Origin of the sequence: Tepidimonas sp., assembly GCF_046292505.1 — a bacterium.
In the GTDB taxonomy this organism is placed as follows: Bacteria; Pseudomonadota; Gammaproteobacteria; order Burkholderiales; family Burkholderiaceae_C; genus Tepidimonas.
The window spans coordinates 1-55477 of sequence record NZ_JBKBQX010000005.1; the positions used below are offsets into that span (position 1 = coordinate 1).

55 protein-coding genes (1 of these 55 cut by a window edge) are annotated in these 55477 nt (G+C 70.1%); 35 read left to right on the forward strand and 20 right to left on the reverse strand.

All coding sequences use genetic code 11. The features are described from left to right. The first annotated feature begins 3 nt into the window (after window positions 1-3). From ACK4TH_RS03800 to ACK4TH_RS03925, 26 genes are all read left to right on the forward strand, one after another. Window positions 4-696: a DUF484 family protein gene (locus ACK4TH_RS03800; protein ID WP_409623261.1), complete on the forward strand. Its 693-nt coding sequence runs from the start codon at window positions 4-6 to the stop codon at window positions 694-696. 28 nt (window positions 697-724) lie between these two features. Continuing rightward, the gene (locus ACK4TH_RS03805) at window positions 725-1756 is read left to right on the forward strand and encodes a tyrosine recombinase XerC (RefSeq protein WP_409622922.1); all 1032 of its coding nucleotides are present in this window, start codon (window positions 725-727) and stop codon (window positions 1754-1756) included. Window positions 1757-1845: 89 nt separating this feature from the next. Then, window positions 1846-2274, forward strand: a complete 429-nt coding sequence (locus tag ACK4TH_RS03810) for a DsrE family protein (protein WP_409622925.1) — start codon at window positions 1846-1848, stop codon at window positions 2272-2274. A gap of 33 nt (window positions 2275-2307) precedes the next feature. After that, complete coding sequence (locus ACK4TH_RS03815; RefSeq protein WP_409622928.1) at window positions 2308-3492, forward strand: class I SAM-dependent rRNA methyltransferase; 1185 nt, start codon at window positions 2308-2310, stop codon at window positions 3490-3492. A 38-nt stretch (window positions 3493-3530) separates the two neighbouring features. Next, a complete protein-coding gene (locus ACK4TH_RS03820; protein WP_409622931.1) occupies window positions 3531-4589 on the forward strand; it encodes a CobW family GTP-binding protein in 1059 nt (352 codons plus the stop codon). A gap of 176 nt (window positions 4590-4765) precedes the next feature. Beyond that, the gene (dksA, locus tag ACK4TH_RS03825; RefSeq protein ID WP_409622934.1) at window positions 4766-5482 is read left to right on the forward strand and encodes an RNA polymerase-binding protein DksA; all 717 of its coding nucleotides are present in this window, start codon (window positions 4766-4768) and stop codon (window positions 5480-5482) included. 47 nt (window positions 5483-5529) lie between these two features. Continuing rightward, window positions 5530-7275, forward strand: coding sequence for an STAS domain-containing protein (locus tag ACK4TH_RS03830; RefSeq protein ID WP_409622937.1), 1746 nt, complete (start codon window positions 5530-5532; stop codon window positions 7273-7275). A 2-nt stretch (window positions 7276-7277) separates the two neighbouring features. Continuing rightward, the gene (gene hslV, locus ACK4TH_RS03835; RefSeq protein WP_409622940.1) at window positions 7278-7856 is read left to right on the forward strand and encodes an ATP-dependent protease subunit HslV; all 579 of its coding nucleotides are present in this window, start codon (window positions 7278-7280) and stop codon (window positions 7854-7856) included. Next, the gene (gene hslU, locus ACK4TH_RS03840; protein ID WP_409622943.1) at window positions 7853-9172 is read left to right on the forward strand and encodes an ATP-dependent protease ATPase subunit HslU; all 1320 of its coding nucleotides are present in this window, start codon (window positions 7853-7855) and stop codon (window positions 9170-9172) included. Before hslV ends, hslU begins: the two co-directional genes overlap by 4 nt. 218 nt (window positions 9173-9390) lie before the next feature. Further along, complete coding sequence (mraZ, locus tag ACK4TH_RS03845; protein ID WP_409622946.1) at window positions 9391-9819, forward strand: division/cell wall cluster transcriptional repressor MraZ; 429 nt, start codon at window positions 9391-9393, stop codon at window positions 9817-9819. 16 nt (window positions 9820-9835) lie between these two features. After that, the gene (rsmH, locus tag ACK4TH_RS03850) at window positions 9836-10810 is read left to right on the forward strand and encodes a 16S rRNA (cytosine(1402)-N(4))-methyltransferase RsmH (RefSeq protein WP_409622949.1); all 975 of its coding nucleotides are present in this window, start codon (window positions 9836-9838) and stop codon (window positions 10808-10810) included. After that, the gene (gene ftsL, locus ACK4TH_RS03855) at window positions 10807-11100 is read left to right on the forward strand and encodes a cell division protein FtsL (RefSeq protein ID WP_409622952.1); all 294 of its coding nucleotides are present in this window, start codon (window positions 10807-10809) and stop codon (window positions 11098-11100) included. Before rsmH ends, ftsL begins: the two co-directional genes overlap by 4 nt. Then, window positions 11097-12863 carry a peptidoglycan D,D-transpeptidase FtsI family protein gene (locus tag ACK4TH_RS03860; protein ID WP_409622955.1) on the forward strand — a complete coding sequence of 589 codons (1767 nt, stop codon included), beginning with the start codon at window positions 11097-11099 and terminating at the stop codon, window positions 12861-12863. Before ftsL ends, ACK4TH_RS03860 begins: the two co-directional genes overlap by 4 nt. Next, entirely contained in the window at window positions 12863-14434 is a 1572-nt protein-coding gene (locus tag ACK4TH_RS03865) for a UDP-N-acetylmuramoyl-L-alanyl-D-glutamate--2,6-diaminopimelate ligase (protein ID WP_409622957.1), read from the forward strand. Before ACK4TH_RS03860 ends, ACK4TH_RS03865 begins: the two co-directional genes overlap by 1 nt. Next, window positions 14431-15888: a UDP-N-acetylmuramoyl-tripeptide--D-alanyl-D-alanine ligase gene (gene murF / locus ACK4TH_RS03870; RefSeq protein ID WP_409622960.1), complete on the forward strand. Its 1458-nt coding sequence runs from the start codon at window positions 14431-14433 to the stop codon at window positions 15886-15888. Before ACK4TH_RS03865 ends, murF begins: the two co-directional genes overlap by 4 nt. Further along, the gene (mraY, locus tag ACK4TH_RS03875; protein ID WP_409622963.1) at window positions 15878-17056 is read left to right on the forward strand and encodes a phospho-N-acetylmuramoyl-pentapeptide-transferase; all 1179 of its coding nucleotides are present in this window, start codon (window positions 15878-15880) and stop codon (window positions 17054-17056) included. The genes murF and mraY overlap by 11 nt, the downstream gene beginning before the upstream one ends. 5 nt (window positions 17057-17061) lie before the next feature. Then, window positions 17062-18603: a Mur ligase family protein gene (murD, locus tag ACK4TH_RS03880; protein WP_409622966.1), complete on the forward strand. Its 1542-nt coding sequence runs from the start codon at window positions 17062-17064 to the stop codon at window positions 18601-18603. Then, window positions 18600-19892 (forward strand): putative lipid II flippase FtsW, encoded by a 1293-nt coding sequence (gene ftsW, locus ACK4TH_RS03885; RefSeq protein ID WP_409622969.1) that lies wholly within the window; start codon window positions 18600-18602, stop codon window positions 19890-19892. The genes murD and ftsW overlap by 4 nt, the downstream gene beginning before the upstream one ends. Next, window positions 19889-20974 carry an undecaprenyldiphospho-muramoylpentapeptide beta-N-acetylglucosaminyltransferase gene (gene murG / locus ACK4TH_RS03890; RefSeq protein ID WP_409622972.1) on the forward strand — a complete coding sequence of 362 codons (1086 nt, stop codon included), beginning with the start codon at window positions 19889-19891 and terminating at the stop codon, window positions 20972-20974. The genes ftsW and murG overlap by 4 nt, the downstream gene beginning before the upstream one ends. Further along, entirely contained in the window at window positions 20971-22404 is a 1434-nt protein-coding gene (gene murC, locus ACK4TH_RS03895; protein ID WP_409622975.1) for a UDP-N-acetylmuramate--L-alanine ligase, read from the forward strand. The genes murG and murC overlap by 4 nt, the downstream gene beginning before the upstream one ends. Further along, window positions 22401-23405 carry a D-alanine--D-alanine ligase gene (locus ACK4TH_RS03900; protein WP_409622977.1) on the forward strand — a complete coding sequence of 335 codons (1005 nt, stop codon included), beginning with the start codon at window positions 22401-22403 and terminating at the stop codon, window positions 23403-23405. The genes murC and ACK4TH_RS03900 overlap by 4 nt, the downstream gene beginning before the upstream one ends. 1 nt (window position 23406) lies before the next feature. Further along, window positions 23407-24252, forward strand: coding sequence for a cell division protein FtsQ/DivIB (locus tag ACK4TH_RS03905; protein WP_409622981.1), 846 nt, complete (start codon window positions 23407-23409; stop codon window positions 24250-24252). 7 nt (window positions 24253-24259) lie between these two features. Continuing rightward, window positions 24260-25489, forward strand: a complete 1230-nt coding sequence (gene ftsA, locus ACK4TH_RS03910) for a cell division protein FtsA (RefSeq protein ID WP_409622984.1) — start codon at window positions 24260-24262, stop codon at window positions 25487-25489. A gap of 29 nt (window positions 25490-25518) precedes the next feature. Continuing rightward, on the forward strand, window positions 25519-26769 hold the full coding sequence (gene ftsZ, locus ACK4TH_RS03915) for a cell division protein FtsZ (protein WP_409622987.1): 1251 nt from the start codon (window positions 25519-25521) through the stop codon (window positions 26767-26769). Window positions 26770-26903: 134 nt separating this feature from the next. Beyond that, window positions 26904-27827: a UDP-3-O-acyl-N-acetylglucosamine deacetylase gene (gene lpxC / locus ACK4TH_RS03920; protein ID WP_068610939.1), complete on the forward strand. Its 924-nt coding sequence runs from the start codon at window positions 26904-26906 to the stop codon at window positions 27825-27827. 21 nt (window positions 27828-27848) lie between these two features. Beyond that, window positions 27849-28025 carry a hypothetical protein gene (locus ACK4TH_RS03925; RefSeq protein ID WP_197484492.1) on the forward strand — a complete coding sequence of 59 codons (177 nt, stop codon included), beginning with the start codon at window positions 27849-27851 and terminating at the stop codon, window positions 28023-28025. 14 nt (window positions 28026-28039) lie between these two features. On the opposite strand, the gene ruvC is transcribed toward ACK4TH_RS03925, so the two are convergent. The 11 genes from ruvC to ACK4TH_RS03980 all read right to left on the reverse strand — a co-directional run bounded on the left by ruvC (window position 28040) and on the right by ACK4TH_RS03980 (window position 38188). Then, on the reverse strand, window positions 28040-28588 hold the full coding sequence (ruvC, locus tag ACK4TH_RS03930; RefSeq protein ID WP_409622991.1) for a crossover junction endodeoxyribonuclease RuvC: 549 nt from the start codon (window positions 28586-28588) through the stop codon (window positions 28040-28042). 42 nt (window positions 28589-28630) lie between these two features. Further along, window positions 28631-29359, reverse strand: coding sequence for a monofunctional biosynthetic peptidoglycan transglycosylase (gene mtgA, locus ACK4TH_RS03935; RefSeq protein ID WP_409623264.1), 729 nt, complete (start codon window positions 29357-29359; stop codon window positions 28631-28633). A 94-nt stretch (window positions 29360-29453) separates the two neighbouring features. Next, window positions 29454-30329, reverse strand: a complete 876-nt coding sequence (locus tag ACK4TH_RS03940) for an energy transducer TonB (RefSeq protein ID WP_409622994.1) — start codon at window positions 30327-30329, stop codon at window positions 29454-29456. 23 nt (window positions 30330-30352) lie between these two features. Then, window positions 30353-32416, reverse strand: coding sequence for a ribonuclease catalytic domain-containing protein (locus ACK4TH_RS03945; RefSeq protein WP_409622997.1), 2064 nt, complete (start codon window positions 32414-32416; stop codon window positions 30353-30355). Window positions 32417-32544: 128 nt separating this feature from the next. After that, window positions 32545-33240 carry a 7-cyano-7-deazaguanine/7-aminomethyl-7-deazaguanine transporter gene (locus ACK4TH_RS03950; RefSeq protein WP_409623000.1) on the reverse strand — a complete coding sequence of 232 codons (696 nt, stop codon included), beginning with the start codon at window positions 33238-33240 and terminating at the stop codon, window positions 32545-32547. A gap of 120 nt (window positions 33241-33360) precedes the next feature. Continuing rightward, window positions 33361-34671: an FAD/NAD(P)-binding oxidoreductase gene (locus tag ACK4TH_RS03955; protein ID WP_409623003.1), complete on the reverse strand. Its 1311-nt coding sequence runs from the start codon at window positions 34669-34671 to the stop codon at window positions 33361-33363. Window positions 34672-34803: 132 nt separating this feature from the next. Continuing rightward, window positions 34804-35421, reverse strand: a complete 618-nt coding sequence (locus tag ACK4TH_RS03960) for a histidine phosphatase family protein (RefSeq protein ID WP_409623006.1) — start codon at window positions 35419-35421, stop codon at window positions 34804-34806. A gap of 82 nt (window positions 35422-35503) precedes the next feature. After that, a complete protein-coding gene (gene radA / locus ACK4TH_RS03965) occupies window positions 35504-36910 on the reverse strand; it encodes a DNA repair protein RadA (protein WP_409623009.1) in 1407 nt (468 codons plus the stop codon). Next, window positions 36911-37255: a type II toxin-antitoxin system RelE/ParE family toxin gene (locus ACK4TH_RS03970; protein ID WP_409623012.1), complete on the reverse strand. Its 345-nt coding sequence runs from the start codon at window positions 37253-37255 to the stop codon at window positions 36911-36913. Continuing rightward, the gene (locus ACK4TH_RS03975; protein WP_409623015.1) at window positions 37252-37488 is read right to left on the reverse strand and encodes a type II toxin-antitoxin system ParD family antitoxin; all 237 of its coding nucleotides are present in this window, start codon (window positions 37486-37488) and stop codon (window positions 37252-37254) included. The genes ACK4TH_RS03970 and ACK4TH_RS03975 overlap by 4 nt, the downstream gene beginning before the upstream one ends. Before the next feature lie 19 nt (window positions 37489-37507). Continuing rightward, entirely contained in the window at window positions 37508-38188 is a 681-nt protein-coding gene (locus tag ACK4TH_RS03980) for a YqiA/YcfP family alpha/beta fold hydrolase (protein WP_409623018.1), read from the reverse strand. 24 nt (window positions 38189-38212) lie between these two features. Between ACK4TH_RS03980 and rodA the strand changes: the two genes are divergently transcribed. From rodA to ACK4TH_RS04000, 4 genes are all read left to right on the forward strand, one after another. Continuing rightward, on the forward strand, window positions 38213-39370 hold the full coding sequence (gene rodA / locus ACK4TH_RS03985; protein ID WP_409623021.1) for a rod shape-determining protein RodA: 1158 nt from the start codon (window positions 38213-38215) through the stop codon (window positions 39368-39370). A 41-nt stretch (window positions 39371-39411) separates the two neighbouring features. Then, window positions 39412-40884: a metalloprotease TldD gene (tldD, locus tag ACK4TH_RS03990; protein ID WP_409623024.1), complete on the forward strand. Its 1473-nt coding sequence runs from the start codon at window positions 39412-39414 to the stop codon at window positions 40882-40884. Between the two features lie 271 nt (window positions 40885-41155). Next, window positions 41156-42292 (forward strand): 3-deoxy-7-phosphoheptulonate synthase, encoded by a 1137-nt coding sequence (locus tag ACK4TH_RS03995; RefSeq protein WP_409623027.1) that lies wholly within the window; start codon window positions 41156-41158, stop codon window positions 42290-42292. Between the two features lie 51 nt (window positions 42293-42343). Then, window positions 42344-42664, forward strand: coding sequence for a hypothetical protein (locus ACK4TH_RS04000; RefSeq protein ID WP_409623030.1), 321 nt, complete (start codon window positions 42344-42346; stop codon window positions 42662-42664). On the opposite strand, the gene mpl is transcribed toward ACK4TH_RS04000, so the two are convergent. Beyond that, window positions 42658-44073, reverse strand: coding sequence for a UDP-N-acetylmuramate:L-alanyl-gamma-D-glutamyl-meso-diaminopimelate ligase (gene mpl, locus ACK4TH_RS04005; RefSeq protein ID WP_409623033.1), 1416 nt, complete (start codon window positions 44071-44073; stop codon window positions 42658-42660). The two genes, ACK4TH_RS04000 and mpl, sit on opposite strands and share 7 nt — an antisense overlap. 57 nt (window positions 44074-44130) lie before the next feature. On the opposite strand from mpl, the gene ACK4TH_RS04010 reads away from it, so the two are divergent. Beyond that, window positions 44131-44769, forward strand: coding sequence for a hypothetical protein (locus ACK4TH_RS04010; protein ID WP_409623036.1), 639 nt, complete (start codon window positions 44131-44133; stop codon window positions 44767-44769). Beyond that, window positions 44751-45269 (forward strand): TlpA disulfide reductase family protein, encoded by a 519-nt coding sequence (locus tag ACK4TH_RS04015; RefSeq protein WP_409623039.1) that lies wholly within the window; start codon window positions 44751-44753, stop codon window positions 45267-45269. Before ACK4TH_RS04010 ends, ACK4TH_RS04015 begins: the two co-directional genes overlap by 19 nt. Here the strand turns inward: ACK4TH_RS04015 and ACK4TH_RS04020 are convergent, their stop codons facing one another. Both ACK4TH_RS04020 and ACK4TH_RS04025 read right to left on the reverse strand, forming a co-directional pair. Next, complete coding sequence (locus tag ACK4TH_RS04020) at window positions 45270-47696, reverse strand: EAL domain-containing protein (protein WP_409623042.1); 2427 nt, start codon at window positions 47694-47696, stop codon at window positions 45270-45272. Beyond that, window positions 47693-48994 (reverse strand): HD-GYP domain-containing protein, encoded by a 1302-nt coding sequence (locus ACK4TH_RS04025; protein WP_409623045.1) that lies wholly within the window; start codon window positions 48992-48994, stop codon window positions 47693-47695. The genes ACK4TH_RS04020 and ACK4TH_RS04025 overlap by 4 nt, the downstream gene beginning before the upstream one ends. A gap of 131 nt (window positions 48995-49125) precedes the next feature. On the opposite strand from ACK4TH_RS04025, the gene ACK4TH_RS04030 reads away from it, so the two are divergent. Then, window positions 49126-50334, forward strand: a complete 1209-nt coding sequence (locus ACK4TH_RS04030) for an HD-GYP domain-containing protein (RefSeq protein ID WP_409623048.1) — start codon at window positions 49126-49128, stop codon at window positions 50332-50334. A 102-nt stretch (window positions 50335-50436) separates the two neighbouring features. Here ACK4TH_RS04030 and ACK4TH_RS04035 read toward each other — a convergent pair whose 3' ends face one another. After that, window positions 50437-51795 carry a HipA domain-containing protein gene (locus ACK4TH_RS04035; RefSeq protein ID WP_409623051.1) on the reverse strand — a complete coding sequence of 453 codons (1359 nt, stop codon included), beginning with the start codon at window positions 51793-51795 and terminating at the stop codon, window positions 50437-50439. 10 nt (window positions 51796-51805) lie between these two features. Further along, a complete protein-coding gene (locus ACK4TH_RS04040; protein ID WP_409623054.1) occupies window positions 51806-52129 on the reverse strand; it encodes a helix-turn-helix domain-containing protein in 324 nt (107 codons plus the stop codon). 226 nt (window positions 52130-52355) lie between these two features. On the opposite strand from ACK4TH_RS04040, the gene ACK4TH_RS04045 reads away from it, so the two are divergent. Beyond that, entirely contained in the window at window positions 52356-52964 is a 609-nt protein-coding gene (locus ACK4TH_RS04045; protein ID WP_409623057.1) for a hypothetical protein, read from the forward strand. Between the two features lie 12 nt (window positions 52965-52976). Beyond that, the gene (locus ACK4TH_RS04050) at window positions 52977-53207 is read left to right on the forward strand and encodes an OST-HTH/LOTUS domain-containing protein (protein ID WP_409623267.1); all 231 of its coding nucleotides are present in this window, start codon (window positions 52977-52979) and stop codon (window positions 53205-53207) included. A gap of 32 nt (window positions 53208-53239) precedes the next feature. Here the strand turns inward: ACK4TH_RS04050 and ACK4TH_RS04055 are convergent, their stop codons facing one another. From ACK4TH_RS04055 to ACK4TH_RS04070, 4 genes are all read right to left on the reverse strand, one after another. After that, a complete protein-coding gene (locus ACK4TH_RS04055; protein ID WP_409623060.1) occupies window positions 53240-53584 on the reverse strand; it encodes a helix-turn-helix transcriptional regulator in 345 nt (114 codons plus the stop codon). Window positions 53585-53767: 183 nt separating this feature from the next. Further along, window positions 53768-54823, reverse strand: a complete 1056-nt coding sequence (locus ACK4TH_RS04060; protein WP_409623063.1) for an IS5 family transposase — start codon at window positions 54821-54823, stop codon at window positions 53768-53770. A gap of 207 nt (window positions 54824-55030) precedes the next feature. Next, window positions 55031-55381, reverse strand: coding sequence for a YqjK family protein (locus ACK4TH_RS04065; protein ID WP_409623066.1), 351 nt, complete (start codon window positions 55379-55381; stop codon window positions 55031-55033). Continuing rightward, window positions 55368-55477: the 3' end of a phage holin family protein gene (locus ACK4TH_RS04070; RefSeq protein ID WP_409623069.1), read on the reverse strand. It continues 292 nt past the right edge of the window; only the last 110 of its 402 coding nucleotides appear in the window; its start codon lies beyond the right edge, outside the window; it ends in the stop codon at window positions 55368-55370. Before ACK4TH_RS04070 ends, ACK4TH_RS04065 begins: the two co-directional genes overlap by 14 nt.

A 55477-nucleotide genomic window follows, 5' to 3' on the forward strand; every position in this document is an offset into this window, starting at 1 on the left:
CCCTTGAACCCCACCGCCCCGCTGCAGCCCATCACCGAGGACGACATCGCCCAGTTTCTGGTCAACACGCCAGACTTTTTCGAACGCCACGCCGAACTGCTCGCGTCGGTGCAACTGACCAGCCCGCACGTCGGCCGCGCGGTCAGCCTGATGGAGCGGCAGGTCGAGATCCTGCGCGAGCGGCTGCGCCAGCTCGAGCTGCGGGCGGCCGAGATGATTCGCCACGGCCAGGAGAACACCGGCTTGCTCGACCGCCTGCACCGCTGGACCTGCGAATTGCTGGCGGTCAACGACCCGGCCGCGCTGCCCGCCGCCGTCACGGACGGGTTGGCGGCGCGCTTCGACGTGCCGCAGGTCGCCCTGAAGCTGTGGGGGGTGGCCCCGCCGTGGGCGGATGCGCGGTTTGCGCAGGGCGTCAGCGACGATACTCGGGCCTTTGCCACCTCCTTGCGCCAGCCGTTTTGCGGTGCCAACCCCGGGGTAGAACCCGTGCAGTGGCTACCCGATCCCGACGCCGCGGCTTCGCTGGCGCTGCTGCCGCTGCGGCGCGCGCAGGACACGCCAGCCTTTGGGCTGCTCGTGTTGGCCTCGCCCGATACCCGCCGGTTCCAGGCCAGTGCGGGGACCGAGTTTCTGGCCCGTATCGGCGATCAGGCGGCTGCGGCGTTGAGCCGCCTGCTGCCGGCCGCAGACTGATCGGACCCGCGTCGCGCCGGCGCTTGCCATGGATGCGGCGACCGACGATCTGGCGCTGATCGCGGACTATCTGACCCATGTCCGGGTGGAAAAGCGGCTGGCCGCACGCACCCAGGCGCTGTACGCCGAGCATTTGCACGATCTGTACCGCCGTGCGCAGGCCGAGGGCGCCGATCTGAAGGTCGTGACCCCATCCCAGGTGCGCCGCTGGGTGGCGCAATTGCACGCGGCCGGCCGGCAGCCGCGCGGCATTGCCCTGGTGGTGTCGAGCTGGCGCGGGTTCTACGACTGGCTGGGGCGCACAGGGCGCATCGACCGCCACCCCCTACAGGGGGTGCGCCCGCCCAAAGCGGGCAAGCCCCTGCCCAAGGCGCTGGCGGTGGAGGAGGCCCTGCGACTGGTGCACGGCCCGGCGCAGGCCGCGTCCGGTGACCGGATGGCGGAGACGCTCGGTCATGCGCAACGCCGGTGTGACCGGGCCATGGTGGAGCTGCTCTACGGCAGCGGCCTGCGACTGGCGGAGCTGCTGGGGCTGGATGTGCAGCCCGGCCCCCACGCCCGGGGGTGGGTCGATGCCCAGGCGGGCGAGGCCCATGTGTGCGGCAAGGGGGGCAAATGGCGCACGGTGCCCGTCGGCGGTCCGGCCCTGGCAGCGCTGGCCGATTGGCTGTCGGTGCGTGCGCAACTGCTGCGGGTGCCGGACGAGCCGGCGCTCTTTGTCGGCGCGCGCGGCGAGCGGCTCACGCCGCAGGTGGCGCGCCGTCGTCTGGCGGCCTGGGCGGCCGAGGCCGGTGTGGCCGTGCATGTGCACCCCCACATGCTGCGACACAGCTTTGCCAGCCATGTGTTGCAGTCCAGCGGCGACCTGCGTGGTGTGCAGGAGCTGCTGGGCCACGCCAGCATCGCCAGCACCCAGATCTATACGCGGCTCGACTTTCAACACCTCAGCCGGGTGTACGAGGCCGCCCATCCGCGCGCCCGCCGCGGGCCCGGGGCCGCGGCCGGGCCGGGTGCGACAGCGGCCACACCGCCCGCCGCCGCGGATAACCCTGATGGGTAGTCGGGTATCCGCTCGCGCGACAATGGTCACTCGACCGGGAAGCGTCCCAGACCCCCCCGATCCCTGCCACATCGTTAGGAGACTGGCCCATGAAAGCCCTCTGGCGCACCCTCACGCTGTTTTTCGCCTCGCTGGCTTTTGCCGCCGTGGCCCATGCAGCTGATCCCGTCAAGGTCGTCTACCACCTGAGCGAAGGTATTCCCCAGGCATCGCGCGCGGTCCAGAACATCCGCAATCACCTGGCCGCCGATCCGTCGGCCAAGATCGTGGTGGTCACGCACGGGCTGGGCATCGACTTCCTGCTCGAAGGCGCCACCAACCAGATGGAGCAGCCGTTTGCCGGTGCGGTGGCCGATCTGGCCAACCGCGGCATCGAGTTCCGCGTCTGCAACAACACCCTGGTGGCGCGCAAGATCGATGCCGCCAAGTTGGTGCCCGAGGCGAAGATCGTGCCCTCCGGCGTGGCTGAGGTCGCGCGGTTGCAGGCGCGGGAGGGCTTCGTCTACCTGCGGCCCTGAGTCTTGCCGTCCGGGGTGGGACAATCCACCCCCATGAAGACGATCCGACTCAAGGCGGGCAAGGAACGCTCGCTGCTGCGCCATCACCCCTGGGTGTTCGATGGCGCCATCGACCGCGGCCGGGCTGATCCTGGCGAAACCGTGCGGGTGGAGAGCGCCGAGGGGCGTTTTTTGGCATGGGGGGCGTATGCGCCCAGCTCCAAGATTCGGGTGCGCGTCTGGAGCTTCGACGAAGCCGAGCGCATCGATGCCGAATTTTTCGAGCGGCGAGTGCGCGCGGCGCTGGGGTTGCGCGACCGGCTGGCCATCGACAGCGACGGCGTGCGGCTGGTGCACGGCGAGTCCGATGGCCTGCCGGGCCTGGTGGTGGACCGCTATGGAGACACCCTCGTGGCCCAGTTTGGCAGCAGCGGCGCCGAGCGGCACAAGGCCCTGATCGCCGATGCCCTGCTGCGGGTGACGGGCCTGCGGCGCCTGTACGAGCGATCGGATGCGAGCGTGCGGCAGCTCGAGGGCCTGCCGCCAGCGACCGGCTGGCTGCGCGGCGACGGGCCCACCGAATGCGTGATTCACGAAAACGGCTGGCGCCTGAGCCTGGACGTGGCCGAGGGCCACAAGACCGGCTACTACCTGGACCAGCGCGACAGCCGGCGCGCCTGCGCCGAGCTGACACGGCGCTTTGGCTGGGGCGATGTGCTCAACTGCTACAGCTATACGGGCGGCTTCACGGTGGCGGCGCTCGCCGGCGGCGCACGCCATGTGACGTCGATCGACTCCTCCGGCCCGGCGCTGGAGCGCGCGCGGCGCAACGTGGCGCTCAACGGCTTCGACGCGGCGCGTTGCACCTTTCTGGACGCGGACGTCAACGCCAGCCTGCGCGCCTTCTGGGCCGAGGGGCGGCGCTTCGACGCCATCGTGCTCGATCCGCCGAAGCTGGCGCCATCCGCGGCGCACCTGGAGCGCGCCGCGCGCGCCTACAAGGACGTCAACCGGCTGGGCTTCAAGCTGCTCCAGCCCGGCGGTGTCTTGTTCACCTACTCGTGCTCCGGCGCGGTCGGGGTGGAGCTGTTTCAGAAAATCGTCGCCAGCGCCGCGCACGAGGCGGGTGTGGAGGCGACCATCCTGGCCCGCCACGGCGGCGCACCCGATCACCCGACGGGCCTGGCCTTCCCGGAGGGCGAGTACCTCAAGGGCCTGGTGGTCTGGCGCCGGCCCTGACGGCGCCCAGGCCTTGACAGTCCCCCTACACTGATGCCATGGCACTCATTCCTGCAACCATCCTGACCGGCTTCCTCGGCTCGGGCAAAACCACGCTGCTCAAGCGCGTCCTGACCGAAGCGCACGGGCAGCGTATCGCCGTCATCGAAAACGAGTTCGGCGAGGAAAACATCGACAACGACATCCTGGTGGCCGACACCGAGGAGCAGATCATCCAGATGAGCAACGGCTGCGTCTGCTGCACCATCCGCGAGGACCTGCGCAGCACGCTGTCGCTGCTGGCGGCCAAGCGGCGCAAGGGGCTGCTGGCGTTCGACCGCGTGGTCATCGAGACCACGGGCCTGGCGGACCCGGGGCCGGTGGCGCAGACCTTCTTCATGGACGACGAGGTGGCCGAGAGCTTTTTGCTCGATTCGATCGTGACGCTGGTGGATGCCAAGCATGCCCAGCAGCAGCTCGACGACCGGCAGGAGGCGCGCCGCCAAGTCGGCTTCGCCGACCAGATCTTCATCAGCAAGGCCGATCTGGTGTCGGCCGACGAACTCGACGCGCTGATCCATCGCCTCAAGCACATGAACCCGCGCGCGCCGATCGAAACCGTGCACTTCGGCCAGGTGGCGCTGGACAAGGTGCTGGATCTGAGGGGCTTCAATCTGAACGCCAAGCTCGACATCGATCCGGACTTCCTGAAGGCGGACGTTCACGATCACCACGACCACAGCCATTGCGACCACGACCACGGGCACTGCGCGCACGACCACGATCACGGGCACGGCCATGCCCGGCACCACCACCACGACGACGATGTCCAGAGCTTCGTTTGGCGCAGCGAGCGACCGTTCGACCCGCACAAGCTGGAGGACTTCCTGGGCGCGGTGGTGCAGGTCTGGGGGCCGAAGCTGCTGCGCTACAAGGGCGTGCTGCACATGCAGGGCACCGACCGCAAGGTGATCTTTCAGGGGGTGCACCAGCTCATGGGCAGCGATCTGGGGCCGGTGTGGAAGCCCCACGAAAAGCGCGAGAGCAAGATGGTGTTCATCGGCATCGACCTGCCGCGCGACATTCTGACGCAGGGGCTGGAGCAGTCGCTGGCCTGAGCCGGGTGTGCCTCGGCCGCAACGCCCGCATCGGCCGTGCGGGGTGGCATCGACGACTGCGCCGATGACTGCGCTTACAATCGGCCCCCAATTCGGACGGGTGCGCCCCCGCGACAGGGAGGTTGCGGGCCGCCGCCGCAGCGCGGCAGCACCCGGCCAGCCAGAGGAGATGCGCCGTGAAGAACCGTCCGCCGTCGAGCGGGGCACCGTCCCCCGATGCCGGTTCCAACCTCCCGCCCGCCGCGGCCGGAGGCGACGACAAGGCGCGCGCGGCCCGCAAACCCTCCGCCGCGGCTGCCCGCCGCGCCGAGAAGGCGGCCATGCATGCGCAGACCACCGAAGCCGTCGCGCCGACCCACGATCCGCATGCGGCCAAGGCCAGTTACTCACCCGAACCCGTCATGACCACGACCGCCACGCCCACAGCTGCCGCGCTGCGCAAAGACCCCGCACGAGCCGATAACTGGAAGAAGCTGCCCCTGGAGCAGCTCACGGACGCCGACATCCTGGCCATGCCGGATGCGGAGTACATGAACGACGTCCAGTTGGCCTACTTCCGGCGCAAGCTGCAGGCGCTCAAGCAAGACATCTTGAACAACGCCGGCGAGACGACCGAGCATCTGCGCGAGGACACCGTGGTCGTGCCCGATCCGGCCGATCGCGCCACGATCGAAGAAGAGCACGCCCTGGAGCTGCGCACGCGCGACCGCGAGCGCAAGCTGCTCAAAAAGATCGAACAGTCGCTGGCGCGCATCGACAGCGGCGACTACGGCTATTGCGAAGAAACCGGCGAGCCCATCGGCGTGGGCCGCTTGCTGGCGCGGCCGACCGCCAGCCTGTCGATCGAGGCCCAGCAGCGCCGCGAGCTCAAGCAAAAGCTGTTCGGCGACTGAGCCCTTGCGCGGCCCCGCGGGGCCGGCACTCTGCCCCATCCGCCACCATGTCCGCCCCGTCAATCCCCCCGGACAGCGGTGGCTGGTGGAGCCGAGTCTGGCGGCGGCTGCGCGCCGAGGGCTCGGAGGACGGCGCCGTTCGCGGCTTGGACGAGGAACGGCGGGCCCTGAAAGCGGCGATCCTGCGCAAGCGCCGCAACGACCGGGTGCGCTACAACGAACTCAATGAGCTGCGGGAGTGGATCCGCGCCCAGCGCGCCGCCGCTGCGCCGGCCGACACCCAGCTCGCCAGCCCACCCAGCCTGCCTGGTTCCGGTGGCGCGCGCAGCGGGTGGCCCCGTCGCGGGCCGGACAAGTCGCGCACCATCGAGCAGATCGCGCGCATCGAGGCGCAGATGGCGCAGCACTGGACGCCACGCGCGGCCGAGTCCTCAGGCCTGCGCATCGGCGCACCGGCGCCCCCCTCCGCCGGCCCGATCGTCAGCCGCCACCTGCAGGCGCGCGCCGATGGCTTTGGCATGAGCATCGAGCTGGTGACGGCCGAGCCGTCCACGCAGGCGGCCGAGCCGCAGGCGCTGCTCCCCCATCCCGCGTTGACCGAGGCGGCCGTCCGTTTTGCCAATGGCCGGCTGGACGAGGCGCGGCAGGTGCTGGAGACGGTGCAGGCCCAGGAGGTGCGAACGCCGCTGGCCCGCCTGGCCGGCTTGATGTTGCTGGACATGTTGTGGGCCGCCGGCGACGTGGAGGGCTTCGAGGAATGGGCCGCCGAATGGGCCGACCGGTTTCGGCAGCCCGTCCCGCGCTGGCCGGTGGTGCGGCCGCCGCCAGCCCCCACCGAGGAGGTGCCAGGAGCCACAGTGACCGTTGCCTGGCACACCTGGGTCTGTCCACCCCTGCTGAATGCGGCGGCGGTGATGGTGTTGGCGACGCTGGCCGAGCGCGGCGATGGGGTCCCGTGGCTCGATTGGTCGGACCTGCTGTCGGCCGATGTCGAGGCTGCCGAACGTCTGGCCGCCCTGTTCGAGCGCTGGGCCGATCAGCCGCTGACGTTGCGCTGGCGGGGCGGCGCCGTGCTGCGGCGGCGTTTGAAGGCCAGCACCCCGTCCGGGCGGCGGGAGAACTCCCCCGTGTGGTGGCGCCTGCGCCTGGCGGCGCTGCGCCTGATGGGGCGGCGCGACGAGTTCGATTTGGTCGCGCTGGACTACTGCGTCACCTACGGCGAGTTGCCGCCGACATGGCACGACCCGGTGGCCCACGTCGAGCCGGCCGAGGTGTTGCCCGAGACGCCCCCGGCCGCCGCGCCCTCGGCCGCGTCCCCCACCGAGGGGCCGCCCGAGCCCGCGCCCGCCGAATCGACGCTGGCATGGCCCGAGGTCGTCAGCTCGGTGACGGCCGGCGAGTCCGAGTTCCCCGCCGTACCGACCCAAATGGCGGGCTGGTCGGTCCAGACCCAGACGGGCGAGGCGGGGCCGGCGGTCCACCTGGAGGGCGTTTTGCAGGGCGACATGGCCCAGGCGCTCCAGGCGCTCGATGCCGCCGTGGAGGATGTCGCGCCCCGGACCTCATCGCCGGGGGAGGGTGCGGTCTCGCCGCCGAGCCGCGTGCTCGTCATCGACGTACGGCGGCTGCAGCGCGTCGATTTTGCGGCTGCCGGGGCCATGCTGCAGTGGCTGCTCGCCGCGCGCGGGCGGGGCGTGCGGGTCGAGCTGGACGGCGTCAACCACCTGCTGGCCGCGTTGTTCCATGTGGTGGGCATCGACGAGGTCGCCACCGTCCGGCTGCGACAATACTGACCATGGAACGAGAATCCTCTGCCGGTGCCGTCTTTCACGGCACCACGATCGTTTGTGTCCGTCGTCCCGATCCCGTGGAGCCGGGGCGGTTTCAGGTCGCCATGGGCGGCGACGGCCAAGTGACGCTGGGCGCCATCGTCGTCAAGGCCAGCGCGCGCAAGATCCGCCGGCTGTACCGCGACCAGGTGCTGGCGGGCTTTGCCGGCGCCACGGCCGATGCCTTCACGCTGTTCGAGCGCTTCGAGGCCAAGCTGGAAAAGCACCAGGGCCACCTGGTGCGGGCGGCGGTGGAGCTGACCAAGGACTGGCGCACCGACCGCGTGCTGCGCCGGCTGGAGGCGATGCTGGCGGTGGCCGACCGCGACACGAGCCTCATCATCACCGGCAACGGTGACGTGCTGGAGCCGGAGCACGGCATCGTGGCGATCGGCTCCGGCGGCGCCTACGCCCAGGCCGCCGCGCGCGCGCTGCTGGCGCACACCGCGCTTTCGGCCGAGGCCGTGGTGCGCGAGGCGCTGCGCATCGCCGGCGATCTGTGCATCTACACCAACCAACACCACACCGTGGAGGTGCTGGCATGAGCGCCGCGATGACGCCGCAGGAGATCGTCTCCGAGCTGGATGCCCACATCATCGGCCAGCAGGCCGCCAAGCGCGCGGTGGCCATCGCGCTGCGCAACCGCTGGCGCCGCCAGCAGGTCGACGCCAAGCTGCGGCCCGAGATCACGCCGAAGAACATCTTGATGATCGGGCCGACCGGGGTCGGCAAGACCGAGATCGCGCGCCGGCTGGCCAAGCTCGCCCACGCGCCGTTCCTCAAGGTCGAGGCGACCAAGTTCACCGAGGTCGGCTACGTCGGCAAGGATGTGGACAGCATCATCCGCGATCTGGCCGACGTGGCCGTCAAGCAGACGCGCGAGGCGGCGATGGCGCGGGTGCGCACGCGCGCCGAGGACGTGGCCGAGGAGCGCATCCTGGATGCGCTGCTGCCGCCGCCGCGCGACGGCGACGTCGAGCGCGACGGCCACGCGCGCCAGGTGTTCCGCAAGAAGCTGCGCGAGGGTCAGCTCGACGACAAGGAGATCGAGATCGAGGTGGCCGCGCCGCAGCCGCAGCTGGAGGTGATGACCCCGGCCGGCATGGAGGAGATGGCCGAGCAGCTGCGCGGCCTGTTCGGCCAGCTCAACCTCGGCCGGCGCAAGACGCGCAAGCTGCGCATCGCCGAGGCGCGCCGCCTGCTCGTCGAGGAGGAAGCCGCCAAGCTCGTCAACGAGGAGGAGATCCGCGCCGAGGCGATCCAGAACCTGGAGCAAAACGGCATCGTCTTCATCGACGAGATCGACAAGGTGGCCTCGCGCAGCGACGTGGCCGGCGCCGACGTCTCGCGCCAGGGCGTGCAGCGCGACCTGCTGCCGCTGGTGGAGGGCACCACCGTCTCGACCAAGTACGGCCCGGTCAAGACCGACCACATCCTGTTCATCGCCAGCGGCGCCTTCCATCTGAGCAAGCCCAGCGACCTGATCCCGGAGCTGCAGGGACGCTTTCCGATCCGGGTGGAGCTGCAGCCGCTGTCGGTGCAGGACTTCGAGGCGATCCTGACGCAGACGCACGCCAGCCTCGTGCGCCAGTACCAGGCGCTGCTGGCCACCGAGGGGGTGACGCTCGCCTTCACCGACGACGGCATCCGCCGCATCGCCGCCATCGCCTGGGAGGTCAACGAACGCACCGAAAACATCGGTGCGCGGCGCCTGGCCACGGTGATGGAGCGGCTGCTCGACGAGGTCAGCTTCGAAGCGTCCCGCCACGCCGGACAAACCGTCACGATCGACGTGGCCTACGTGGACGAGCGGCTGGCTGCGCTGGCGCGCAACGAGGATCTGTCGCGCTTCATCCTTTGACGGGGGTCACTCCTCAGGTGCTGCTTTCAAGCTGTTTTACAAGCGCTTGATTTTGCGAGTGTTTTGAAGGCCGATTTGCACTGCAAATCGGCCTTAAGTCTTTGATTTCACACGAAAAAAGGCGATGACCGGCTTGTGATGCACCGGCGTTTGGTGCTACAGTGGGAACTAGTGCAAAAAAGTGGTGAAAAGTGGTTCCCTTTCGTCGGATCTGACCCGTGTTCCAAGGCGCCTCGTCCCTCAGTCTCGATGCCAAAGGCCGGCTCTCGGTGCCGACCCGGCATCGGGACGTCCTGAGCGCGACCGCGGCGGGCCAGCTCACCATCACCAAGCATCCGCACGGCTGTCTGATGATTTTTCCGCGCCCGGAGTGGGAGGCGTTTCGCCAACGCATCGCGCAGCTGCCGATGTCGGCCCAGTGGTGGAAGCGCATCTTCCTCGGCAATGCGCAGGACGTGGAGATGGACGCCCAGGGCCGGGTGCTGGTCGCCCCGGAGCTGCGCGCCGCCGCCGGCATCACCAAGGAGGCGATGCTGCTGGGCATGGGCAACCACTTCGAGCTGTGGGACGCCGCCACCTACGCGGCCCAGGAGGCCGAGGCGATGCGCGGCGAGATGCCCGAGGCCTTCCAGGACTTTTCTTTCTGAGGGCTGGGCGGTGCAGATGACCTACCCCCATCGCACCGTCCTGTTGAACGAAGCGGTCGAGGCCCTTCAGATCCAACCGGACGGACACTACATCGACGCCACCTTCGGCCGCGGCGGCCACAGCCGCGCGATCCTGGCGCGCCTGTCGCCGGCAGGGCGCCTGACGGTGTTCGACAAAGACCCCCAGGCGATTGCGGTGGCGCAAGCGCTGGCGGCGCAGGACGCGCGCGTGGCGGTGCGGCACGAGGGCTTTGCGGCCCTGGGCACGCTGCCGCCGGCCAGCGCGGACGGGCTGCTGATGGATCTGGGGGTCAGCTCGCCGCAACTGGACGATCCGGCGCGCGGCTTTTCCTTCCGCCACGACGGCCCGCTGGACATGCGCATGGACCCCACGCGCGGCACGAGCGCTGCCGAGTGGCTGGCCACGGCCTCGGTGGCCGAGATGACGGAGGTGATTCGTGACTACGGCGAAGAGCGGTTTGCTGCATCGATTGCAAAGGCGATTGATCGTCGCCGACAGGAACGGGGGCCTGTTCGAACCACCGCCGAGCTGGCCGAAATCGTGGCTGGCGCGGTCAAAACCCGCGAGCCGGGCAAGGACCCTGCAACGCGCACATTTCAGGCTGTTCGGATTCACGTCAACGCCGAGCTTGAAGAGCTGCAACAGGCGCTCGACGCCAGCCTGAGCGTGCTGCGCCCGGGTGGGCGGCTGGTGGTGATCAGCTTCCACTCTCTGGAGGACCGGATGGTCAAGCAGTTCATGGCCCGGCACGCCCGGCCGGCCGTGGACCGGCGCGCGCCGATGCTTGAGCCGCCGCCGCCCCTGCTCGCGCACGTTTCACGCACCATGCCCGGCGCGGCCGAGGTCGAAGCCAACCCACGCGCGCGCAGCGCGGTGATGCGCGCCGCGACCCGCACCGCCGCCCCGCTGGCCGCGCGCGCCGTGGGGCATGCTGGGGTCGCGGGGTCGGCGGGGAGGCGGCGGCTATGACGCGTCTGAACCTCGCCCTCCTGCTGGCCGTGCTGGCCAGCAGCTTTTACTTGGTGACGCTGCAATACGAATCCCGGCGCCTGTATGTGGCCAACGAGCGCGCGCGCGCGCAGGCCGGCCGGTTGGCGGCGGATCACGAGCGATTGGTGGCCCAGCAGCGCGCCCAGGCCGCCCCGTCGCGGGTGCAGCACATCGCCCAGCGCCAGTTGCAGATGCGCCCGGCCCACCCCGGCATCACCGAGTATGTGGCCCTGTCGTCGACCGAAGTCGCTCCAGGAGGCCGCCCATGAGTCGCCGGCCCGCCACGGCGCCCGTGTCCGCGCGCAGCATCCCCTACGGCAGCAGCCCGCTGCTGACCAGCGCGACGCCGGTCTGGCGCAGCCGCTTCATCGTCGGGATGCTGGCGCTGGCCTTCGTCGGGCTGGCGGCGCGCGCGGCCTATGTGCAGGTGATCGGCAACGACTTCTTCCAGCGCCAGGGCGAGGTTCGCTACGCGCGCACGCTGGAGCTGCCGGCCAGCCGCGGGCGCATTCTGGATCGCAATGGCATGATCCTGGCCACCAGCGTGGTGGCGCAGAGCGTCTGGGCCGATCCCGAGGATGTGGATCGCAATCACCCCGGGCTGCGCGACGCCGCGCGGCTGCTGGGCATGCCGCTGGCCGAGCTGCAGCGTCGGCTGGACGTGGGCGAGAAAAACTTCGTCTGGATCAAGCGCCAGGTGGACGAGCCCGTGGCGCGCCAGGTGCAGGCGCTGGGCATCAAGGGCCTGTACCTGCGCAAGGAGTACAAGCGGCAGTATCCCCAGGGCGAAGCCGTCGCGCACGTGGTCGGCTTCACCAACGTCGAGGACCGGGGGCAGGAGGGGGTGGAGCTGGCGTTCGAGCGCGAACTGCTCGGCCGACCCGGATCGCGCCGGGTCATCAAGGACCGCCTGGGCCGCATCGTCGAGGATGTGCGCGACATCGTGCCGCCGGTGGATGGCAAGGACCTGCAGCTCTCCATCGACGGCAAGATCCAGTTTTTTGCCTACCAGCGCCTGAAGGAGGCGGTGCAGCAGCACAACGCGCGCGGCGGCAGCGCGGTGGTGCTGGATGCGGTGAGCGGCGAAGTGCTGGCGCTGGCCAACTACCCCAGCTACAACCCCAACGACCGCCGCAACCTCACCGGCGAGCAGTTGCGCAACCGGGCACTGACCGACAGCTTCGAGCCGGGCTCGACCATGAAGCCCTTCATCGCCGCCCTGGCCCTCGACAAGGGACTGGTCACCCCCGAGACGCCGATCCAGACCGCGCCGGGCCGGTTGCAAATGGGTGGGTTCACCATCTCGGACGTGCACGCCTACGGGGTGCTGACCGTCAACGAGGTGATCCAGAAGTCCAGCAACGTCGGCACCGTCAAGATGGCGATGCAGATGCAGCCGCGCGACATGTGGGAGACCTACACGCGCGCGGGCTTCGGGCACAAGCCGCAGGTGCCCTTCCCCGGCGCGACCAGCGGCCGGCTGCGCGCCTACAAGACCTGGCGGCCGATCGAGCAGGCGACCATGAGCTACGGCTACGGCCTGTCGGTGTCGCTGTTGCAACTGGCCCAGGCGTACACGGTGTTTGCCCGCGACGGCGAGTTGGTCCCGATCACGCTGATGCGCACCGACCAACCCGCGCACGGCGTGCGCGTGTTCAGCGAACGCAACGCCCTGGCCGTGCGGCGCATGCTGCACATGGCCGCGGGGCCCGGGGGCACGGCCCAACTGGCGCAGACGGTCGGCTACTCGGTCGGGGGCAAGACCGGCACCGCCCGCAAGCAGGAGGGCAAGGGCTATGCGGCGCGCAAATACCGCAGTTTTTTCGTCGGACTGGCGCCGGTGGATCAGCCGAGGGTGGTCATCGCCGTGATGGTGGACGAGCCGGGCAACGGCTTCATCTACGGCGGGGCGGTGTCCGCGCCGGTGTTTTCGGACGTGGCGCAGCAGACGCTGCGTCTGCTCGGCGTGCCGCCCGACATGCGGGTGCAGCCGCAGATCGTCGCCGACGTGATCGAGGAGGAGCCGGTCTGATGGCACCGTCCTTCGCCTCCCTCGACGCTCTGGTGGCGTGGCTGCGCGAGCGCGGCGCCACCGGGCTGTGCGCGGACAGCCGTCAGATCCGTCCCGGCGATGCGTTCGTCGCATGGCCGGGCACCGTGGCCGATGCCCGGCGCTTCGTGCGCGCGGCCCTCGAGGCCGGTGCCGTCGCCGCCGTCGTGGAGGCGCAGGGGCTGGCCGGCTGGCTGAGCGCCCACCCCGATGCGGCCTTCGACCTCGCCCGAGCCGATGCCCCCTCCAGCCCGGCGCGGGTGGCGGCCTATGCCGGCCTGCGCGCGGCGGCGGGGCCGCTGGCCAGCGCGTTCTGGCGCGCGCCCAGCCGCGCGCTGGACCTGATCGCCGTGACCGGGACCAATGGCAAGACCTCGACCGCATGGTGGACGGCGCAATGGCTGCAGGCGGCTGGCGTCGGCGCCGGCCTGATCGGCACGCTCGGCATCGGTCGGCCGGGCGCGGCTCTGGTGCCGACCGGTTTGACCACCCCCGATCCCGTGACGCTGCAGCGCGCGCTGCGTACCTTTGCCGACGATGGCCTGCGGGCGGTGGTGCTGGAGGCGTCCTCCATCGGCATCGAGGAAGGGCGGCTGGACGGTGCCCGTGTCCACACGGCCATCTTCACCAACCTGACGCAGGACCACCTGGACTACCACGGCACCATGGAGGCCTATTGGGCCGCCAAGCGGCGCCTGTTCGACTGGCCGGGCCTGCAGGTGGCGGCGCTGTGTGTGGATGATCCCTACGGGCGGGAGTTGGCGCAGACGCTGGCCGCGCGTCCGGCGGATGGGGGGCTGGACCTCTGGACCTATGCCACCGATCCGGCAGCGACGGATGCCCGCCTGCGCCTGCTGGCGCGCGAATGGCTGCCCAACGGGGCCCGCTTCACGGTTGCCGAAGGCACCACCCACACCACGTTCGAATGGCCGGTGGTCGGGGACTACAACCTGGGCAACCTGCTGGCCGCCATGGCGGTGTTGCGCAGCCGAGGGCTGCCGTGGTCGGCCATCGTGGACGCCAGCCACGGGTTGACGCCCGTCCCCGGCCGCATGCAGTCGGCGTGGGGGATGACCGATGGCCCTGCCGACGGCCTGCCGCTGGTGCTGGTCGATTACGCCCACACCCCGGATGCGGTGGACAAGGCGCTGCAGGCCCTGCGCCCCCTGGCTGCGCGCCGCGGTGGGCGGTTGTGGTGCGTGCTGGGCTGCGGGGGCGACCGCGACCCCGGCAAGCGTCCGCTGATGGCCGCTGCTGCCGAGCAGGGGGCGGACCGCGTGGTGTTGACCAGCGACAACCCGCGCAGTGAGGACCCGCTGCAGATCCTGGCCCAGATGCAGGTCGGCTTGGTGGCGCCAGCGCGTGCCTGGATCGAGCCGGATCGGGCCGCCGCCATCGACCGCGCCGTGCGCGAAGCCCAGGCCTGTGACGTGGTGCTGCTGGCCGGCAAAGGGCACGAGGACTATCAGGAGATCGCCGGCGTGCGCCGGCCGTTTTCCGATCTCGACCACGCGCGCGCCGCGTTGCGCCGGCGCCGGGAGGCAGACGCATGACAGCCCCCCAGACCCCTCTGGATCGGCTGCCGATGGACGGCCTGGGTCCCCTGCTGGCCGCTTTGCCGGGCGCGCGCGCCGTCGGCGACCTGGGGGCGCTGGCTCCGCAACGGGTGCACACCGACACCCGCACCCTGCAACCCGGCGATCTGTTCGTCGCGCTGCGTGGCGAACGTTTCGACGCGCACGACTTTTTGCCGCAGGCGGCCACCGCCGGCGCCATCGGGGCGGTGGCGCAGCGGGGCTTGGCCGCGGCCGGGCTGCCCGGGGTGGAGGTGCCGGACAGCCGCCTGGCCCTGGGTCAGTTGGCCGCCGCGTGGCGCGCCCGCTGGCACGGCCCGCTCATCGCCGTCACCGGCAGCAACGGCAAAACCACCGTCACGCAGATGACGGCGGCCATTTTGCGCGCGGCGGTGGGCGACGAGGCCCTGGCCACCCAGGGCAACCTGAACAACGACATCGGTCTGCCGCTGACCCTGCTGCGTCTGCGCCCCTTGCACCGGCTGGCGGTGGTCGAACTGGGCATGAACCACCCGGGCGAGATCGCCCAGCTGGCCGCGATGGCCCGGCCCACGGTGGCCCTGGTCAACAATGCCCAGCGCGAACACCAGGAATTCATGGCCAGTGTGGAGGCCGTGGCCCGCGAAAACGGCACCGTGCTGGCTGCCTTGCCGGCCGAGGGTACCGCGGTGTTCCCGGCCGACGATACGTTCACGCCGCTGTGGCGCACGCTGGCGGCGGGCCGCGAGACGCTGACGTTTGGTGCGGCTGGGGCCGACGTATCCGCGCAGGCGGACTGGGTGGACGGGGCCTGGGCGCTGCGCGTGACCACGCCGGTCGGGGTATTCGACACCCGGCTGCGCATCGCCGGCCGCCACCATGTGCGCAACGCCCTGGCGGCCACGGCCTGCGCGCTGGCGGCCGGGGTGGCGCTGGACGCGATCGCGGCGGGGCTGGCCGCCTTCGAGCCCGTGACGGGCCGCTGCCGCACCCAGTCGCTGCGGTTGACCGGCGCCGCCTGGACCGTGGTGGACGACAGCTACAACGCCAACCCCGACTCGGTGCGCGCGGCCATCGATGTGCTGGCCGAACTGCCCGGGCCGCGCTGGCTGCTGCTGGGCGACATGGGCGAGGTGGGCGACCAGGCGCTGACCTTCCATGAGGAGGTGCTGCGCCACGCGCTCGCGTGCGGAATCGACCGCATCTGGCTGGCGGGCGACTGGATGGGGCGCGCGGCGGCCGCCGTGTCCGCCACCCACTCCACCGCGCCGGTGTCGGTGCGGCATTTCGCCTCGGTGGAGGCCCTGCTGACCGCCTTGCCCGCGGCCGTGCCGTCCGGCGGGGGCAGCCTGCTGGTCAAGGGATCGCGCTTCATGCGCATGGAGCGGGTGGTCGCCGCCTGCGAGGCGCTGGCGCGCGCCACGAATGGGGAGGGCTCGACGCATGTTGCCTAGTCTGGCGCAGTGGTTGCAGGGCGTCTGGCCCGAGCTGGGTTTTCTGCGCGTCTTTCAGTACCTGACCTTTCGCGCCGTCATGGCCGCGATGACCGCCTTGCTGGTCGGCGTGGCGGCCGGGCCGTGGTTCATCCGGCGCCTGACCGCGCTCAAGATCGGCCAGCCGGTGCGCGCCTACGGCGTGCAGGCCCACCTGAGCAAGAGCGGCACCCCGACCATGGGTGGGGTGCTGATCCTGTTTGCCATTACGGTCTCGACGCTGCTGTGGTTCGAGTGGTCGAACCGCTTCGTCTGGGTGGTGCTGGCCGTCACCTGGGCCATGGGGGCGATCGGCTGGGTGGACGACTGGCGCAAGGTGGTGCGCAAAGATCCCGAGGGGATGCGCTCGCGCGAGAAGTACTTCTGGCAATCCGTCATCGGACTGGTGGCGGCGTTCTATTTGGTGTTCGCCATCTCGGAGGGGTCGAACGCCGGGGTGTGGACGTTGTTCATCGACTGGATCGGCTCCGGCTTCACCATCGATCTGCCGCAGCAGGCGGGCCTGATGGTGCCGTTTTTCAAGGAAATCAGTTATCCCCTGGGCGTGACGGGTTTCGTCCTTCTGACGTATCTGGTCATCGTGGGCGCGAGCAATGCGGTCAATCTGACCGACGGCCTGGACGGGCTGGCGATCATGCCGGTGGTGATGGTGGGCTCGGCGCTCGGGGTGTTTGCCTATGTGACGGGCAACGCGGTCTTCGCGCGCTATCTGCTCGTGCCCTTCATCCCCGGCACGGGGGAGGTGTTGGTGTTCTGCGCCGCCATGGCGGGCGCAGGGCTGGCGTTCCTGTGGTTCAACGCCTATCCGGCGCAGGTCTTCATGGGGGACGTGGGGGCGCTGGCCCTGGGTGGAGCGCTGGGCACCATCGCCGTCATCGTGCGGCAGGAGATCGTGCTGGCCATCATGGGCGGCATTTTCGTCGTCGAGGCGCTGTCCGTGATGCTGCAGGTGGGCTGGTTCAAGTACACCAAGCGCCGCTACGGCGAGGGACGCCGTCTGCTGAAGATGGCGCCGCTGCACCACCATTTCGAGAAGTCCGGCTGGCGCGAGACCCAGGTGGTGGTGCGCTTCTGGATCATCACCATGCTGCTGTGCCTGATCGGCCTGTCCACGCTCAAACTGCGGTGACCCCCATGCCTTGGACCCACGATTGGCTGCCCGGTGTGCGCGAGCGCGACGTGCTCGTGCTGGGGCTGGGCGCCACCGGACTGGCGGTGGTGCGCTGGCTGCACGCCGCCGGTGCCCGGGTGAGCGTGGCGGACACGCGCCCGGCACCGCCCCAGGCCGCGGCCCTGGCCGAGGTGGCGCCGGGCAGCCGGCTGTGGACGGGGGTGGCGTTCGACGCCGACCTGTTCGCCCGCGCGCCGTGGGCGATGGTGGTGCGCAGCCCCGGCATCGCCCCTGCGCAAATGGCGGCCTTGGCCGCGGCCGCCACCGCCGTGGGCGTGCCGGTGCTGGGCGAGTTGGGCCTGTTTGCCGGGGCGCTGCGGGCGCTGGCCGAGACGCACGCTTACCGGCCGGCCGTGCTGGCCGTGACCGGCACCAACGGCAAGACGACCACCACCGCCCTGACCGGGCACCTGTTGCGTGCCGCAGGCTGGGATGTCGCGGTGGCCGGCAACATCGGCCCATCCCTGCTCGACACGCTGACCGAGCGGCTGGCCGCGCAGGCGCTGCCGCGTGCCTGGGTGCTGGAGCTGTCGAGCTTTCAGCTCGATGGTGTGGAGGGCTTCGAGCCCACCGCGGCGACCGTGCTCAACGTGACGCAGGACCACCTCGACTGGCACGGCACGATGGCGGCGTATGCGGCCGCCAAGGCCCGGATCTTTGGTGCGCAGGGGCTGATGGTGCTCAACCGCGACGACCCCATTGTGGCCGCGTGGCAGCCGTCCGAGCCACCCGCCGGGGGGCCGCGCGGACGCCCCGCGCCGGGGCGCGCCTGGACCAGCTTCGGCTCCGGCGTGCCCATGCGCCCGGGCGAATGGGGGCTGGAGACGGTCAACGGCATCACCTGGCTGGTGCGGGCCCTGCCGGACGACGAAGCCGGAACGCGCCGTCCGCGCGCCGCCGATGCCGAACTGCACGTCCAGCGCCTGATGCCGGCCGAGGCGCTGCGTATCCAGGGGCGCCACAACGCCACCAATGCGCTGGCCGCCCTGGCGCTGGCGACTGCGGCGGGCGCGCCGCTCGCGCCGCTGCTGCATGCGTTGCGCGACTACCGCGGCGAGCCGCACCGCGTGGAGTCGGTGGCCATCGTCGGCGACGTGGAATACATCGACGACAGCAAGGGCACCAATGTGGGCGCGACGCTGGCGGCCATCGAGGGCCTGGGAGCACAGCGCCGCCTGCTGGTGATTCTGGGGGGCGATGGCAAGGGGCAGGACTTCCGCCCGCTGGCGGCGGCCGTCGCTCGCCACGCCCGCGCGGTCGCGCTGATCGGCCGCGATGCCGCGGCGATCGAAGCCGCGCTGGCCGACACCGGCGTGGCGCGGGCGCGCTTCGACGATCTGCCGGCGGCGGTGCGCTGGTGCGCCGCGCAGGCACAGGCCGGGGACGCGGTGCTGCTGTCGCCCGCCTGCGCCAGCCTGGACATGTTCCGCGACTATGCGCACCGCGCCCAGGTGTTCGTCGAGACCGTGCGCGCGCTGCAGCACGAGGAGGGTACGCCCGCATGAACGCACGCGAGCGCTGGCACCGTTGGCTGGCCGCCGTGGCCGCGCTGCTGCCCCAAGGCCGCTCGGGTCCGCGGGCGGCAGGCGCCGCGGGTGGCGAGATCCCGGTTCGGCTGATGCGCCGGGACTGGACCCGGTCGCCCGCACCGGCGGCCAGTGCCAGCGGCATCGACCAGCCGCTGCTGTGGGTGGTGGTGGCGCTGCTGTCGTGGGGTCTGGTGATGGTGTACTCGGCCTCGGTCGCGTTGCCGGACAACCCCCGGTTTGCCAGCTACAGCCCTTACCACTTCGTGCTGCGGCATGCGCTGGCGATCGGCATCGGCGCGGTGGCCGGTGTGATCGCGTTCCAGGTCCCGACGAGCCGCTGGCAGACGCTCGCCAACCCGCTCTTTTTGCTGGCGATTGCGTTGCTCATCATCGTGCTCGTGCCCTTCATTGGCAAGGGGGTCAACGGGGCGCGGCGCTGGATTCCACTCGGGGTGATGAATTTTCAGCCGTCCGAGCTGGCCAAGTTTGCCGTGCTGCTCTATGCCGCCGGCTACATGGTGCGGCGCATGGAGGTCAAAGAGCGCTTCTTCCGCGCCGTCTGGCCCATGGCCATGGCGGTCGGATTGGTGGGGGTGTTGCTGCTGGCCGAGCCGGACATGGGCGCCTTCATGGTGATCGCCGTCATCGCCATGGGCATTCTGTTCCTGGGGGGGGTCAACGCGCGCATGTTCTTCCTGATCGCGCTGGTGGTGGTGGCGGCGTTTGCGATGGTGGTGCTGACCAACGAGTGGCGGCGTGAGCGCATCTTCGCCTACCTAGACCCGTGGAGCGAGCAGCACGCGCTGGGCAAGGGCTACCAGCTCACGCACGCGCTGATCGCGCTGGGCCGTGGCGAATGGTTGGGCGTCGGGCTGGGCGCCAGCGTCGAGAAGCTGCACTGGCTGCCGGAGGCGCACACCGACTTTTTGCTCGCCGTCATCGGCGAGGAGTTCGGCTTCGTGGGCGTGCTGTCGCTCATCGTCCTGTTCATGTGGCTGACGCGCCGCATGATGCAGATCGGCCGTCAGGCCATTGCGCTGGACCAGGTGTTCGCCGGGCTGGCGGTGCAGGGCGTGGGGCTGTGGATCGGCTTTCAGGCTTTCATCAACATCGGTGTCAACCTGGGGGCCTTGCCGACCAAGGGGCTGACGCTGCCCTTCATGAGCTACGGTGGGTCGGCCATCCTGATGAACCTGGTAGCGGTCGCGTTCGTGCTGCGCGTGGACTGGGAGAACAAGGCCCTGATGCACGGAGGTCGCGCATGACGCAGCCCTGCGCACTCGTGATGGCCGGCGGCACCGGGGGGCACATCTTCCCCGGGCTGGCGGTGGCCGAGGCCCTGCGCGCCGAGGGCTGGCGGGTGCACTGGCTGGGTGCCCCTGGCGGTATGGAGGCCCGATTGGTGCCGCCGCGCGGCTTCGCGTTCGAGGCGGTGGCCTTTGGTGGCGTGCGCGGCAAAGGGCCGCTGACGCTGGCGCTGCTGCCGCTGCGCCTGTTGCGCGCGTTCTGGCAGGCGTGGCGTGTGGTGCGCCGCGTGCGGCCGGACGTGGTGGTGGGTCTGGGGGGCTACATCACCTTCCCCGGTGGGCTGATGGGGGTGTTGGCGGGCCGGCCGCTCGTGCTGCACGAGCAGAATTCGGTGGCGGGTCTGGCCAACCGCGTGCTCGCCCAGGTGGCGGACCGGGTGTTTTGCGCCTTTCCGAAGGTGCTGCCCCAGGGCGAGTGGATCGGCAACCCTTTGCGCGCTGCGTTTGTGCAGCAGCCTGCGCCGGCACAGCGCTTCGCCGATCGCCACGGGCCGCTGCGCCTGCTGGTGGTGGGCGGCAGTCTGGGCGCGCAAGCCCTCAACGAGACGGTGCCGCAGGCGCTGGCCCGGTTGCCGGCCGAGCAACGGCCACGGGTGCGGCACCAAAGCGGCGAGCGCCACCTGGAGGCGCTGCGCGCCGCCTATGCGCAGGCCGGGGTCGAAGCCGAGTGCGTGGCCTTCATCGACGACACCGCCGCGGCTTTTGCCGAGGCGGATGTGATCATCGCCCGTGCCGGCGCCAGCACCGTCACCGAAATCGCCGCGGTCGGAGCGGCGGCGCTGTTCGTGCCGTTTCCGCACGCGGTGGACGACCACCAGACCACCAATGCGCGTTTTCTGGTCGACCAGGGCGCCGCCTGGCTGCGCCCGCAGACCGAGCTGACCCCCGAGTGGCTGGCCGACTGGCTGCGCAGCCTCACCCGTGCCGACCTGTGCCAGCGGGCCGAGCGCGCCCACGCCCAGCGCAAGACCGAGGCGGTCGATGCCATGGTGCGCGCCTGCACCGCGCTGGCCCGTCCGAGCCCTCGCACCCCATCATGAAACACGCGATTCGTCACATCCACTTCGTCGGCATCGGCGGCGCCGGCATGAGCGGCATCGCCGAGGTGTTGCTCACCCTGGGCTACACCGTCTCCGGCTCCGATCTGGCCGACAGCGCCGCCACCGAGCGCCTGCGCCAGCTCGGCGCGCGTGTGCTGCTCGGCCACGACGCGGCGCACATCGCTGGCGCCGACTGCGTCGTCGTCTCGACCGCGGTCAAGCCCGACAACCCCGAGGTGCAGGCGGCGCGCGCGCAGCATCTGCCGGTGGTGCCGCGCGCGGTGATGCTGGCCGAGCTGATGCGCTTCAAGAAGGGCATCGCCATCGCCGGCACGCACGGCAAGACCACCACCACGAGCCTCGTGGCCAGCGTCCTGGCCGCCGCGGGCCTGGATCCGACCTTCGTCATCGGCGGGCGGCTCAACAGCGCCGGCGCGCACGCGCGGCTGGGGCAGGGCGAGTACATCGTCGTCGAGGCGGACGAGTCCGACGCCTCCTTCCTGAACCTGCTGCCCGTGATGGCGGTCGTGACCAACATCGACGCCGACCACATGGACACCTATGGCCACGACTTTGGCCGGCTGCAGCAGGCCTTCGTGGACTTTTTGCACCGCATGCCGTTCTACGGCGCGGCCGTGGTCTGCATCGACGACCCGCATGTGCGCGCGCTGCTGCCGGCCATCCAGCGCCCGATCACCCCATACGGCCTGAGCGAGGACGCCCAGGTGCGCGCCTTGGACCTGCGTGCGGTCGGCGCGCAAATGCATTTTCGGGTGCAGCGACGCAACGGCGTGGCTCTGCCGGATCTGGAGGTCGTGCTCAACCTGCCGGGTGAGCACAATGTGCGCAACGCGCTGGCGGCGATTGCCGTGGCGGTCGAGCTGGGCGTCCCCGACACGGCCGTGCTGCAGGCGTTGGCGGAGTTCAAAGGCGTCGGTCGGCGCTTTCAACCCTATGGCGAGGTGCCGCTGCCCGCGGGCGGCACGGCCACCGTCATCGACGACTACGGCCACCACCCGGCCGAAATGGCGGCCACGATGGCCGCAGCGCGCGGGGCCTTTCCCGGGCGCCGGCTGGTGCTGGCCTTTCAGCCCCACCGCTACAGCCGTACGCGCGACTGTTTCGAGGACTTCGTGCGCGTGCTGGGCCAGGCCGATGCGGTGTTGCTGACCGACGTCTATGCCGCGGGCGAAGCGCCGATCGTCGCGGCCGACGGCCGCAGCCTCGCGCGGGCGCTGCGCGTCGCGGGGCGGGTGGAGCCCCTGTTCGTGGCCGACGTGGCCGATCTGCCGCGCGCCATCCTGGACAGCGCCCGCGACGGCGATGTCGTGCTGTGCATGGGGGCGGGCTCGATTGGTGCGGTGCCCGCCCGCGTGGTGGCGCTGGCGGCCGCGCCCGCGGTTCCGCCCATCGAGGAGGTGGGGGCATGACCGCAGTGCCGACTCTGTCTCCCGTCACGGTGGACCCGCGCGCGCTGGGCAAGGTGGCGGTGCTCATGGGCGGTCATTCGGCCGAGCGTGAGGTCTCGCTGATGTCCGGCAGCGGCGTGCTGGCCGCATTGCGCCGTGCGGGCGTCGATGCCCACCCCTTCGATCCTGCCGAGCGGTCGCTGTGGGCGCTGGCGAACGAAGGGTTTGCGCGCGCCTTCATTGCGCTGCACGGCCGTTTCGGCGAGGACGGCACCGTGCAGGGCGCGCTGGAGCTGATGGGCATTCCCTACACCGGTTCGGGGGTGCTGGCCTCCAGCGTGGCCATGGACAAGGTGATGACCAAGCGCATCTGGCGCGCCGAAGGGCTGCCCACCCCCGACTGGCGTCAGGTCGCCAGCGTCGAGGAGACGCGCGCTGCCTTCGACGCCTTGGGGGCCCCGATGATCGTCAAGCCGGCGCGTGAGGGTTCCACGATCGGGCTGACCAAGGTGACCGCGCGCGAGCAGTGCGCCGAGGCCTACCGGCTGGCAGCCCAGCACGACCCCGAGGTGCTGTGCGAGCAGTTCATCGCCGGAGACGAGGTGACCTGCCCGGTCCTGGGCAGCGGGGCTGCGGCGCAGGCGCTGCCGGTCATCCACATCGTCGCACCCGACGGCAATTACGACTACCAAAACAAATACTTCAGCGACGACACGCGCTACATCGTGCCCTGCGACCTGCCAGCGGGTGAGGAAGCCGCCATCCAGGGCCTGGTGCTGGCGGCGTACCGGACGCTGGGCTGCCGCGGCTGGGCGCGCGCCGATGTGATGATCGATGCCACGACGCGCCGGCCGTATCTGCTGGAGATCAACACATCGCCGGGCATGACCGGGCATTCGCTGGTGCCGATGTCGGCGCGCGCGGCGGGGCTGGATTACGACGCGCTGTGCCTGCGTCTGCTGACGGACGCCGCGCTGGACAACCCGCTGCCGGCCGCTGCCGGCCCAGGAGGGGCGCGCTGACATGGCCACCCGTGCCGCCCCGATGCCCCTGCCGCCCGACGTGCGCGTGATGAACGCCGTCGCCGCGGCGCTGTTCGCGCTCGCGGGCCTGGCCGTGGTCGTGGCGGGGGGGGTGTGGGCGGCGCGGCATCCGCTGTGGACGCTGCAGGGCATCGTGCTGCGTGGCGAGGTCGAGCACCAGAACGCGGTGACCGTGCGGGCGCTGGTCGTGCCGCACCTGCGCGGCACCTTCCTGACGTTGGATTTGGCGGCGGCGCGCGAGCGTTTCGAGGCCCTGCCCTGGGTGCGTGAGGCCGTCGTGGAGCGGCAGTTTCCCAACCGTTTGCGCGTGACCCTGCGCGAGCACGAGCCGCTGGCGTGGTGGGGCGAGCCGGCGGGCGGGCGTCTGGTCAGCGTGCGTGGCGAGGTGTTCGAGGCCGATCCCGACGATCCGGCGGCCGACCACTGGAGCACGCTGCATGGCCCCGCCGGCGAAGCCGAGGCGGTGGTGTCCATGTACCGCCGGCTGCAGCCCCTGGTCGAGCGTCTGGGCCGCGACATCGGTCGGTTGGAGCTGTCCGGCCGGGGCAGTTGGCGGCTGACGCTCGACAGCGGGGCCCCGATCGAGCTGGGCCGCGGCGACGCCGAGGCGCTGGCGCGCCTGCAGCGCTTCGTCACCACCCAGGCCGCGCTGCGGGCCCGCTACGGGCCGCGCGACATCGTCAGTGCCGATTTGCGCTACCCCAACGGTTACGCGCTGCAACTGCGCGGCGTGACCACCCAACCCGACGCGCCGGCAGCCAAGCGCACGACGGCCTCGGCCGCCGCCCGGAGTGCGTCGTCTCCATCTCGCAACCCCTCCCGCTGAACGCATCATGGCCAAGGAATACAAGGACATCGTGGTCGGACTCGACATCGGCACCGCCAAAATCATGGCGGTGGTCGCCGAGGTCATGCCCGGCGGCGACCTCAAGCTCGCCGGGCTGGGCGTGGCGCCCAGCAACGGCCTCAAGCGCGGCGTGGTCGTCAACATCGACGCGACGGTGGCCAGCATCCAGCAGGCGCTCAAGGAAGCGGAGCTGATGGCCGACTGCCGAATCGCCCGCGTCTACACCGGCATCACCGGCAGCCACATCCGTGGCATCAATTCGCAGGGTATGGTGGCGATCAAGGACCGCGAGGTCAGTCCCGCGGACGTGGCTCGGGTGATCGAGACGGCCAAGGCGATCAACATCTCCACCGACCAGCGCCTGCTGTTGGTGGAGCCGCAGGAGTTCATCATCGACGGCCAGGAGGTCAAGGAGCCGATCGGCATGAGCGGCGTGCGCCTGGAGGCCAAGGTGCACATCGTCACCGGCGCGCAGAGCGCGGCGGAGAACATCCTGAAGTGCGTGCGCCGCTGCGGGCTGGAGGTGGACCAGCTCATGCTCAACCCGCTGGCCGCGGCGCAGGCGGTGCTGACCGAAGACGAAAAAGAGCTGGGCGTGGCGCTGGTGGACATCGGTGCGGGTACGACCGATGTGGCCATCTTTGCCGGCGGGGCGATCCGCCACACGGCGGCCATCCCGATCGCCGGTGACCTGATCACCAACGACATCGCGATGGCGCTGCGCACGCCGACCAAGGACGCCGAGGACATCAAGGTGGACAGCGGCTGCGCCAAGCAGCTGCTGGCCGATCCGGACCAGCAGGTCGAGGTGCCCGGCATCGGCGACCGCGGCCCGCGCCTGCTCAGCCGTCAGGCGCTCGCGGGCGTCATCGAGCCGCGGGTGGAAGAGATCTTCGCGCTGGTGCAGCAGGTCATTCGCGAGTCCGGCTGTGAGGAGCTGCTGTCCAGCGGCATCGTGCTGACCGGCGGCAGCGCCGTCATGCCCGGCATGGTCGAGCTGGGCGAAGACATTTTTCTCAAGCCCGTGCGGCGCGGCGTGCCCAAGTACGCCGGTGCCTTGGGCGACATGGTCGCGCAGCCGCGCGCGGCCACGGTCATGGGTTTGCTCGAGGAGGCGCGCCTGGCGCGCCTGCGCGGGCAGAAGGTGGCGCAAAAAGCGGGCTCGGTCGGGGGCCTGCTGACCCGCGTCAAAGAGTGGTTCGTCGGCAATTTCTGAGATTTCTGAGGTTAAGCAAGGAGCGTTCCATGAGCATCGAAATGATCGAGGTCGAAGAGTTCAACCGGGGCACGCAGATCAAGGTGATCGGCGTCGGCGGCGGCGGCAGCAATGCCGTCGAGCACATGATCCAAAGCCGTGTGCAGGGCGTGGAGTTCATCTGTGCCAACACCGACGCGCAGGCGCTGGCGCGCTCGTCGGCGCATCGGCTGATTCAACTCGGCCGCACGGGGTTGGGCGCGGGCAGCAAGCCGGACAAGGGCCGCGAGGCGGCACTGATGGCCGAGGCCGATATTCGTGAGTGCATCGAAGGCGCGCACATGCTGTTCATCACCGCCGGCATGGGCGGCGGCACCGGCACCGGCGCGGCGCCGGTCATCGCCAAGATGGCCAAGGAGATGGGCATCCTGACCGTGGGTGTGGTCACCAAGCCCTTCGACTGGGAGGGCGGACGGCGCATGGCGAATGCCGAAGAGGGCCTCAGCGAACTCGAGCAAAGCGTCGATTCGCTGATCGTCGTGCTCAACGACAAGCTGCATGAGGAGTTGGGCGAGGACGTCACCCAAGACGAGGCCTTTGCCGCCGCCAACGACGTGCTCAAGAACGCCGTCGGCGGCATCGCCGAGATCATCAACGTCGAGGCGCTGGTCAACGTCGACTTCGAGGACGTGCGCACCGTGATGGGCGAGCCGGGCAAGGCCATGATGGGCACCGCCGTGGCCAGCGGGCCCGACCGCGCGCGCATCGCCGCCGAGCAGGCCGTGGCCTGCCCGTTGCTGGAGGGCGTGGACATGCGCGGCGCCAAGGGGGTGCTGGTGCTGATCAGCGCGGCCAAGGGCTCGCTGAAGCTGTCCGAGTCCAAGCTGGCGATGAACACCATCCGGGCCTTCGCCGCCCCCGACGCGCACGTCATCTACGGCACCGCCTACGACGAGTCGCTGGGCGATGCGCTGCGTGTGACCGTGGTGGCCACTGGCCTGAACCGCAACGGCCAGCGCCAGCCACTGACGGTGGTGCAGTCCCAGCCGCAGCAGGGTCTGCGCACGGGCACCGACAACATGCCCTTCATCCCGACGCTCAACCAGCCCGTGGGGGCCGCCGGTACGGCGTCCGGTGCCGCGGCCGGTGTCGGCGGGGCTGGCCTGCACCCCAATGTCCCGCGCGTGTGGCTCAACGGCCGCAACAATCCCGGCAGCGCCGCCTCGCGCGTGGAGGCGCTGGCCTCCAGCGGCATGGACGACTTCGAGATCCCGGCCTTCCTGCGCAAGCAGGCCGACTGACCCCCGCGCCTCTGCAACGCTCCTGCCGGCGGGCCGTCATGCCGACGCGGCCCGCCGGCCACCCCCCGCCGGGCGGCCGGGTTGTCGTCGCCTCGCCGTGCGCGGATCCGACCCCGCGCCTACAATCCCACCCCATGATTGCGCAACGTACCCTCAAGACCCTGACGCGTGCCGTGGGCGTGGGCCTGCACAGCGGCGAGCGGGTCGAGCTCACGCTGCGCCCGGCGGCGCCCGATACGGGCATCGTCTTTCGCCGCGTCGATCTCGCCGATCCGGTCGACATCCCCGTCAGTGCCGCAGCCGTGTCCGACACGCGGCTCGCCTCCACCCTGTCGCGCAACGGCGTTCGGGTGCACACCGTCGAGCATCTGATGAGCGCATGCGCGGGGCTGGGCATCGACAACCTGATCATCGACATCACTGCCGAGGAGGTGCCCATCCTCGATGGCTCGGCGGCGTCCTTCGTTTATCTGTTGCAAAGCGCCGGGATCGAGACCCAGCGCGCGCCGCGGCGGTTTTTGCGGGTCACGCGCCCGGTCGAGGTGCGCGAGGGCGAGGGCCGCACCCTCAAATGGGCCCGGCTGGAGCCCTACCACGGCTTCAAGCTGCGCTTCGAGATCGAGTTCGACCACCCCGCGGTCAGTGCCACCGGCCAATGCGTGGAATTCGATCTGGGCAGCGGCCAGTACGCGCGTGAGATCGCGCGCGCGCGCACCTTTGGCTTCACGCGTGATGTGGAGCACATGCGCTCGCAGGGGTTGGCGCTGGGCGGCGGGCTGGACAATGCCATCGTGCTCGACGACGTCAAGGTGCTCAATGCCGACGGCCTGCGCTACGACGACGAGTTTGCCAAGCACAAGATTCTGGACGCCATGGGCGACCTGTACCTGGTGGGGCGGCCGCTGCTGGCGGCCTACAGCGCCTACCGCTCGGGGCATGCGCTCAACAACCAGTTGTTGCGCGCACTGCTCGCCCAGCCAGATGCGTACGAGATCGTCACCTTCGAGGACGATGCGCGCGCCCCGCAGGGTTTTGCTCGGCTGGCCCTGGCCCGGTGATCGTTTGACGGGCAGCGCGTCGTGTTCCTGTTTCGCTTCCTGATGTTTGCGCTGCTCGGCGCGAGTGCGCTGTGCTTTGCGTTCTATCTGGGCACCGGGCGCAAGCACTTTCTGCGCTGGGGCATCGTGATCCTGAAGTGGACCGTGATCGCCGCGCTGGCCTTCTTCGGCGTGCTGATCCTCAGCCGCATCGGCTAGAGAGCCGCTGCGCCTCAATAGCTGCGCCCGTCCTTGTAGGCCGCATGCGTGCGTGCCCGCAGCGCAGCCACCTTGCCGATGGCCTGCGTGGTGCGCGCCACCTGCGCGTGGGTGATGCACAGGCCCAGGGCGTCGGCGGCGTCCTTGCCCGGCAGACCGGGCAGGTCGAGCAGGCGGCGCACCATCTCCTGGACCTGGCTTTTTTGCGCCTTACCGTAGCCGACCACGGCCTTTTTGAGCTGCAAGGCGGTGTACTCCGCCACGGGCAGGTCGTTGGCCACCAAGGCCGTCAGGCAGCAACCACGTGCCTGCCCTAGGATCAGGGTGGCCTGGGGATTGACATTGACGAACACGATTTCCAGCGCCGCCACCGTCGGCTGGTAGCGCTGCACCACCTCGCCGATGCCGTCGAACAGCACCTTCAGGCGCTGGGGCAGCAGCGCGCCGCCGTCGGGGCTGGTGCGGATGGTGCCACTGGCCACATAGCGCATGTGCGGGCCGTCCACGTCCACCACGCCAAAACCGGTGGCCGTCAGGCCGGGGTCGATGCCGAGGATGCGCATGACGCCGATCTTAACGGCGCGGCCGGGGCGGGCGTGGCCGGTTCATGGGATCTGCACCGCTTCCATGCGCGCCAGGATGGTTTGCGTGCGGCTGTTCAGGTAACCCGATTGCAGGCGCCGTTCGTAGAACTTGGGCGCGGGCAGCAGGACGGCCAGGCGGGCCGCCTCGGCCGGCGTCAGGCGCGCCGCGGGTTTGCGAAAGTACCGCTGCGCCGCTGCCTCGGCACCAAAGACGCCCTCGCCCCACTCGACCGCATTGAGATACAGCTCCAGAATGCGGCGCTTGTCCAGCAACGCCTCCAGCATCCACGCCAGCAGCAGCTCCTGTCCCTTGCGCCAGAGGGTGCGCTCACCCGAGAGCAGCAGGTTTTTCGCCAGTTGCTGGGTGATGGTGGACCCCCCCGCGAGCCGCGCCGGGCGGACATGCCCGTCGCCGCCGCGCGACGCCATTTGGGCCAGCCGCCGTTCGTTGCGTGCCCGCGCCGCCTCGATGGCCGCCCAGTCGACGCCGAAGTGCCCGACGAAGCCGGCATCTTCCGATGCCACGACGGCACGCCGCAGGTGGGGCGAGATGGCCTCGTACGGTACCCAGCGTTGGCGCCAATCCCCGAGGCCGTGGCCCTGGCTGGCCAGCCGCCACGCTTCGGAGCGCTGGAAGGCCGTGCTTTGCGGGTCCGCCACCGCCATCAGGGCAATGCGCGCCGCGAACACCCCTTGCAGCAGCACGGCGGCGGTCAACATCCAACCGGCGGTCCGCAGCGCGCCGCGCAGCCAGGGCACGGGGGCCGAGGCGCGGAGGGGCGCGGCGGGGCGGGAGGGGCGGTGGGCGGCAGGCATGGTGGGACGCGGCCGTGGGGCGAGGGGCTCAGCGGGTGCCGCTCATCTGGGTTTGCAGGCCAGCGTCGCGCGTGAAGCGAAAGCGCGACACCACCACGATCTGGTCGGCGCGCTGGCGCATGGCCTGGTTGAAGCGCGCGAACTGCAGGCTGCGCACGATCGCCTGTGCGCGGCTGTCCAGGTACGGAATGCCCGAGCCCTGCACCACCTCGGTGTCGAGCACGCGGCCGTCGTGGTTGACCGTGATGACCATGGTCAGCTCGCCGTAGAGTTTGCGCCCGCCCTGTTCGGGAAACTGCGCGGTGCCCCGGTCCTCGATGCGCCGGCGCAGCTCGTCGTAATACAGCGCGTAGACCTCCTCGCGCGTGGCGGGGCTGATGTAGCGCTTGCGCGGCCGGGCGTTTTCCTCGTTGATGCGCTTTTCGATCTCGGCCAGCGTCTTGACCAGCGCCTGCCGGCGCTGTTCACGGGCCTGGGCGTCGCTGGCATCGGCGGGCTGGGGGGCGCTCAGCCGGGCGATCTCTTGCCGCAGTTGGGCCAGCAGCCGGCTTTGCCGTTCCTTCATGGCTTCGATGCGCTGCTCCTCGTCGTCCAGGGCATCGCCGGCGCGCATCAGCATGGACGGCGGCAGCGGCGAGGTGGCTCGCCCCCGGTCGGCATCCCCACCGCCGGCCAGATTCGCCTGCGCGATGGCCTGGGGCCGCTCCGGCGCCTGTTCTCCCCGCGCGTTGACGAGGATGACCTCCAGCGGGGTGTCCTGCAACACGCGCTCCGGCCGCAGCGGCGGCACGAACCGCACCGTCAGCACCGCGGCATGCACCGCCAACGAAACCGCCAGGGCCCACGGCAGCGGGTCGGCGCGAAAGCGGGCGGACAGCGATGCGAGGGCACGAGTCAGGACCATCGGCGGCTCGCTCCCAGCGTGCGCTACGGGGCCGGAGCCGCCGGTGGGGCGCCGTCGTCGGCGTCGTCCACGGCCACGGCGATCGCCAGCGGCGCAGCCAGCGGTTCCTCGGCCTCGCCTTCCAGCGTGTCCTCGGATTCGGCGACGGCCTCGACGGTACCCAGCTTCTCGATCACCGTGCCGGTCACCTCCAGCGTCACCTCGTCGAGGGTGCCCAGCCGCACGCGCACGCGCTCGCCGCGCTGCAGTCCATCGGTGCCCAGCGCCGCCAGCACCAGCGGCAGCGTCTCGGCGCGCAGCAGGTTGTCCTTCAGGTAGGCGGCCTCCAGCTCGGTGATGCCCTGCTGGCGCAGGTGGCGCAGCGTCCAGTAGCGCTCCATCGTGCTCTGGAACTGGCCGTAGGCGGTGTACGCGGCGTCGAACGCACTGATGACGGCCAGCAGCGCCGTGTCCTTGGGTTTGAACGGGGCAGCCAGCGCGGCTGCGGTGCCATGGCGCGCGCAGGCCACGATCTGCCACTGGTTGACCAGGTCCGTGTAACGCCGCAGCGGCGAGGTGCTCCACGCGTAGCACGGCACGCCGATGCCGGCGTGCGGCAGCGCCTTGGTGCCCATGCGCACCTTGACGCCGGGGGCCAGGCTCGCCTGGCTGCGGTAGATGCCGGGCACGCCCAGGCTCGCCAACCACTGGCCCCAGTGGCTATTGGCCAGGATCATCGCCTCGGCCACCATCAGGTCCAGCGGTGCGCCGCGCGCGCGCGTGCCGATCACCACCGTCTCCTCGCCGGTCGGTTCCGGGCCCGTCACACCCTCCAGCTTGAAGGTGTAGTCCGGGCGGGTGAAGGTCTCGGGCCGGCCGCGCACCGCCTCGCGCCGCGCCTTGCACGCCCGCGCCAGCCGCCACAGAAAGGCGAGCTGCGGCTGCAGTGCCGCCACCTCGGGCGGCGCCTCGGGCGCGCGCGCCGGATCCTCCAGCCACGCCGCCGTCACCACCGTGTCGAGCCGGTCGTGGCGCAGGTTGTGCGCGATCGGCACCCGTTCCAGCCGCGTCGTGGCGCCGCGCACCTCCAGCGTGCCCTCGTCGATCGTCAGGTACAGCGACACCGCCGGTCGCGGCGCCCCCTCCCGCAGCGTGTAGGCCTGCACCACCGCATCGGGCAGCATGGTGATCTTGTGCCCTGGCATGTAGACGGTGGACAGGCGCTGGCGCGCCACGGCATCCAGCGCGCTGTCCGGTGCGATCGCCAGCGCCGGCGCGGCGATGTGGATGCCCAGCGTCACCGTGCCGCTGCCCAGTCCCTGCACGCTCAGCGCATCGTCGATCTCGGTCGTGCTGGAGTCGTCGATCGAGAACGCCGCCACCCCGTCGGCCAGCGGCAGATCCTCGGGCAGCGGCGGCGCCGGCAGATCCGGAAAACCGGTGCCGCGCGGGAAGTGCTCGAACAAAAAGCGCTGCCAGTGGAACTGGTAGGCGCTGGTGATGGCCCCGGCGCGCTGCAGCAGCGCCAGCGGTGCCAGGTGCGCCTCGCGCGCGGCATGCACCACGGCCTTGTACTCGGGCGCGTTCTTGTCCGGGCGAAACAGGATGCGGTAGAGCTGCGCGCGCACGGCGTCGGGGCAGCGGCCGGCCGCCAGCTCGGCGGTCCAGGCGTCGATCTGCGCCTGCACGGCCTTCTTGCGCTCGATGGCGGCCAGCGCCTGCTGCAGCACGTCGGCGGGCGCCTTGCGGAAGCGCCCGCCCTTGCCGGCGCGGCGGAAGTAGTGCGGCGCCTCGTGCAGCTTCAAGAGCGTGGCCGCCTGCTGCACGACGCTGGGCGGATCATCGAAGTACAGCGCCGCCAGTTCTGCGAAGCCGAACTCCTCGTCAGGCGCAAACTCCCACGCCAGGTCGAGGTCGATGTCGGCCGCCAGCGCCGCGGCCTGTGCCAGCAGCTCGGCCGGTGCCGGCTGCTCGAAGGTCAGCAGCACATGGGCGGCCTTGACCTTGACCCGGCGGCCCGAGTCCAGCTCGAGCTGGACCGACGCGTCGGTGCTGGACAGGATGCGGCCGGCGTGCAGCTTGCCGGCGTCGTCGAACAGGGCGAACAAGGTGGACGGTCTCGCGCGCGCGAAGGCGTAAAGGCCGCAGGCGCCGAGCGCCCGCGGCAGGTTGCAGGGTGGCGCCTAGTGTAACGACACGGCGCCCGGCCCAGTGGGCGCGGTGCCGGCCAGCAGGCTCAGATGGCCTGGGGGGTGAGTGGGGCGGTGGGCAGCCGGCGCAGCAGCGCGCGCAGCGCCGCCCCGTACAGCGGCAGCAGCGCCAGCAGGCTGAAGGCGAGCTTGGTGGCGTAGTCCACGGCGGCGATCTCGACCCAGTGCTCGGCCATGAAGGCGTCGGGGCTGCGCCAGAACGCCGCGGCGAAGAAGACAAAGGTGTCGATCAGGCTGCCGACGAGGGTCGAGGCGGCCGGCGCCACCCACCACGCGCGCAGCCGGCGCAGCCGGGCGAACACCGCGATGTCGGTCAGTTGGCCGACCACATAGGCGGCGAAGCTCGCCAGCGCGATGCGGAAGACGAAGTCGTTGAACGTGGCCAGCCCCGCCCAGCCGGCGAAGCGCCCGTCGACAAACAGCACCGACACGACGTAGGAGGCCGCCAGCCCTGGCAGCATCACCCGGGCGACGACGCGCCGTGCCACCTCCGGCCCGAGCAGCCGCACGGTCAAGTCGGTCAGCACGAACACGAGCGGGAAGGTGAACGCGCCCCACGTGGTGTGCACGCCGCCGATCTCGAACGGCCATTGCACCAACACGTTGCTGGCGATGATGACGAGCACATGCAGCAGCGCGAGCACCGCCAGCACACGCGGCAGATGTTCTGGGGGAAGGGGATGGGACGGGCGCGACGCTGGCGCCGTGGCGACGAAGGCCATGGACGATCCTTTTTGATGAGTGGGGTAAGGGAACCCACGCCGACCGCAGCGGCCGGCTTGGAGGTCGAAAGGCGCAAGTGTAGCGTGCTCCGCGCCGCGGCGCACGCCGCCGCGCTGTCGTCAACCCAGCATCGTGCGCCAGATGCCGCGCGCCCAGCTCCACGCCGCCGTGCCGGAGCGGGCGCTGGGCTGCGGATCGACGGTAAAGCGCAGCCTGGGCGCCTGGCCGGGGGCCATGGTCGTCACCACGTTGACGTTGATCGCCTCGTCGTGCGAGGTGGCGGCCCAGCAGATGCCCAGCGGCAGCTCGATCTCGCCCTTCGGGACGGGGGCGGCCTCGCCGCGCAGGCGGCGCGCGATTTCCTCGCCGACCGCGCGGCCCTGGCCGAACGCCACCTGCCCGCTCTTGGGCTGCGGACTGCCCTGGGCGTCGCCGATGACGAAGATGCGCGCGTCCGCCTTGGCCTGGAAGGTCGGCAGCTCCACGTCCGCCCAGCGCTGGCCCAGCCCCGCCTGCCGCACCAGCCCGTTGGCCCGCATCGGCAGCACCAGGTTGGCGTGGTCGAAGCGCAGCTCACCAGCGCTGGTCTGCAGCGTGCGCCGGCCGGCATCCACCGCCTGCAGCTCGACGCCGGGGCGGTAGTCGATCACGTCGGCGTAGGCCTTGAGCGCTCCCAGGATCGGCTGCGCGGTCGGCGCCGGCATCGGCGCCGCATTGGCATCCAGAAAGACGACCTTGCCGCGCACGCCGCGCTTCTTGACCTGCTCGGCGATCAGCATCGCGCGCTCGTACGGCGCCGGCGGGCAGCGGTACGGGGGTTTGGGCGCGCTCATCACGAAGGTGCCGCCCTGTGCCAGGAAGCGCTCCACCTGCGCGCGCACCGCCTGGTGCTCGAAGGCGCGAAAGCCCACTGGCAGCGCCTCGCGTGCCGCGGCAAAGCCGGGCAGGCTCTCCTCCATGTACTCGATGCCGGGGGAGAGAACCAGATAATCGTAGCGCAGCCGCTGGCCGCCGGCCAGCACCACCTCACGCCGGTCGCGCTCGATCGCCTGCACGCGGTCGCGCACGCGCTTGACGCCCGGCAGCGCATCGACGCGCTCGTAGCCGTGCAGCAGGTCTTCCAGCTTGCCGACCGTGGCGACGTAGTGTCCGCTCATCGGGCAGGACATGAAGCGGTCGTTCGGCTCCACCAGCACGATGTCGGCGGCCTTCTCGGCCGCCAGCGCGCGCACCGCGCCGAGCCCGCCCCAGCCGGCGCCGACCACCACCACCTGCGGCCGCGCCTGTCCGGTGACGCTGGCGCAGCCGGCCAGCCACGCCGCGGGGCCGACGGCCAGGCCCGCCTGCAGCACGCGCCGGCGCGGCCACGGGGTGGCGGCGCCGCTCGCTGCGGACACGGTGGGGGGCAGGGTGTGCGGGTTGGGTGCCATGGGTCTCCTCCTGATGCGATGGGTGACGAGTGGTCGGGCTTGACAAAACGCAAGCCCCAACCGGTACCGGCATCCTAGGGCGTCAAGACCACGGTTCAAGCAGGGATTTCCCGCAGGCGCGGTGGGCGCCGTTCACGGCAGCAGCCGCAGCACGCCCAGCACCTTGAGCTGGCCCTGCGCGTCGCTCTCGGTGACGACGGCCTCGTTGAAATCGATCTGCTCGCCGGTCAGGGCGTCGATGTTGGGCAGGTGCGTCACCAGCACCAGCGGATTGGGCCCGCGCAGGCGCCGGATCCATTCCTCGGCGGCGTCCATCGCCTCGTTGAGCGAGCCGCCGCGGCCGGAGAGGAACTCGCGCAGCCGGGCATCCAGCTCGGCCTTGCCGAATGCCAGCCGCGCCGTGTCGCGCGTGCGGCACATCGCCGAGGCCACGACATGCAACCGCTCGGGCGGCAGCCCGTGCGCGGCGAACGCCTTGCCGATCGCCTCGGCGTCGCGTCGCCCCTTGCCGGTCAGCATGTTCTCGCCGCGGCACTGACCGCTCGCGTCGAACGCCGAACCGTCGCGGCCGCTGGCGTCGGTGTGCCGCATCACGACGACCATGTTCGGCCGCGTGGCCAGCGCCTGCCACAGCGCCTCGGCGTCGCTGGCGCGCGCGGCGGGGGTGAGCAGCAGAGTCGTCATCACGGCGGCAGCCGCGCACGCCGACTGCAGCCACCGCTGACCAGGCCGAAATACGGGGGTTCTCATGGTCACCTCCAAGCAGGATGTCCCGAATCTTCGAAGTGTCCGATGGCCAGGACGGCGCTGTCAAATGCCGGCGTCGGGGCGGTCACCCCAACCCCCGCACCACCTCCAGCGCCTCCTCGACGCGTTCGACGCCGTGCAGCGCCAGGCCCTCGGTGGCGCGCAGGAACGCCGCGTCGGGCTTGCGCGGCAGGTTGGCCTTCGGCACCACCGCCACCGCCATGCCGAGCTTGGCGGCTTCCTTGAGCCGTTCTTGCCCGCGCTGCGCCGGCCGCACCTCGCCCGCCAAGCCCACCTCGCCAAAGGCGACGAAGCCGCGCGGCAGCGCGCGCCCGCGCAGGCTGCTGGTGACCGCCAGCAGTACCGCCAGGTCGGCGGCCGGCTCGGCGATGCGCACGCCGCCCACCGCGTTGACGAACACGTCCTGGTCGCCGGTGGCGATGCCGGCGTGGCGGTGCAGCACCGCCAGCAGCATCGCCAGGCGGTCGCGTTCCAGCCCCACGCTCAGCCGCCGCGGGGCGGGGCCGCCGGCGTCCACCAGCGCCTGCACCTCCACCAGCAGCGGGCGCGTGCCTTCCAGCGTCGCCAGCACGCAGCTGCCCGGCACCGGTTCGCGGTGCTGGCTCAGGAACAGGGCGCTGGGGTTGCCGACGCCTTTCAGGCCCCGCTCCGTCATCGCGAACACGCCCAGCTCGCTGACGGCGCCGAAGCGGTTCTTGATCGCGCGCACGAGGCGAAAGCTGCTGTGCGCGTCGCCCTCGAAGTACAGCACCGTATCCACCATGTGCTCCAGCACGCGCGGGCCCGCCAGCGCCCCGTCCTTGGTGACGTGGCCGACCAGCACGAGCGTCGCCCCGCTGTCCTTGGCGGCGCGCGTCAGCAGCGCGGCGCACTCGCGCACCTGCGCCACCGAGCCGGGGGCGGAGGTCAGCTGCTCGGTGTAGACGGTCTGGATCGAGTCGATCACCGCCACGGCGGGACGCTGCTGCTGCAGCGTGGCCAGGATCGCCTCCAGCCGGATCTCGGCCAGCACCGGCACCTGGCTGTCGCCCAAGCCCAGCCGGCGCGCGCGCAGCGCCACCTGCGCGCCGCTTTCCTCGCCGGTGACGTAGAGCGTCGGCAGCCCGGCGCGCTGCAGCGCATCCAGCGCCTGCAGCAGCAGCGTGGACTTGCCGATGCCCGGGTCGCCGCCGATCAGCACCACCGCCCCCGGCACCACGCCGCCGCCCAGCACGCGGTCCAGTTCCGCCAAGCCCGTCGGCGTGCGGGCGACGTCGGCGGCCTCGATGTCGGCCAGCCGCGCGAGCGTCCCTTCCGCCGCCAGCCCCTGCCGAAGGGCGCTCAAGCGTCCGCGCGCATTCGCCGCCGGCTCCGGCGCCGGGACGGTCTCTTCCAGTGTGTTCCACGCCCCGCAGTGCGGGCAGCGCCCGTGCCAGCGCGGGGTGCTGCCGCCGCAGGCGCGGCAGAGGTAGAGCGAGCGGTCCTTGGCCATTCAGTCGGTGTCGGGCAGGTTGGGTTCGTCGTCCAGCAGGCCCTGGGGCAGGTCGCGCCGCTGGTGCAGCACCCGCCAGACGTCCAGATGCCCGGGTCGTTCGACGAAGAAGATCAGGTACGGAAAGCGCGTCAGCGGCCACGGGCGCAGGCCTGGCAGTCCCAGTTCGTGACCCCAGCGCGGGGAGGCACTGCCGGGGTGCGCCGACAGGTGTTCCAGCGCCTGTTGCAGCGCGTCGACGAAGCGGCCAGCTAGCGCCGGCCCGCCCTCCGCGAGCCAGTGCGCCAGCGCCTCGTCGATGTCCTGCTCGGCGCGCTGGCGCAGGACGGCGGGCTTGCGGCTCACGCGTCGGCGGCCGGCGTGGCCGTGGCACGCGCGCGCAGCCGGGCGAAGTAGTCCGCATCGGCGCGCGCGCCAGGGGGCGAGGCGGCGCCTTCCAGCAGCCGCTCGCGCCACCGCTGGCGCTCGAGGTCGGCGCGGATCAGCGCGCGCACGTATTCGCTGGCGGAGCCGTAGCCGCGCGTGCGCACCTGCTGCTTGACGAAATCGCGCAGGCTGCCCGGCAGGGAGACGTTCATCGTGCCCATGGCCGCAAGGCTAGCCGGCTTGGCAAACTTTGGCAAGATCGCCGCACGCCAGCCCCAGATGCGCCAGCAGCACCGCCAAGTGGGCGTCGAAGTCGCTCAGCGCGTGGTCGCTGCTGGGCACGATGTGGTGGCGGCTGCCGGGGTAGCGCGCCACCATTTCGCGCCAGTCGAGCACCTCGTCGCCGGTGGCGGCGATCAGCAGCACGCGCTCGGGCTGCGGCAGCGCGCCGGTGGCAAGCTCGCGCAGCTCATCCACGTACTCGGGGCGGAAGAAGAGGCGCTCGGCCGGGTCGTGCCACGCCGGGTGCTCGCCGATGTGGCGTGCCAGATCCCGCGCCGGATCGACGGCGGGGTTGATGAGCACGGCACGAAAGCCGCGCTGCGCCGCCAGCCGCGTGGCGTAGAAGCCGCCGAGCGAGGAGCCGACCACCGCGGCGGTCGCCTCCGGCCAGCCGGCGACGGTGGACTCGATCAAGGCCCAGGCCGCGGCGGGGCTGGCCGGCAGCGGCGGGCAGGCCCAGCGCACCTGCGGGTGGCGCGCAGCCAGGTGCGCCGCCAGCCGCTGCGCCTTGAACGAGCGCGGGCTGGAGCGAAAGCCGTGCAGGTACAGCACATGCGTTGCGGGCGGCGTCGCGGGCCAGACCGGGGGCGAGGTGGGGGGCGAGGCGGGGGGCGAGGCGGAGTCATCCATGGGGCGCAGGATAATCCAGCCTCCATGGCCGTCGTCATCGAAAAACCCCCCGTGCTCAGCCGCATCGCCCCATGGGTGCGCGGCTTCGACGGGCAGTTTCTGCTCGCGGTGGCGTTGCTGGCCGCGATCGGGCAGGTGGTCATGTACTCCGTGGCGTATGACATCCCGGGGCGCTACGTGGACCATCTGCGCAACCTGTCGATCGCCGCGGGCGTCATGCTGGTGGTGTCGCAGGTTCCGCCCCAGCGGCTGCAGGCGCTGGCCGTGCCAGCCTATGTGGTGGGAGTCGTGCTGTTGATCGCCGTCGAGCTGTTCGGCTTGACGCGCAAAGGCGCGCAGCGTTGGCTCGATCTGGGCGTCATCGCCATCCAGCCCAGCGAGCTGATGAAGATCGCCATGCCGCTGATGCTGGCGTGGTGGTTTCAGCGCCGCGAGGGGCGGCTGGGCAAACGGGACTTTCTGGCGGCGGGGGCCCTGTTGGCCGTGCCTGTGGGGCTGATCCTGAAACAGCCCGATCTGGGGACCGCCCTGTTGGTGCTGGCCTCGGGCCTGTTCGTGATCTTTTTTGCCGGCTTGAGCTGGAAGCTGATCGTGCCGCCTCTGGTGCTGGGGGCGGTGGGCGTGGTCACGCTGATCGTGATGGAGCCGCAGTGGTGCGCGCCGGGCGTGGACTGGGTGGTGCTACACGAGTACCAGCGTCAGCGCGTGTGCACCTTGCTCGACCCCACCAAGGATCCGCTAGGCAAGGGTTTTCATATTCTGCAGGGGATGATCGCCATCGGCTCGGGAGGGCTGTGGGGCAAGGGCTTCATGGAGGGCACCCAGACGCACCTGGACTTCGTGCCCGAGCGCAGCACGGACTTCATCTTCGCCGCGTTTTCCGAAGAGTTCGGCTTTCTGGGCGTGCTGGGTTTGCTGTCGGCCTACACCTATTTCGTGGCGCGTGGTCTGATGCTGGCCGCCGAGGCCTCCACTTTGTTCGGCCGCTTGCTGGCCGGGGCGCTGATCCTGGTGCAGTTCGTGTATGCCTTCGTCAACATGGGCATGGTCAGCGGCATCCTGCCGGTGGTGGGGGTGCCGCTGCCGTTCCTGAGCTACGGCGGCACGGCGATGGTGTCGCTCGGCGCCAGCCTGGGCATGATTCTGTCGGTCGGGCGTTATAAGCGACTGGTGCCGGCCTAAGCCGTCGTTGCGGGTTTGGCCGGGCTGCCTACAATCCGCGCATGATCGCCGTCGAACCCACCCTGCAGCGCTTGGCCACGGCGCGTGCCCTGCTGCTCGAGCCCTACGGCCTGGACGAAGGCCACCTGCGCCGCGCGTTGTCGGCCATCCTGGCCCCCGGCGTTGACGACGCCGACCTGTACTTCCAGTACACCCGCAGCGAGGGCTGGAGCCTGGAAGAGGGCATCGTCAAGACCGGCAGCTTCAGCATCGACCAGGGTGTGGGCGTGCGCGCGGTCAGCGGCGACAAAACGGCGTTCGCCTATTCCGACGATTTGTCCTGGGCCGCGTTGCACGAGGCGGCGCAGAGTGTGCGCGCCATCGGCCGCCAGGGGGGCGATCAGACTGCCCACGTCGGCCGCCGACGCCCGCGCGCAGCGGTGGCGCCCTCGCGCCAGTTGTACGCTGCGCACGACCCCATCGGCACGCTGGACAGCGCCGCCAAGGTGGCACTGCTGGAGCGCGTCGAGCGCATGGCGCGCGCGCGCGACCCGCGCATCGTCCAGGTGATGGCCGGGCTGGCGGCCGAATACGACGTGGTGCTGGTGGCGCGCGCCGATGGCGTGCTGGCCGCCGACGTGCGTCCGCTGGTGCGGCTGTCGTTGACGGTGATCGCGCAGCAGGGCGACCGGCGCGAGGTCGGCTCCTCCGGCGGGGGCGGGCGGTTTGGGCTGGACCACTTCGACGATGGCGTGCTGACGCGCTATGTCGACGAGGCCGTGCAGGCTGCGCTGACCAATCTGGAGTCGCGCCCCGCCCCGGCGGGCGAAATGACGGTCGTGCTGGGCCCCGGCTGGCCTGGCGTGCTGCTGCACGAGGCCGTGGGCCACGGGTTGGAAGGCGACTTCAACCGCAAGGGCTCCAGCGCTTTTGCCGGCCGCATCGGCGAGCGTGTGGCTGCCAAGGGGGTGACGGTGCTGGACGACGGCACGATCGAGGGCCGGCGCGGATCGCTCAATGTGGATGACGAGGGTTGTGCCAGCCAGCGCAATGTGCTGATCGAAGACGGTATCCTGCGTGGGTACATCCAGGACCGGCTCAATGCCCGGCTGATGGGGGTGACACCGACCGGCAACGGCCGGCGCGAGAGCTACGCACACCTGCCGATGCCGCGCATGACCAACACTTACATGCTGGCCGGTGAGCGCGATCCGCAGGAGATCCTGGCGAGCGTGCGCCGCGGCTTGTACGCCACCAACTTCGGCGGCGGTCAGGTGGACATCACCAGTGGCAAGTTCGTGTTTTCGGCCAGCAGCGCATGGTGGGTGGAAAACGGCCGGCCGGTCTATCCGGTCAAGGGCGCGACGATCATCGGCAGCGGTCCGGAGGCGCTCAAGCGCGTGGTGATGATCGGCAATGACCTGGCGCTGGACAGCGGGGTGGGCACCTGCGGCAAGGAAGGCCAGAGCGTGCCGGTGGGTGTGGGCCAACCGACGCTGCGGTTGGACGGCCTGACGGTGGGGGGCACGGCCTGAGCGGCCTGCGCGTTGCATGCGCACGACGTCGCTGCGGCCCTTCCGATGCGTCCTTGGCGATTGTCAGCCTGCTGTCATGCAAGCTGTGCTACATTGAGAGCCATGCAAGTGCGCGGCTTTTACTTTGGTTACTTTTGGTTCTCATGCGTCACCGACGGCAGAGAGGTCTGAAAGCGCCCAGCAAAAGCCCCTGAACTCAAAACCGTCGGTCTCCACCGGCGGTTTTTTTTCGCCCGTTCACCCCCGTTTCCCCCCATCGAAGGAGTCCCCCATGAGCCCGAGCCCCGCCAAGGCCAGCAGCACCGATGCTTGGTATTCCCATCCGGCCGACCGCACCAGCCAGACCGACGACCAACGCATCGAGGACATCACCGTGCTGCCGCCGCCCGAGCACCTGATTCGCTTCTTCCCGATCCGGGGGACGGGGATCGAAAAGCTCATCACCCACACCCGACGCGCCATCCACCAGATTCTGCACGGCAAGGACGACCGGCTGCTGGTCATCATCGGGCCGTGCTCGATCCACGATCCGGCCGCGGCGATGGAGTACGCGCGGCGCCTGAAGGAGCAGCGCGACCGCTTCGCCGACCGGCTCGAGATCGTCATGCGCGTCTACTTCGAGAAGCCGCGCACCACGGTGGGCTGGAAGGGCCTGATCAACGACCCCTACCTGGACGAGAGCTTCCGCATCGACGAGGGCCTGCGCATCGCGCGCCAGCTGCTCATCGAGATCAACCGCCTGGGGCTGCCGGCGGCCAGCGAATTCCTCGACGTCATCAGCCCGCAGTACATCGCCGACCTGATCTCGTGGGGGGCGATCGGCGCGCGCACCACCGAAAGCCAGGTGCACCGCGAGCTGGCCTCGGGCCTGTCGGCGCCGATCGGCTTCAAGAACGGCACCGACGGCAACATCCGCATCGCCACCGACGCCATCCTGGCCGCCAGCCGCCCGCACCACTTCCTGTCGGTGCACAAGAACGGGCAGGTGGCCATCGTGCGCACCAAAGGCAACCCAGACTGTCACGTCATCCTGCGCGGCGGCAAGCTGCCCAACTACGACGCCGACAGCGTGGCGATCGCCTGCCAGCAGCTCGCCGACGCCAAGCTGCCGGCGCGCGTGATGGTGGACTGCAGCCACGGCAACAGCCAGAAGCAGCACGAGCGCCAGATCGACGTCGCACGCAACATCGCCGACCAGTTGTCCAGTGGGTCGGACCGGGTGTTCGGCGTGATGATCGAGAGCCATCTGCAGGCCGGGGCGCAGAAATTCACTCCGGGCAAGGACGATCCGTCCGCGTTGGAGTACGGCCGCAGCATCACCGATGCGTGCATCGATTGGGATGCCTCGGTCCAGGTGCTGCAGACGCTGGCCGATGCGGTGGCGGCGCGGCGGGCCCGCCGCGGCTGAGCGGCCGCGGGTGTACGATAGGGCCGTTTTTCAGATCCACCGGAAGTCGCCATGCGCAGCCACGTGATCGTCCAATTCGGCCCCGACCGCGAATACACCTTCGACCTCGACGAGGTGCAGCCCATGCCGCACGACATCGCGCGCCAGTGGCTGGATCAGCAATTCACCGAACTGGGTTGCGAGCCGCTGCGCCTCAGCGGCAAGGTGCTGACGGCGGACAAGGTGCTGGCCATCGCCCAGGCCGTGGGCGAGACGCGCTTTGCGGATCCGGCGCACCGACCCTGGGCCATGGTTTACGCCCGTGCGGCCAGCAGCCTGCTGGCCAAGCCGGTCATCAAGGTGGACGTGCCCGGCCTGTCGGTCGGTTACTGAGGGCGCAGGGCGGCCAGCAGCCGTCCATGCACACCGCCGAACGCCCCGTTGCTCATGCACAGCAGGTGATCGCCGGGGCGCACCGCCGCCGCCACCTGCGCCACCAGGGTATCGATGTCCGGCGCCACCTGCGCGCGTGCGCCCAGTGGCGCCAGTGCTGCGGCCGCATCCCAGTCCAGCCCGCCCGCGTGGCAAAAAGCCAGCGCCGCGCCCTCCAGCGCCCAGGGCAGTTGCGCCTTCATCGTGCCCAGCTTCATGGTGTTGGAGCGCGGCTCGAAGATCGCCAGAATGCGTTCGTTCCCGCGGCCCTCGCGGTCGAGCCGGCGCCGCAGGCCGTCGATCGTGGTACGAATCGCCGTCGGATGGTGGGCGAAATCGTCGTAGATCGTGACCGCGCCGCCGGGCAATGCCACCGTCCCGCGCACCTCCAGCCGCCGGCGCACATGGGCAAAGCCGGCCAGCGCCTCGGCCGCCACGGCCGGCGCCACCCCCAGGTGTTCGGCCGCCGCCAGGGCGGCCAGCGCGTTGAGCTGGTTGTGCGTACCGCTCAGTGACCAGCGCACGTGTGCCACCGCTTTGCCCCGGCGCAGCACGGCAAAATCGTGCGGCTCACCCTCGGCGGTGTAGTCGCTGTCGGCAGCGCCGAAGGTGCGCAGCTCGCTGTAGAGCCCCATGTGCAGCACGCGTGCGATCGACTCCTCCAGCCCGTTGGCGATGACGCGGCCGCTGGCCGGGACGGTGCGCAGCAGATGGTGGAACTGCCGCTCGATCGCCGCCAGGTCATCGAAGATGTCGGCGTGGTCGAACTCCAGGTTGTTCAGCACCGCCGTGCGCGGACGGTAGTGCACGAACTTGCTGCGTTTGTCGAAGAACGCGGTGTCGTACTCGTCGGCCTCGATCACGAACGGCGTGCGCGTGCCGTCCGCCGGCAACCGCCCCAGGCGGGCCGAGACGCCGAAATTGAGCGGCACGCCCCCGACCAGAAAACCGGGCGCCAGCCCGGCGTGTTCCAGAATCCAGGCCAGCATGGCCGTGGTCGTCGTTTTGCCGTGCGTGCCGGCGACGGCCAACACATGACGGCCGTGCAGCACCTGCTCCCCCAGCCACTGCGGGCCGCTGATGTAGCGCGCCCCGTCGTCCAGGATGGCCTCCATCAGGGGAAACTTGGGCGTCCCGTCGGCGCTGCGCGCGCGGCTGACCACGTTGCCGATGACGAACACGTCCGGCCGCAGAGCGAGCTGGTCGGCCCCGTAGCCCTCGATCAAATCGATGCCCAGCGCGCGCAGCTGCTCGCTCATCGGCGGATAGACGCCGGCGTCGCAGCCGGTGACACGGTGGCCGGCCTCGCGCGCCAGCGCCGCCAGCCCGCCCATGAAAGTGCCGCAGATGCCCAGAATGTGGATGTGCATGGGGTGCATTATCGCGGCCGGTCGGCGGGTCACCGCCCATCGCGGACAATCCCGTCCATGGACGATGACACGCAACGCGAGCTGGCCGCCGTCGCGGCCGGGCTGATGGTGGACGAGGGGCTGGAGGCGCGCCGCGCCCTGCAGCGCGCGCTCGAGCAATTGCGCCTGCCGTCCCGCACCCCGCTGCCCGGTCCGGCGCTCATCGATGCCGCCGTGCGCGAGCATTTGGCGATCTTTCATGCCGAGACGCAGCCGGGCGAACTGCGCGCCCTGCGCGAGACGGCACTGGCCTGGATGGAGCGGCTGGCCGAGTTTGCCCCGCTGCTCGGCGGGGCCGTCTGGCACGGCACCGCGACCCGACTGTCGGATATCCACCTGCAACTCTTTGCCGACGACCCCAAGGCGGTGGAGATCGCCCTCATCAACGCCGGGCTCGATTACGACGCGCAGACCGCGCGCGGCATGCGCGGCCGCGAGGCCGAGGTGCTCAGCCTGGCCGTGCCCTGCGACGGGCTGGGCGAGACGGTGGGCCTGCACCTGTGGGTCAACGACACCCAGGCGGGGCGGGGCGCCCGCCTGCCCGACGATCTGGGCCGCGTGCCGCGCGGTACCGCCGCCGAGGTGCGAACTTTGTTGGCCGCGCCCGACTCCGATGCTGGCTACGAGGAGCACAACCGATGCAACGACGGGCAATGACGATCGGCATGGCCGCCGCCGCGGCGGCTTTGGGGGCGGGGGTCGCCGCCTGGCGCTTGACCCCGGGCGCGCCCGCGGCGGGGGCCGAGCAGGCCCTGTGGACCCAGCAGTGGGACCGGCCGGAGGGGGGCGCCGTGGCGGCGGCGGCGTTTCGCGGGCGGCCGCTGCTGCTCAACTTCTGGGCCACCTGGTGCCCGCCGTGCGTGGAAGAGTTGCCACTGCTCGATCGCTTCTACCGCGAACGGCAGGCCGACGGCTGGCAGGTGCTGGCGCTGGCCATCGACCAGCCCAGTGCCGTGCGGCAATTTCTGCAGCGGCAGCCCCTGTCCTTCCCCGTGGGGCTGGCGGGCTTTGGCGGGACCGATCTGGGGCGCCAGCTCGGCAACGACAACGGGGCGCTGCCGTTCACCGTGGTGTTCGATCGGGCCGGCCGCATCGCGCACCGCAAGCTCGGGCAGGTCAAGCCGCAGGACCTGCAGGCCTGGGCGCAGGGCGTTTGATCACGGCGGTGGCGTTTGCGTCGGCTCGCCTTCGAGCGACGCCAGCCGCGCGCGCAGCGCATCGGCCGGCATCGGTCGGGCGAACAAAAAGCCCTGGTAGTGGTCGCAGCCCAGGGCGTGCAGCCGCTGCAGTTGCTCGGGGCGCTCCACCCCCTCGGCCACGACTTCCATCGACAGCGCGTGGCCCATCTGCACGATGGCCGCCACGATTGCCGCATCGGCCCCGTCCTCGGGCATGGAAACGAGGAAGCTGCGGTCGATCTTGAGCCGATGCAGCGGAAAGCGCTTGAGATAGGTGAGGCTGGAGTAGCCCGTGCCGAAATCATCCAGCGACAGCTCCACCCCGAGATCGGCCAGCGCCTGCAGCTTGCCCAGTGCTTCCTCCGCATCGCGGATCAGGATGGATTCGGTCAGCTCCAGCTCCAGCAGGTGCGGGGGCAGCCGGTGTTGCTGCAGGGCGTCCGCCACATCCTGCACGAAGCGGGTCTGCTGGAACTGCAGGGCCGATATATTGACCGCGACCTGCAGCGGCCGGCCCTCTGCCGCCCAGCGGGCCGCCTGCGCGATGGCGTTTTGCAGCACCCAGTGCCCGAGCAGCGCGATCAGGCCGGTTTCCTCGGCCACGCCGATGAACGTGCCCGGCATCACCAGGCCCTGGCCGGGGCGGTGCCAGCGCACCAGCGCCTCGCAGGCCGGTACGGTGCCCGAGCGCAGGTCCATCCGGGGCTGGTAGTGCAGCTCGAACTCGCCGCGCTGCAGCCCCTGGCGCATCGCATGGTCCATTTGGATGCGCCCGAGCAGGTCAGCGTTCATCTCCGGCTGGTAGAAGCGGTGGTGCCCTTTGCCCCGCTCCTTGACCTGGTACATGGCCGTGTCGGCGCATTGGATCAGCTCGTCCAGCGTGGTGCCGTCCTGCGGATACATGGCGATGCCAATGCTGCACGACAACGTGAACTGCATCTCGTCGATCGCGACGGGGCGGGTGATCGCTTCGATGATGCGCTGCGCGGTTTTTTCGGCGGCGCCGCGGTCGGCCTCGTGCAGGTGGATGACGAACTCGTCGCCGCCCAGCCGGGACAGGGTGTCGGTCTGTCGCAGGCAGCGCTGCAGGCGGGCCGCCACCTCCACCAGCACCTGGTCGCCGAACATGTGGCCGAGCGAGTCGTTGATGCTCTTGAAGCGATCCAGGTCCAGAAACAGCAGCGCAAACCCGCGGCCGCTGCGCTGTGCCAGGCGAGTGGCGTGTCCGACGCGCTCGCCGAGCATGAGGCGGTTGGGCAGGCCGGTCAGCGGGTCGCTGTACGCGAGCTGTTCGATACGGCGCTGGGCTTCCAGCTTCTCGGACAGGTCCTTGGCAAACAGCACCGTGTTCAGCGGGCGCCCGTCGGCGTCGCGCAGCAGCACCCACGAGGCCAGCAATGCCACCCCCGGGCCTTCGGGGCGGCGCAACCACAGCTCGCCTTCCCAGTAGCCCTTGTCGGCCAGCGCCTGGGCGACGTGGTGGGACCACTGCGGCTGCGACGGGGCGTACAGCAGATCGTCCGGCCGCTCCCCTTGCGGGTCCCGCTCGATGGCCGCGAGCTTGAGGGCGGCGGGGTTGCAGGCGACGATGTGGCGTTCGGGGTCCGTCACCACGATGGCATCGAGGCTGGATTCGAACACCTTGGCGGCCAGTCGCAGTTTGGCCTCGGTGGCCGTGCGCTCCGTCACATCGCGGTAGACGTGAATGCGCCCGATGGGCCGGCCGCGCGCGAGCTGGGGCCGCGAGGCACGCTCCAGGATGCGGCCGTTGCGCAGCAGCACGACGTCGGTCGCCTCCAGCAGCGGGGCGCGCTGCAGCTCGCCCAGCCGGCTGTGGAACCCGCCCGAGTCGGGCACGCAGGCCGCCAGGTGGCTCCAGATCGCGGCGTCGTCCTGGTGCGTCAACAGCGCCTCGGGCAGATCCCAGAGGGTGGCAAAGGTGCGGTTGAAGGCGCGGATGTGCCCGTCCAGGTCGCACACCAGAATGCCGTCGGATGACGATTCCAGCGCAGCGCGCAGTTCCGCCAGCAGGGTCTCCAGCCGCTGACGCGTGTGCTGCCATTCGCTGAGGTCCTGCATCGCCACCAGCACCACGGTCTCGCCGCCTTCCGGCGTGACGGGGCTGACGCGCCGCTGCACGCGCACCAGTTCGCCGTCGGCGCGGCGCACCGTGGCCTCGGACTCCAACGTCTGCTCGATACCGGCCTGCCACTCCTGCCAGTACACATGGTCCTGCGGGTCGGCAATCCAGTCCTGCACCGCGCTGCCCACCAGCGCGCCGCGCTCCACCCCCAGCAGCCGGGCGGCCGCGGTGTTGACCGTCAGGATGCGCCGGGTGCGCGGGTCCACCACCCACACCGCTTCGATCAACCCTTCGGTGATCGGGGCCCAGTGCACATAGCTCATGTCGGCGTCCCCGCAGGTCCGCTGTCGGGGCGGACGGCGCGCTCGAAAAAGTAGCAGTACCGGGGGCGCGGCTCCAGATAGTCCAGCGCCGCACGCGGGAGTTGGTCGGCGCGTAGGCTGCGCTGGATCGACAGCGACGGCTCGGCCTGCAGGTCCAGCAGCAGCGCCTCGCTGCGCGGCGTGCGCGGGTCGTGCACCAGGACGCGGGGCTTGAGCGGCCGTGTCGAGTTGACCGCCTGCACGAGCGCGAAGCGGCCGTCGCTGAGCTGCACGATGGAGCCCGGGGGATAGACCCCCACCATGCGGATGAAGGCGTTGAGCGTCACCAGGTCGAAGCGCGCCTTTTGCGTGGCGAACAGCAGCGACAGCGACTCATGCGGGGTCAGGGCGCGCGCCGGGTTGAGCGGATTGCACAGGCCGTCGTAGCGGTTGATCAGCGCCAGCACATGGGCGCAGCGGCTCATGTCCTCGCCCCGGCAGCCGCGCGGAAAGCCGCTGCCATCCGCTGCCTCGTGGTGCTGGGCGATCGCCTGCAGCACGGCGGGCCCCATGCCCATGGCCCGTGCCAGACCCACCCCGTGGGCCACGTGCTCCTGATAGACCTTGAGCTGCGCTGCCGTGAAGGCATCGTCCTTGTGCCGAACCAGGTCCGGCAGCCGGGTCTTGCCGATGTCGTGCAAAAAGGCCGCAACGCCCAGCGCCTCCAGCTCCTCGCCGTCCATTCCCAGTGCCCGGCCGAGCAGCACCGCCAGCACCGTCACGTTCATCGCGTGCTGCGCGGCGCGCTCGCCCTGCACGTCGCTGAGCAGGCGAATGGCCGACTCGCCGTGGCCTTGGATGTCGGTCAGCAGGGTGCCCACCAATGCCCGGGCCTGCTGGCCGGCCGCTTGCGGGTCGCGCTCCATGTCTTCGAGCAGGGCGCGGTAGCGACGCGCGCCCTCGTGGTACTGGCGCTCGCAGCGCTGTAGCGCGCGCCGCTGCTCGGCCAGCGCCTGCGCGCGTTGTTGGGCCGTCGTGTCGGCCGGTGCCTCGGTGGCCGTGGTCGTGGCGGCCTCGTTCGGGGTGCCGGGGATGCCGGAGGTGTTGACGGCGGCTTCCGGGGTCAGCGTATCGCTGCGCGCGGGGTCGATGCGCACGCGTGTTAGGCCCAGTGCGCGGATGGTCTCGATCTGCCGCTCGGACCCGATGCGAAAACTGTTGCGCGGAAACGGATGTTCCATCCAGCCCAGGTCCAGGAGCACGAAATGCCCCACCCGCAGATCCAACACCGGGATCAGGGGCAGCAACGAATCGGACATGATGGAAAACCCTGAGAATGCTAGTGCATTGGACCATTATCGCAACGAACGGCAACGAACGGGGAACCGCGTGCAAGTCCCGCGCCACAGAGGGTCTCGGCCGTACTACAGTACGGTCTGGGCACAGCACCATGTACGTACCACTTCCGATCGACGACATCACCCTGGGCGAGCCGCTGCCTGTCAACGTGGGGGACCCACAGGGCCAGTTGCTGCTGCGCAAGGGGCACACCATCCGCGACGAGCGTCACCGCCAATGGCTGCTGATGCACAACCCCCAGGTCAAGGAAGACGAGTACCGCGCCTGGACGTACCGCTACACCACCGCCATCGACCGCGCCCTGCGCGGCAACCAAAGCCTGGAAGCCATCGCGGGCGTCACCCGTCCGATGGGGTTCGACGATGCGGTCGAGGTCGAGCCCGACGCCCGGCCCATCGACGAAATCTGGGCCGATCTGCATGCCGTGCTCACGCTGCTGCTGCACCAGGGCGAGCAGGCGCAGGACTTCGTGGGTCGGTTTTTGCGACTGGAGCAGCGCATGCAGGCCCTGCTGCGCTCGCGCATCGACGACAGCCTGTTCGTGCTGGTGCACATGCTGTTCGACCGCGCAATGGGCTACAGCGCCAGCCACGCCTTGCTGTGCGCGGTGATCGGCCGGCTGGTGGCCCAGACCCTGGGCTGGGACGAGGCGCGCCAGCAAAGCCTGCAGCGCGCCGCGCTCACCATGAACCTGGGCATGGCCCGCTTGCACGACGATCTGGCCCGGCAGGACGCCGCACTCCACCCCGAGCAGCGGCGGGCGGTGTGGAAGCACCCGTTGCGCAGCGAAGTGATCCTGCGCCGGTTGGGGGTGGTCGATCCGGCGTGGCTGGAACTGGTGCGCGACCACCACGAGCAGGTGGGCGGCGCGGGCTACCCGCAGGGGCGTGCCGAGGTGGGCGAGGCTGCGCAACTGCTGCGCATGATCGACGTGTATGTGGCCCGCATCAGCCCACGCCACGCCCGCTCGGGCCTGCCGTCCCCGCGCGCCGCGCGCGATGTCTATTTGGATGCGAGCGGGGTGCCGACGCCGCTGGGGACGGCCTTCATCAAGGCGCTGGGCCTGTACCTGCCGGGCACCTTCGTCGAACTGGTCAATGGCGAGGTGGGCGTCGTCGCCCGCCGTGGCCGGCGCGCGAATACCCCGCTGGTGTTTGCCATCGTCACGCGCGACGGCCTGCCGCGCGGCGAGCCCCCGCTGCGCGACACCAGCGAACCCGCCTACGAGATCCGCCGGGCCATGGTGCCGGACGAGGTGAAGGTGCGGCTGCAGCCGGCCCGACTGCTGGCGCGGCTGTAGCGAGGTGCGTGGGGGCCCTCTGGGGCCTACCGGCTGATACGGTTGGCCAGGGGCTCCGGCAGCGGCGGATCTTGGCCCTTGGGCGGGTACGGCCCAGAGCGGTCAGAGGTACTCGTCCTTCCAACGCGCCGCGTCGGCGACCAACTGCGTCAGCCGGTCGGCCTGGCGGGCCACGAAGTCCGCAATGCCCTGCACGAAGACCCGCTCGGCTTCGCTCTCATAGTCGGCCGCCTGGGCTTGTGCCGCGGCTTCTGTCGTGGCCAGCTTCGCCAGACGCTGGCCCTCGCGGCGCATCAGCTTGCGGTCGATGCCGCAGCGGGCAGCGAAGTCGGCCAGCGCAAACGCCGAGACCTCGGCATGGCGGAACACGTCGCCGTAGGCCATGGCCAGCTCGGTGTCGAAACCGTCGTACTGCAGTACGCTGACCAGGTCGTACCAGGGGGCGGGCTCCAGCAGCCCGCCTGGACGCACAAAGAACGAGAAGTTCTTGCCGTGGGCGTCGCTGTTGCCAATCAAGAATTGGAAAAGCGCCCAGCGCAGCATGGCCAGCCTGGAGACCGCTTTGTTGGCCGTGAGGGCGGCGCAGCCGAACAGACGTTCGAAGCTCATGCCGTCTCGGATGTGGCGCACCGCCTCGGCGCTGCCCAGGTTGCGCTCGTACTTGTAGGTCACGGGCAGGTCGCAGGCCTGACAAGCGTCGATGATGTGCCGGCGGTGAACCCGCGGCTGGCCGCCATCGTTCTGGACTTCGCGGTCGAAGCGGCGCACGACCAGCACCGGGCGGGGCGTGCGCAACAGGCTCACCTCAGCGGCCGGGAGCTGCATGCGGCGGGCCAGCGTCATGCAGAAGTGCTCGTTGACCGCCAGATGCGGCGTCTGCGGGTTGCCGGTGTCGGGCTTGAGGATGTGGGTGGAGGCCAGTCGTGGCCCGTCCACCAGAAACAACCGTCCGCCCTCCTGCAGGGGGCGGTCAAGGTAGACCAGCAGTTTGTCCTGCAGGCCGGCCACCGACATGCGTACCTTGCCATCCCACACCGTCAGCGGCACGTGCTCGCGCTCGGCAATACGCCGGTCCAGCTCTTGGAGGGGGATTTCTCGCAGGATGGGCTCTGCGGCGGATGGTGCCGGACTTGCATTCCCGGTAAAGCGCAGAGCGCCCGCGGTTTCGGCACCCAGCGCCCAGATGAGACCGAAGACGTTGGCCTTGGTCAGACCGTTGTAGGTCACGGCCACATCCAGCGCACGCCCCTCGGGTAGCAGGTGCTCGATGAAGCGCTTGATGGACGCAGACGTGTAGTCAGACTCCGGGCGAACCAGGGGCAGTGCTGGCGACAGCGGGTAGGCCAGGGCGTCGGCGACCCATGGCTCGGCATAGCTCAGGCTCCAGCGGTCGTCACGCCCTTCGTGCTCGATGGTGGCAACCTGAGCCTCGTCGGCCCAGACGTGCAGTGCGTGGGTCATGCTGACTGCCTCATGGCTTCGGGGCGCCGGTGGGTGCCGACGGGCTGTCTGAGCCGCCCGAGCCGTTGGATGAGGCCGCTTCGCGGGCCCACGGGTGCTCCTTGGGCAGCACCATGAGTGTGAGGCCCAGGCCATCGAGCACGGCCAAGGCCTTGTCCAGCCGCACCGAGCCTTGGCCGTTCTCGAGCCGGGACATGAGGTCCACCGACACGCCGAGCAGACCTGCCGCATCGTCGATGCGCAGCGACTGCGACTTGCGGCGCTCGCGCACGACCGGACCCAGCTCGGGGGCTGAATGGAGCAGGGTCGGTCGGCGGGTGACGGAGTCGGTCATTTCGGAGTTTCAGTTGCAGGGCTTCTGAGGCGCGCTTCAAGGAGATAGTTTCTGTTATTCCGAAATCATAGGCGGTTTTGGGGGTCTCATCAACTAGAATTTCGGTAAATCAGAAACAGAACAGCTCTCGATGAGATGCCAGATAGAATTACTGATTCTCCGAAACTTAGGCTGAGGTTGCAAAGGTCCGCCCGCCTCCGTACTTCCGCCATGGAACACTGAAGCGATGACCGACCAACCCAGACCCCAAGGCCAGCTCGACGTCAAGCGTTGGCTGGGGCGGTGCATGCTGCGCTTGCAGCAGTACGAGCGACTGATGAAGACGCTGCTGGCCCACCACGAACTCGCCGGCCATGCCGACACGCTGGAGGCCCAGCGGGCTGCGAACTTGGAGAAGGTGTCGGACAAGACCCTGGGTACGCTGGTCAAGTCCCTCTTCGAGAGTTACGCGGTGCCGGACGGCTTCGAGCGCGAGTTGCTGCCGGAGGACAAGGTCCCGACCGACCGCATCTCCATGGCCATCAGCTACCGCATGACCATGGCTCCGGAGCGGCTCGCCGAGGTCAGAGCCCAGATTGAGGGGCTGGTCGCGATGCGCAACGAGCTGGTGCATCACTTCATCGAACGATTCGACCTCTGGAGCGAACCGGGTTGCGAGGCTGCCTTGCGCCATCTTCAGCACTGCTACCAGCGCATCGACCACCACCACAACGAACTGGTCGGGTGGGTCAAGACCATGGACGAAGCAAGAGCGCACATGGCGGCATTCGCCGAGACCGACGTCTTTCACGACATGGTGGTGAACGGCATCGCGCCTGATGGCAGCTTCGATTGACCGCACACCGGCATCGTTCGAGTGCTGCGCGAGGCTTCCGAAGCGCTATCCGAGGGCGGCTGGACCCAAGTAGACCGGGCTCGCGAATGGATAGCGGAGAACCATGCCGACCAGACCCCGAGCAAGTACGGCTGCCGCACCTGGCCGCAGGTTCTCAGCGAGTCCAAGCTGTTCGAGCTGGTCTACAGGGTCGGAGATGACGGGAAAAGGGCGGGCTGGTTCCGCGAGCGCCTCTCTGCATGACGGACGACGGACGTCGCGGAGCTGCTTGGCATTCAGCCCAGGAGCGCGTCGAGCTTCGCTCTGTCCCGGGCACGAATCGCGTCGGACTCACTCTTGCCGGATACCGCAGCTTTGCTCTTGGTCGTGGACGGGGGAGCCTTGGGAGTGTGGTGGCCTGTCGCGGTGTCTGAGGCGTCCGAGTTCTCGCCGGCCGGCGGAGCCGAAAGGGCCTGGTCCAGCCAGGCGTAGAAGGTGCGCGGGTGCCAGTAGGGACGACTCCCAAGCTTCCGCGGCGCGATGAGGGTCCCATCGTTGACCCAGTTGTCGATGGTGCGAACGCAGACGCCCAGAACGTCGGCGACGCATTCTTTGGTCAGGGGTCGGAATTCAGTGGTCACGGTGCATCTCTGTTGTTGAGGTGCACCGTCTAGCAGGCCGTTGAAAAAACGCCCATCGAAGCGGCCATGTACCCGTTTGCGAGGGTCCGAAGCCAGCGCAAGCCGCTTTTCCGGGCTCCGACGGCCGCCTGGGCTCCCCCTCTGGGGGCCGTTTGCCCATTTTGGGCGCACTGCCCCCCGCGATCACACATGATGCGCATCCCACCAGCCCCCGATGGAGCCCATGCGCACGAGGTTGTACGCGGCAAAGCACATCAGCGCCTGCCCCGCCAGCTTGGCATGCCCAATCAGCTTGGTCTTGGCCAGACCGCCGACGGTCTTGACCCAGCCAAAGGCCTCTTCGATGCGTTTGCGCACCTTGAGGCTGACCTGGTAGCCTTTGTGCCGCTGGCTGCGCCCGTCAATGGCCGAGTGCTTGGCCTTGGCCGCCACGTGCGGGATGATGCCCAGCTGGCGGCAGCCTTGGACAAAGACCCGGCAGTCATAGCCCTTGTCCGCCCCCACGGTCAGTCGGGCTTTGCGCTTTTGGCGCTCGAGCATCTTGAGGGCGGCGTGCCGCTCGGCTGTGCCGCTGGCATGGGTGATTTCGACGTCCACCACCAGCCCGTGGCGGTTGTCCATGAGGATGTGACCCATGTGGCACAGGCGGGACTTGTCGCCTTGAGCTTTCTTGAACAGCCGCGCATCGGGATCTGTCGTGCTGGCGTGGGTGTCGTTGCTACGCTTCTGGCCTTTGAAGTCGACCTCGGTGTTGCGCCCCGCAGTCGGTGTGTGGCCGTCGTCCTTGCGCTTGAAGCTCTTTTGCGAGGCCCAGGCCTCAATCAGTGTGCCGTCGACGCTGAAGTGCTCGTCGCTGGTCAACTTCACCCACTGCGCGGTGGACTTGACCCGCTCGAAGAACACGCGGGCCAACTCTTCGTTGAAGAGTCGCTGGCGGTTGGCGCTGAAGGTGGAGTGGTCCCAGACCTTGTCCTCGATGTTCAGACCGACGAACCAGCGGTACAGCAGGTTGTCGTCGATGGCCTGCACCAGCAGCCGCTCGCTGCGGATGGAAAACAGGATTTGCAGCAGCAGCGCCTTGAGCAGCATCTCTGGCGGCACCGAAGGACGGCCGCGGCGGGCATAGACCGCCTCGAACTCTGCGCTCATGCTGGCCAGCAAGGCATCGACCAGAGAGCGCAGCTTGCGCAGCAGGTGCTTGGCCGGTACCCGATCTTCGAGGCTGATGGTGCTGAACATCGCCCCCTGGAAGTTCTGTGTGCCTCACATCTTCGGTGTCTGCTGTCTCGTCGTCGCCGCTCACATGGTAACGGTAGCTCGGGCGGCTGCGGGGGAGTTTTTCAACGGCCTGCTGATTGNNGGTGTCTGCTGTCTCGTCGTCGCCGCTCACATGGTAACGGTAGCTCGGGCGGCTGCGGGGGAGTTTTTCAACGGCCTGCTGATGGGTTAGGTGCGGCCCGAACGGCCCCCACCCCCCGGGACGCGGCGCCCGGGCCGCACCCCCAGCACATCCAACCACCCGGCATAGCGCTGCCACAGCCGCCACCCCCGCCACACCCACCAGCCCCCGCGCCAGATCGCTCGCGGGCGCCGCAGAGCCAGCACCGCCGCGCCGGCCAGGGGCACCCAGGGGTGGGCGCGCATCCAACGCCAGCCCTCACGCGCGCGATCGGCCCAGTCCATGGCCGGCGCCAGCGCAGCGCCATGCATCGCCAGACGCTCGCGCAGTTCGGTCGAGCGCTGCTGCAACGCCTGCCGGCGCGCGGCGAGGCGCTGGCGTGTCTCACCCGCGGCCACGCAGGCGCTCCATGTCACGAGCCAGTTCGGCGGCGCTGGCAGCAAACCAGCGAACCCCGCGCAAGCAGCGCCGTGCCCACGCCAGGGCCACGGCCC

Excerpts from the sequence above, each read along its gene's own strand:
- ACK4TH_RS04015 (WP_409623039.1), top strand. The coding sequence starts at position 44,751 with ATGCAACGACGGGCAATGACGATCGGCATGGCCGCCGCCGCGGCGGCT.
- tldD (WP_409623024.1), top strand. The coding sequence starts at position 39,412 with ATGATCGCCGTCGAACCCACCCTGCAGCGCTTGGCCACGGCGCGTGCC.
- ACK4TH_RS03980 (WP_409623018.1), bottom strand. The coding sequence starts at position 38,188 with ATGGATGACTCCGCCTCGCCCCCCGCCTCGCCCCCCACCTCGCCCCCG.
- ftsA (WP_409622984.1), top strand. The coding sequence starts at position 24,260 with ATGGCCAAGGAATACAAGGACATCGTGGTCGGACTCGACATCGGCACC.
- ACK4TH_RS03940 (WP_409622994.1), bottom strand. The coding sequence starts at position 30,329 with ATGGTCCTGACTCGTGCCCTCGCATCGCTGTCCGCCCGCTTTCGCGCC.
- ftsW (WP_409622969.1), top strand. The coding sequence starts at position 18,600 with ATGAACGCACGCGAGCGCTGGCACCGTTGGCTGGCCGCCGTGGCCGCG.
- ACK4TH_RS04035 (WP_409623051.1), bottom strand. The coding sequence starts at position 51,795 with ATGACCCACGCACTGCACGTCTGGGCCGACGAGGCTCAGGTTGCCACC.
- ACK4TH_RS03905 (WP_409622981.1), top strand. The coding sequence starts at position 23,407 with ATGGCCACCCGTGCCGCCCCGATGCCCCTGCCGCCCGACGTGCGCGTG.
- rodA (WP_409623021.1), top strand. The coding sequence starts at position 38,213 with ATGGCCGTCGTCATCGAAAAACCCCCCGTGCTCAGCCGCATCGCCCCA.
- ftsL (WP_409622952.1), top strand. The coding sequence starts at position 10,807 with ATGACGCGTCTGAACCTCGCCCTCCTGCTGGCCGTGCTGGCCAGCAGC.
- murC (WP_409622975.1), top strand. The coding sequence starts at position 20,971 with ATGAAACACGCGATTCGTCACATCCACTTCGTCGGCATCGGCGGCGCC.
- radA (WP_409623009.1), bottom strand. The coding sequence starts at position 36,910 with ATGGCCAAGGACCGCTCGCTCTACCTCTGCCGCGCCTGCGGCGGCAGC.
- lpxC (WP_068610939.1), top strand. The coding sequence starts at position 26,904 with ATGATTGCGCAACGTACCCTCAAGACCCTGACGCGTGCCGTGGGCGTG.
- ACK4TH_RS04045 (WP_409623057.1), top strand. The coding sequence starts at position 52,356 with ATGACCGACCAACCCAGACCCCAAGGCCAGCTCGACGTCAAGCGTTGG.
- ACK4TH_RS03900 (WP_409622977.1), top strand. The coding sequence starts at position 22,401 with ATGACCGCAGTGCCGACTCTGTCTCCCGTCACGGTGGACCCGCGCGCG.
- rsmH (WP_409622949.1), top strand. The coding sequence starts at position 9,836 with ATGACCTACCCCCATCGCACCGTCCTGTTGAACGAAGCGGTCGAGGCC.
- ACK4TH_RS04010 (WP_409623036.1), top strand. The coding sequence starts at position 44,131 with ATGGACGATGACACGCAACGCGAGCTGGCCGCCGTCGCGGCCGGGCTG.
- ACK4TH_RS03815 (WP_409622928.1), top strand. The coding sequence starts at position 2,308 with ATGAAGACGATCCGACTCAAGGCGGGCAAGGAACGCTCGCTGCTGCGC.
- ACK4TH_RS03960 (WP_409623006.1), bottom strand. The coding sequence starts at position 35,421 with ATGAGAACCCCCGTATTTCGGCCTGGTCAGCGGTGGCTGCAGTCGGCG.
- ACK4TH_RS04000 (WP_409623030.1), top strand. The coding sequence starts at position 42,344 with ATGCGCAGCCACGTGATCGTCCAATTCGGCCCCGACCGCGAATACACC.
- ACK4TH_RS03995 (WP_409623027.1), top strand. The coding sequence starts at position 41,156 with ATGAGCCCGAGCCCCGCCAAGGCCAGCAGCACCGATGCTTGGTATTCC.
- murG (WP_409622972.1), top strand. The coding sequence starts at position 19,889 with ATGACGCAGCCCTGCGCACTCGTGATGGCCGGCGGCACCGGGGGGCAC.
- hslU (WP_409622943.1), top strand. The coding sequence starts at position 7,853 with ATGAGCGCCGCGATGACGCCGCAGGAGATCGTCTCCGAGCTGGATGCC.
- mpl (WP_409623033.1), bottom strand. The coding sequence starts at position 44,073 with ATGCACATCCACATTCTGGGCATCTGCGGCACTTTCATGGGCGGGCTG.
- mraY (WP_409622963.1), top strand. The coding sequence starts at position 15,878 with ATGTTGCCTAGTCTGGCGCAGTGGTTGCAGGGCGTCTGGCCCGAGCTG.
- ACK4TH_RS04020 (WP_409623042.1), bottom strand. The coding sequence starts at position 47,696 with ATGAGCTATGTGCACTGGGCCCCGATCACCGAAGGGTTGATCGAAGCG.
- ACK4TH_RS04030 (WP_409623048.1), top strand. The coding sequence starts at position 49,126 with ATGTACGTACCACTTCCGATCGACGACATCACCCTGGGCGAGCCGCTG.
- ACK4TH_RS03830 (WP_409622937.1), top strand. The coding sequence starts at position 5,530 with ATGTCCGCCCCGTCAATCCCCCCGGACAGCGGTGGCTGGTGGAGCCGA.
- ACK4TH_RS04025 (WP_409623045.1), bottom strand. The coding sequence starts at position 48,994 with ATGTCCGATTCGTTGCTGCCCCTGATCCCGGTGTTGGATCTGCGGGTG.
- ACK4TH_RS03955 (WP_409623003.1), bottom strand. The coding sequence starts at position 34,671 with ATGGCACCCAACCCGCACACCCTGCCCCCCACCGTGTCCGCAGCGAGC.
- ACK4TH_RS03950 (WP_409623000.1), bottom strand. The coding sequence starts at position 33,240 with ATGGCCTTCGTCGCCACGGCGCCAGCGTCGCGCCCGTCCCATCCCCTT.
- ftsZ (WP_409622987.1), top strand. The coding sequence starts at position 25,519 with ATGAGCATCGAAATGATCGAGGTCGAAGAGTTCAACCGGGGCACGCAG.
- ACK4TH_RS03805 (WP_409622922.1), top strand. The coding sequence starts at position 725 with ATGGATGCGGCGACCGACGATCTGGCGCTGATCGCGGACTATCTGACC.
- ACK4TH_RS03975 (WP_409623015.1), bottom strand. The coding sequence starts at position 37,488 with ATGAACGTCTCCCTGCCGGGCAGCCTGCGCGATTTCGTCAAGCAGCAG.
- ruvC (WP_409622991.1), bottom strand. The coding sequence starts at position 28,588 with ATGCGCATCCTCGGCATCGACCCCGGCCTGACGGCCACCGGTTTTGGC.
- ACK4TH_RS03860 (WP_409622955.1), top strand. The coding sequence starts at position 11,097 with ATGAGTCGCCGGCCCGCCACGGCGCCCGTGTCCGCGCGCAGCATCCCC.
- murD (WP_409622966.1), top strand. The coding sequence starts at position 17,062 with ATGCCTTGGACCCACGATTGGCTGCCCGGTGTGCGCGAGCGCGACGTG.
- ACK4TH_RS04060 (WP_409623063.1), bottom strand. The coding sequence starts at position 54,823 with ATGTTCAGCACCATCAGCCTCGAAGATCGGGTACCGGCCAAGCACCTG.
- murF (WP_409622960.1), top strand. The coding sequence starts at position 14,431 with ATGACAGCCCCCCAGACCCCTCTGGATCGGCTGCCGATGGACGGCCTG.
- ACK4TH_RS03865 (WP_409622957.1), top strand. The coding sequence starts at position 12,863 with ATGGCACCGTCCTTCGCCTCCCTCGACGCTCTGGTGGCGTGGCTGCGC.
- ACK4TH_RS03810 (WP_409622925.1), top strand. The coding sequence starts at position 1,846 with ATGAAAGCCCTCTGGCGCACCCTCACGCTGTTTTTCGCCTCGCTGGCT.
- hslV (WP_409622940.1), top strand. The coding sequence starts at position 7,278 with ATGGAACGAGAATCCTCTGCCGGTGCCGTCTTTCACGGCACCACGATC.
- ACK4TH_RS04040 (WP_409623054.1), bottom strand. The coding sequence starts at position 52,129 with ATGACCGACTCCGTCACCCGCCGACCGACCCTGCTCCATTCAGCCCCC.
- ACK4TH_RS03820 (WP_409622931.1), top strand. The coding sequence starts at position 3,531 with ATGGCACTCATTCCTGCAACCATCCTGACCGGCTTCCTCGGCTCGGGC.